Below are 53,230 nucleotides of genomic sequence, written 5' to 3' on the forward strand. Positions count from 1 at the left end.
CCGGGATGGGAAACCGATGCACCGCGCGATCGTAGAGCGCCGGATCGATGAAGTTGGGGATGACCTCCACGTTGCATCCAACGCACCCGAAGGCCCGGTAGGTTTCGTCGCGCAGATACTCCGACACGGCGGTGACCGCGTGCGACTTCTCAATCGAGAACTTGGTGATGGAGAAGAACGACCGCTCCTGTCCCACGATGGTAATGTCGGTGCCGTGCAGCGTGGTCACGACCTTCACGTCGCGTCCCTCCTCCCGCAGCATGGACCGGGCGATCCACGCGCTGGTGGCGTGCGGAATAGCGTAATGGCAGTGCAGCACGTCGAGCTGGTGATCGCGCACCACCTCGTGCATGCGCACCGCGAGGGCCAGATCGTAGGGCGGATACTCAAAGAGCGGATAGCGCCCCACGTCGACCTCGTGGAAGTACACCCGAGGCAGGAAGCTCGGCAGTCGGAAGGGCTGCGCGTACGTGATGAAGTGCACCTCGTGGCCGCGCGCCGCGAGGGCGATGCCCAACTCCGTGGCCACCGCCCCCGATCCACCGTAGGTGGGATAACAGGTGATGCCGATCTTCATGCGTGCACTCCATCCTGCTGGTGAGCTGCGTCCCACCACGCCAGCGCCTCCGCCACCGCTGTTGGTGCCAGCGGATTGACGTGCGTGACCTGCTGCGAGGGCAGCTGATGCCTGAACCACGTGCGCTGGCGCTTGGCGTACTGCCGTGTTTCGATGATCACGCGCTCGATGGCGGCGCCCAAGGTCAGTCGCCCCTCGACCGCCTCGCGCACCACGCCGTACCCACTGGCATTCCACGCGGGGGCATCGGAGGGGACATGCGTGCGCAACTGCTCAATCTCCTCCACAAACCCGGCGGCCACCATGGCCTGCACGCGCGCCTCGATGCGTACCGCCAGCCCGGGACCGGGATCCACCACAAGATAGCGCACCGGACCAGTCGCCGAGGCCAATCCCTGCCCGGGCCCATCGAGCGCGTCACTGATGCGCGTGCCAGCCAACAGCGCCGTCTCCACGGCGCGCAGCAATTGCGTCCGGCCGAGGTGCGCGCGGGCCGGATCGAGACGGGCGCACCAGCGCAGCAATTCCGCGCGATCAAGGGTATCGAGCCACGGGGCCAGGGCGCGACGGCGGTCCGCGTCGAGGGTAGGAACGGGGGCCAGCGGCGTTACCAGCGCACGGAGGTAGAGCCCGGTGCCCCCGACGATCAGCGGCGGCGCTCCCTGGTCAGTCGCCGCCCGGCACCAGATCGACGCTGATTCCGCCCACCGGTGCGCCGAATAGCGCTCCACCGGGTCCACGCAGTCGATGCCGTAGTGCGGTACCAGCGCCTGTTCCTCGCGGGTGGGCTTGGCGGTACCCACGTTGAAGTGGCGATACAGTTGGCGTGAATCGGCACTCACGATGGACAGACCACGGGCGTGCGCCAGCTGGAGGGCGAGCGCCGACTTGCCGGCCGCGGTGGGCCCCACGATGCAGCAGAGCGGGCGCATCATCTCATGCGGTCCGTGGCGCTACTTCCGACCAAATCGACGATCGAGCTCATCCCATGAGAGCCGCACGATGGTGGAGCGACCATGCACGTCATGCGCCGGAAGACGGGTTTCCGCGAGCGCAATGAAGAGGGCTCGCATCTCGCCCGGGGACATGCTGTCGCCGGCTTTGATGGCAGCCTTGCAGGCAAAGGTTGCCGCGAGCCGTTCATGGCGGGCGTGTGCGCTAGCGGTGCGATCGCCGGTCATGGCCGCGAGGGTATCGCGGAGGCAACGCTCTGCATCGAAGCGCGGATGCGGCATGGGCACGGCGTGCACGAGCAACGTACTGCCACCGAACGGTTCGATTTCAAAGCCCAGTTTGGTGAACAGATCCCGGCTCGCCTCAAAGGCATCGGCTTCGTCGGGCCCCAGATGCAACGTCATGGGGAACAGCAGGCGCTGCGACGGTGCCTCGCCGCGCTCGAGTACCCCGAGAAACTGCTCGTACAGCACTCGCTCGTGCGCCGAGTGCTGATCGATCAGCACCACGCCCTCGTCGTGTTCGAACATCAGATACGTGCGGCGCAGCTGCAGCAACGGCGGCACGACAATCGGTGCCGACGATGCGTCAACGGGCGTGGCGTTGGGCGTCGCGCCGGGTGTTGGCGGCGGTGCGGGCGCGGGGTACCCGGCTGGCGACGACGGAGCGGCAGGATCCTCCCACGGCGGCGAGTCGAACGCGGGCGCGGCCGCGGCGGACGCCGCCGCGAGCTCGTCACGGGTGGCGAACAGCCCGTCCAGCGACTTGGTGCTACGCAACGCCGACGGCTCGAGCCCGTGCTGATCCTGCCTCCACGCCGGAGCACCGGCGGGTGTGTAGCTGCGCCACCCGCCGATCCCGGCCGAAGCATCAAAGAGCCCCAGGGCACGACGCACGGCGGCCTCAATCGCGCGCTCGACCGGCCAGCGATCACGGAAGCGGACCTCAGCTTTCGCAGGGTGCACGTTCACGTCCACATCACCACCGGGGAGGTGGACCTGCAGCACGAGCGACGGCCGCGCGCCGGAGGGCAGCGTGGACTTGTACGCCGCTTCGGCCGCACGCACCAACCCATGATCACGAATGAGCCGCCCGTTCACGATGAGCAGTACGCGCCGTGTGGCCGTTCCGACATCAGCGGGGCGCTCGACCAAACCCGTGACGTGCACCGGCCCCTGTACGTCGTCGACGTCGACGAAGCGTTCCAGTTCGCGCGGGCTCCACAGCGCCGCGAGGCGCGCACGGAGCGTGGTCACGACAGGGAGGTCGAGGGCCACCTTGCCGTCGTGCCGCAGGACGAAGTGGACGTCTCGCCGCAAGGTGGCAATGGCGTGCATCGTCTCGAGGATGCTGCGCCACTCCGAGCGTGCGCTGCGGAGAAACTTCTGCCGGGCGGGCGTATTGTAAAACAGGCGATGCACAGATACGGTGGTGCCGCGTCGGCGTGCCGCCTCGCGGGTGTCCACGAGCAGCCCCCCTTGTACTCGCACGAGTGTGCCCGCGCCGTCCTCGGGCGCTGTTTCGATCTGCAGTTCGGACACCGATGCAATCGCCGGGAGGGCCTCGCCCCGGAAGCCGAAGCTGCTTACGCCAACGAGCTGCTCGGCCGCGGCGATCTTGGACGTTGCGTGTCGGGAGAGAGCGAGCACGGCATCGTCACGATCCATGCCGCAGCCATCGTCAGCGATGCGGATAAGCGCCCGCCCGCCCTCCTCGATCGTGATCTCGACGGTGCGAGCGCCGGCATCGATGGCATTCTCCACGAGCTCCTTCACCGCGGATGACGGACGCTCAACCACTTCGCCGGCGGCGATCTGGTCGGCGACGGCGCTGGGGAGAATGGCGATGCGGGGCATTCCGAAGCTTACCGGATTGGCGCGGCGGTTTCGAGTGGGGCGAGTCGCGACACGGGAATCCACCCGGTGCGACCGTCGGTGTGCTCGACGCGCTGCCATCCCTCCTGGCTGACCGATGCGCGAACCACGTCACCGGTGGATACCCCGCCGGCGGTGTTGGCATCGAAGCCCGGAGCCGCCCGCAGCGTTTCCGGGCGACGCACGACGGCGAGGTCGCCCGCGTCAAGTGCGCGGTGCCCCCACCACGCCGTGCCGCCGGCGGCCAGAGCCGCCGTCGCCAGTACCACACCGACCATCGCGAGTGGCGAGCCGGCCCGTTCGCGGCGCCAGGCCACGAACAGGAGCAGCCAGGCTACACACCAGAGGGCCGCGCCCGCTACAGCCAACGGCACTACCGGCACCATGGGTACTGCGGCCATGCCGCCGCGCGCACCGGAGTGCAGCAACGCGAGTCGTTCCTGCACATCGGCGGCAACCGGATCGAGGCGTGCCGCCCGATGCCACGCCAGCACGGCCGCCACGGTATCGTGGGCCGCCCACGCGGCGTTGCCCCAGTTCACCTGTGCCGTGGCGTTCCGGGGGCACGAGGCGGCGACCGCAGCGAATCGCTGCGCCGCCGCGCCGTAACGGCGCGCACGATACGCCGCGGTGCCTTCGCCCATGAGGAGATCGAGCGGCGTGGCGCCGACACCATTCGTGGCCGACCGCCCCGGGGCGGCGGACGATGTGCATGCCACACCGGCTGGCGCCGAGAACGCATCACCACCCTGCCCCAGCAGCGGACGGGCGCTCATCAGCGACAGGCCAAGCAGCATTACGCCTACGATACCGGTGGCTCGCTGCAGCCGATGCGCCCAGAGACGAGTGCGACCATGCGGCACCGCCTCGGCGTCCACGCGATCGTAAATCGTCCGCGCGCGCACCTCGGTGACATGGTCGGCCGATACTGCATCGGCCCCGCCAAATCCCTGTGCCGCCAGTGCATCGAGCACCAGCAGGACCTCGCGCGTGGTCGCGCGCGTGACACCACGACGGCGCAACACTCGCTCGACGGTGTCCGATGCGAGAAGATCGGTCGCCGACACATGCAGCCGTTGGGCGAGCTGCTCGAGCAGCCCGCGGCGGACCCACCGTGCCCTGGCCGCCGGCGAGTCGTCATCGGGGGCGGATCGGTGCGGCGGCACGGCCGCCGTCGTACCGACACCCGTGTGACGTCGATGACGGCGCAGGCGCACCACGATTGCCGGCCACGGTGCCAACAGCAGCAGGAGCAGCGCGCCCATACGGATCGTCATCGGTAGATCGCCGAGCATGCGCACCGTCTCAAACTGCCAGGGGCGCAGCGGCAGCACCGCGTAGTCTTCGAGTTCCGTCGTGGCGAGGAGATGGCCATCGGCCACCCGCACGTCGGCCGGCGTGGTCTCCGCGACCTCATACTCGGCACGATACGGATTGAAGTAACTGTATCGCACGACCGGCAGCGTGACGGCCCCCGGCTGCGACGGCGTCAGCAGGAAATCGAATTCCCGAGCGCCGCGCACGAGGCGGCCACTGGTGTCGACCTGTACCCGCTCGCTTCCGGGGACGACCGTCGCCCACGACAGCTCCACGGTGGGGCGTGGCAGCAGCTTCACGTTGCCGGTGCCTTCGATGCGCACCGTGAGCACGAGGGGATCACCCACGCGCGCCGTGGAGGCATCGAATCGTGCACTCGCTCGCAGCACTCCCACCGCGCCCGTGAAGTCAACCGGCCGGCCGGCAAGAGGCAGCGGTTTGACCACCAATAGCGCGCTCTCGGCCCGTACGACAGAGCGCTCTTCGCGGCTGAAGTAGCTGGCTGACTGCGGGAGTGTGTAGCTGAGCTGTGGCGACGGCACCGTACGGGCTCCCGGAGCCACGGCGAAGAGCGCCCGCTGAAACACGTGTGCTTCGTAGGAACTCCCTGCCCCGTACACGCGCGGCGGGACGCGACTCGGCGCGCCAAGCTCGTAGGCAAGCAGTCCACGCAGCTCCGGTGGCAGGAACTCTGGGTTGCGTCGCAGTCGACTGCGGGCCTGATCGCTGAGCATCACCGCCACTTGGTAGGTGGCCTGCTGCCCCACATAGACCGATTCGGGAAACACGGCGGCATGAAAGTCGATCGGCGTGCCGGCGACGCGCCGTATCCGCTCGAGGATCGCCGTGGGGGACGGCTGTGTAAGAGCCGGCCGCGGCGCCAGCATCGGGAGCAGGAGCACCAGGGCGCACAGGAAAGGGCGAGTGAGCACCGTCACCAGTCCTTCCCTCCGGGCGGTGTTCTCCCCACCCGCTGCTTCCGCCCCTGCACGTCCTTCTCCTCGCGCGCCGCGCTGTTGAGCAGCGCCTCGGCCTGACGCTGATCGAGGCCCCCCGGCGATTGCGGCTGGCTTTGCTGATCGCTGTTCCGGCTGTTGCCGCCACCCCCGCCGCCGCCACTCTGCGGCGGCGGCTGGCGAAGCGCGAGTTCGTAGTTCCACTTGGCGTCGGCATGGCCAGGCCGCTCGCGCAGGAACGCACGATACGCGTCCCGCGCCGCCGCGAGTTGGACGTCGGCGTCTGGGTTCTGCGGGGTGCGTCCCATGCGCAGCGCGGCGAGACCGGCGTTGAAGCGAGCCCGCGCACGCACCTCTCCGTCGCTGTTGCGCCGCACCGCCTCCAACAGCGTCGTGGCCTCTTTCAGCGAGTCGGCACCCAGCACGGCAGAGCCGAGGTTGTACAGCGTGCGCGCAGATGTGTCGCCGCCGGCGACACGTGCGCGGTAGGCGGCCACCGCATCTGCCACCTTCCCCTGTTTGAATAGTGCGGCCGGATCGGGCCCCTGCGCGCAGCCCCCGAACACTGACGGTACAATGGCGAGCAGCAGCACCGCGACCGCCGACGAATCCTGCGGCGTCCGCAAGGTGCCGTGGATCGCGCGCGGACGCACCAGACGCCACGAGTCGTACGCGAGCAGCAGCAGCGCGGGCACCAGCAGCCACAAGAAACGCGGGACGTGATCCTCGCGGGTATCCACCTGACGTCGTGCCGTACGTAGCGAACGTAGCGCCCCGCGGACGCGCGATGCCTTATCGGAGGCCTCGGCGGGTATGAACGTGCCATTCGCCGCCCTTGCCGCCTTGTCGAGCAGCGTTGGCGAATACTTCGTGATCACCACGTTGCCTTCGTCGTCGGTCTTGGGCGAGGTCACCGATCCGTCTCGCAGGGGGATCGTGCTTCCCCGGGTGGTACCGAACCCCACCGTAACCACGCTCACGCCCTTGGCGCCGGCTTCACGGGCTGCTGCGTCCACATCCGCGACGGCATCGAAGGACTCACCGTCACTCATGAGCACCAGCGCGCGATCAGCGCTCCCGTCGCTGGCCAGCAGTAGTTCGGTGCCCTGTCGCACGGCCGTGGAGATCGCACTGCCCGCCTGTCCCACCACACTTGGATCGAGGTTGTCGAGAAAGAGCTCGAGCGCGCCATCGTCGGCGGTGAGGGGCGTGAGGATGTAGCTACGGCCAGCGAACGCGATCAGCGCCACTCGGTCCGCCTGTGACATGGCCCGCAGCCGACGCACCTCCTGCTTCATGCGTTCGAGCCGGTTGGGCTTCTCATCCGGGGCCATCATCGACAGGGACGCGTCGAGTGCGATGGCCATGTCGATGCCGCGTGACGCCATGGGGCCACGCGCGAGCCCCCACCGCGGCCCGGCCATCGCAAGCCCTACCAGCGCAGCGACCGCCACCAACCGCCAGGTTCGGCGGCGATCGGCCTCACTGGACCCGCTCACCAGCCGCGGCAGGGTAGACGCATCGGCGTACGCGCCAAGACGGCGCCCCCGCTGCACCGCGTGCTGCCGGCGAAGCCACCAGACGCCGAACGGCAGCAGCACGGCCGCCACCAACCAGAGCGGCGCGTCGAACAGCACCGGGGGCAGATTGCTCCCCAGCGGGATGGCGAGCGGTGCCAGCGGATTCACGAGCGCCTCACGGCAGCAGGCCGCGACGTGCGCGGAGCCAGAGTTCCCCCAGCAGTGCAAGCATTCCGACGACTAACGGCCAGCGGAATCGCTCGGTGTACCGGATGAACGCCTTGGCCTCCACGGCGGAACGCTCGAGGCGATCAATCTGCTCGTAGATCGATTGCAACGCCGCCGCGTCCTTGGCGCGGAAGTAGCGCCCGCCCGTGGTGCTGGCAATCTCGGTGAGTAGCGGCTCGTCGATCTTGACTGGTCGATTCTCGTAGCGCAGCCCGAACAGACCGCGTCCGACCGGGACCGGCGCCATCCCCTCCGTCCCCACGCCGATCGTGTAGATGCGGATGCCGAAGGCCCCGGCCGCCTGTGCCGCCGTGCGAGGATCGATCGCACCGCGGTTGTTCTCACCGTCGGTGAGCAGCACCATCACGCGCGAGCGCCCTGGCGAGTTGCGCAGACGATTCGCGGCGGTGGCGATCGCCGTCCCAATGGCCGTGCCGTCCTCCAGCTGACCGACCTGCAGGTTGTCGATGGCCGCGATCACGACGGGATAGTCCGTGGTGAGCGGCACCTGTGTGAGCGCTTCGCCAGAGAACGCCACGAGCCCCACGCGATCGGTGGTACGCCCCAGGACGAACCGTTTGAGCTTTTCACGCGCCACTTCCATGCGGTTCTGCGGCTGGAAGTCCTCGGCCAGCATGGAACTTGAAATGTCGATCGTGAGCGCGATGTCGATGCCCTCGCTGTTCACCCGTTCGGCGCGCGCGCCGGAGCGCGGCTGTGCGATGGCGACCACCAGTCCGGCGAACGCCGTGGCCCGCAACCACGGGACCCATCGCACCCAGGCCAGTGCCGGACGAGGCCCACGAATCAGGACATCAGTCCGCGAGAAGGGAAGAGATTCGCGCTGGGCCGCCCGACGTTGATTCCACCAGAGCCAGAGCGGAACGAGCGGCAGCACGAGCAATGCCTCGGGGTGCGCAACGTTGAAGCCGAAGAGCGTGCCCGTTCCGGCGCGCTCCGCCCACCAAGTGAGCAGTCCCAGCGAGTCGGCGTTCACGAGGCGCCCGCGCCCGAACGCGGTCCACGTGGCGCGCGGGACGCCCTCCGCGCGCGTTCTTCGGCATCCTGCTGCTCTCTGGCCGCGGCGGCTGCCGCCGCCTGGCGCGCCGCCTCCTCTGCGGCGAGCCGCGCCCGCTCACGCTGCTCGATCTCCTCGACGATGCCGCGCGCCGCCGCCGCGAGTTCACGCGCACGCGATGGCGAGACCGGGCGTGCGGCGAACTTGATGCCGTCCACATCGGCGAGCAGCGACGCCACTCGGCCATGCGGGATCCGCGCATCGTTCGCGAGCACCTCGATGATTTCATCACTCGTGAGCGACCGTAGCGCACCGGATACTCGCTGTACCAGATACAGCCGCATCACGTCGAGCGCGAGCGCGACGTACCGCCCGGCCTCGCCGGCATCTGCGAGACCGACCCGATCGAGACGATCGAACTCATGCACGGCGCGTTCATACGCATCGAGGCCGGGAGCGTGCGCCGCCAACGTGCGGGCCCGCACCCGCTGCCGCCACAGCCGCCAGAGCATCCCGATGGCCACCAGCACCAGCAGCGCGGGCCACCACCGCTGCCACCACGGGACCATGCGCTCGAAGAGATCGCGTGCGGGCTTGGGCACATGCTGGGTACTGTCGCCAGGAAGTACACTGCGCACGAACACCTTCGCGTCGCCGAGCGGTACGCGCAGGGTGATCTGTCCGTACCGAACCACGGCATCGGGCATCCCGAGCGGCAGGCTACCCACGTCCCACGCGGTGAGCGTGTATTCGACGCGCTCGCGCCGAGCCCCCAGCTTGGTGCCCTCATCGATCACCGTGACCGGTTCGCGCATGACCACGACCGCGGCGGTGTCCTGTATAGCCGGCCACTCCACCCGTGCATTGGCTGGCACCACCACGGTGACCACATAGGTGAACGAGTCACCCACCTCCACCGTATCGGGACGCACGAGCGCCCCGGCCTTCACCTTTGCCCCGTTGGCGGTGAGCATGCCGCTGGCCCCGCCGGTGCGCGACGACGCGGGAGGCTGCCTCATCGCCCAGGGACGTTGCGCTGCTGCACCGTGAGTGCGGCATCCCCCAGTGATCCGCGCGGACCCGTCCGTACGGCACCGTGCGGGCGGCGCGAGCGCGTGCGGAAGAACGCCAACAGGGCATCCACATAGCCGTGCTCCGTGTGCACGATGATCTCGTCGAGCCCAAGCCGCCCGAACAGCTTTCGCCGCGCATCATCGTCCGCCGCGACCTGCTGCGCGAAGGCCGCGCGCACCTCCGGGTGCGACGTGTCCACTTCGACCACGTGCCCAGTCTCGGGATCTTCGAGCCGTGCCGGCCCCACGTTGGGGAGCAGGCGCTCTGCCGGATCCTCCAACGTCACGGCGATCACGTCGTGGCGTTGCGCGAGCCGCGCGAGCGGCTTCTCCACGTCGGTGGCCACAAAGTCGCTGGCGAGGAACACGACCGAACGATGTGGCAGCAGGCGCATCAGGCGATCAACCGCCACACCAAACGCTGTGCCATGCCCCTTGGGCTGCACGGTCAGCAGGTCACGAATGAGCCGCAGCGCATGCTTCCGCCCCTTGCGAGCCGGCAGCGCATGTTCGACCTGATCGCTGAAGAGCATGAGCCCCACCCGATCGTTGTTGCGCGCCGCCGCGAGCGACAGCACACCGGCGAGTTCGATCGCCACATCGTGTTTGAACCGCGCGCGCGTCCCGAAGCGCGACGACCCCGAGAGGTCGAGGGCCAGCATGATCGTGAGCTCGCGTTCCTCCACATAGCGCTTCACGAACGGCTTCCCCATGCGCGCCGACACGTTCCAGTCGATCGAACGCACCTCGTCGCCGGGTTGATACTCACGCACCTCAGCGAACTCCATCCCCTGTCCCTTGAAAAGGGAGCGGTACTCGCCGGCAAAGCGGGAGTCTACGAGGCGGCGCGTGCGTAGCTCGATGCGACGCACCTGCCGCAGCACCTCCGCCGGTGCGATCGCCATCACGCTCATACCCGCGGGGACGCCGTGTGCATTAGGGCGCGTCGACCACCGCGAGCAGTCGGGCAACGATCGTATCGCTCGTCACGCCTTCGGCATCGGCCTCGAACGACGTGAGCACGCGATGCCGAAGCACGTCGGGGGCGATGCTCTTCACGTCATCGGGCGTCACGAACGCGCGGCCGCGGAGGAAGGCATGCGCACGCGCAGCCTGGCCGAGCGCGATGGTGGCTCGCGGCGAGGCGCCGAATTCGATGAGCGGACGCAGGTCTGCGGCCCCCACCTCCTCGGGATGACGGGTCGCGTGCACGAGGTCGACGATGTAATCGACGATGCGCTCGTCCATGTAGAGCGCGGCGATCCGCCGTCTGGCGTCGAGCAGGTCCTCGGGAGTCGCGACAGGCACGATGGTGGTCTGGTCGCCGCCCGCCATGCGGCGGAGGATTTCCTTTTCCTCGGCGCGCGTAGGGTACCCCACGCGCAGCTTCATCATGAACCGGTCCACCTGCGCTTCGGGGAGCGGATAGGTGCCTTCCTGTTCGATCGGATTTTGCGTGGCGAGTACCAGGAATGGTTCAGCGAGGCGGTAGGTGGTCCCACCGATCGTGACCTGCTTTTCCTGCATCGCCTCGAGCAGTGCCGCCTGCACCTTGGCCGGGGCACGATTGATTTCGTCGGCGAGGATGATGTTGGCGAAGATCGGCCCGTGCTTCACGCGAAACTCGCCGGTGGGCTGGTCGAAGATCTGCGTCCCCACCACGTCGGCGGGGAGCAGATCGGGCGTGAACTGGATGCGCTGAAAGGAGGTGCGCACGGTTTCCGCGAGTGTGCGGACGGTAAGCGTCTTCGCGAGTCCCGGCACGCCTTCGAGCAACACGTGCCCGCCGGTGAGGAGGCTGATCAGCAGTCGCTCGACCATGTACTCCTGTCCAACGATGCGTCGCGCGACCTCGCGCAGAACGCCCTGCACCAGAGCCGCATCCTGCGACGTGGCGACACTCGTGGTCACGTAAGCGTGCTCCTGTCCGTAAAGAATGCGTGCGGCACCGGAAATCCGGCCGCAGGAATCTCGCACCATTGCCGCTGATGCGTACCCACGACGGTGCCGTTGGCTCCATGGGGGCCGGCCGCCCCGCCGCGCGCCGCCGGGCTCACCGGGGGGTTACTCGAGGCCGATGAGGGCGTCGAGCACGGTGCGTTCCGCCGGCGTGAGCGCGCGCGCTTCCCCCGATTCGAGCTGGCCCAGCCGCACCGGTCCGAAGCTGGTACGCACGAGTCGCTCGACCTCGAGCCCGAGGGCGTCGCAGATGCGCCGGACTTCGTGGGTCTTGCCTTCGGTGATGGTGATCTCGAAGGCCCAGCGACGATTGCCGAGCGGATGCGCCTGCACATCGCGCGGCACTACGATCCCGTCCTCGAGCTCCACGCCATTCCGCGCCTCGCGCACGGCGGCCGCGGCATCGCCCCGCACGGTGGCGGCATACGTGCGCTCGATCTCACGGCTTGGGTGTGTGAGCGCGTGGGCGGCGGCGCCGTCAGTGGTGAGCAGCAGGACCCCTTCGGTCATGAAGTCGAGGCGCCCCACGTAGACGAGCCCCGGCACATCGTCGACGAGGTCGAAGACGGTGGTGCGCAGCTGCGGATCCCGACGCGTAGTCATGACCGCGGCCGGCTTGTGCAGCACGATCCAGCGGTGGGCGGTGATGTGGGTGCTGATCGTGTGGCCGTCGAGGGTGATCACATCGCGGGCCGGGTCGACCGTCTGGCCAACGAGGGCGACCGTGCCGTTGACGAGCACGCGCCCGTCGGCGACCGCCTGGTCGGCCCCCCGACGCGATACGACCCCGGCGCGTGCGAGCGCCCGCTGCACGCGCATGGGCCCCTCCTCGCGGGCTTTGATTGAGCCACCGGCCCGTCCGCTCGCCACATTGCCGCCGCGGCCGGGCTTCGGGCGGGCCGCGCTCTTCGCGGTGCCCTTGGCCGCCCCCTTGGCCGGCGCCTTGGCAGGTGCCGGCGCAGCGGCCGCCGGCTTCGCGGGGCGCGCACGCTCGTCAGCCTTGTTGGCGAGTCGCGCCGCGCGAAAATCCCGGGCGGTCGGCGGCTTCTCCTTGGGTGCGCCCCGCCCCTTCGACACCGGGCGCGTGCCGGGACGCCCATCGCCGGGCCGGGTGGCGCCGGACGGCTTCCGGGGTGCTCCTCCCCCGCCGGAACGACGCGGAGGCGTCACTCCGGCACGACCGCAGCGTTCCCGGCGCCTCGCAGGGCGATGGCGAGTTCGTCGGCGCGCGGCAGCTCCTCGAGATGACGCAGCGCAAACTGCTCGAGGAACTGCGGGGTGGTACCGTACAGCAACGGACGCCCGATTCCTTCGCTCCGTCCGACGATGTCGATCAGGTTGCGCTCGTGCAGGGACTTGAGCACCGATCCCACGGCCACGCCGCGGATCTCCTCGATCTCGGCGCGGCCGATCGGCTGGCGATAGGCCACAATGGCGAGCGTTTCGAGGGCGGCAGAGGACAGCTTTTGCGGGCGCACGGCGACCTGTGCGCGCTCGATCGCCTCGGCGAATTCGGCGCGGGTGAGGATCTGCCATCCCCCGCCCTGCTCCACGAGCTCCACGCCGTGGCCGTCCACGTCGTAGTGCTCACGCAGTTCATCGAGGGCCGCCGCCACCGCGGCGGGGCTGGATTCGGGATCGAGCGCTTCGAGCGCCGCGAGCGGGATCGGTCGCGGCGCCGCGAACAGCGCGGCCTCAAGCAGCTTCGCTAATGGCGTCACGGCTGATCTCCACGGTGGCAAAGGGACGGTGCTGCGCAATGCGCAGCTCACCGAGCTTCGCCATTTCGAGCAGGGCAAGCAGGACCGACAGGATCTGCCACGGCTCGGCGTCGCGACCCACGAGATCGGCCCAGTGGGCGTGCCGGCGCATCGCGATCACGCTCCGGATCGTGACCATAGCGCCGGCCACGTCGAGCGCGCGCGGCACGACTTCATGGATCTTCGGTTCCTTGGTGGTACGCAACACGCGATCCACGGCCGCGAGCAATTCGCCCAACGACAGCGACAGCGGCGCATTGAGCGGCGTGATGTCGGCGGCCACGGGAATGAAGCGGCGCGGGAACTGATGGCGACGTTCCTCGCCGCGGCGCTCGAGGAGATCGACGACCTCGCGCATCTGCTGATACTCGAGGAGACGGCGCACCAGTTCGGCGCGCGGGTCCTCCCAGGCATCCTCCCCGTCAGCACGAGGCAGCAGCATCTGCGCCTTGATCCGCAACAGCCGGGCGGCCATCTCCAGATAATCGGCCGCCTCGTCGAGCCCCAGCGTGCTGATGCGCGCGAGGAACTGCTCGGCGATGCGGGCGATCGGAATGTCGTAAATGTCGACCTGCTCATCGCGGATGAGCGACAGCAGGAGATCGAGGGGGCCGGTGAACTGGCCCAGCTCGACGACGAACGACTTCGACTCGGACTCGCCGGGGCGGAAATTGGGTGCAGTCACGCAGCCATCACGCGTCGAAAGGGTTGGGCAACATGTACATCGTGGACACTTGCAGAGCGTACTTGGCTAGGCCTAACGCGGGACTCATCCAGAGGTTGATGAGCGGCCGTCCGAACGACAGCAGGGCGAACAACACCAGGAAACCCACGGCCCCGAGGCGCTGGTACTGTAGCGACCACTGAGGGGGCAGCAGATACTTGAACACATGCGACCCGTCGAGCGGCGGAATGGGGATGAGGTTGAACGCCGCCAGCACGAGGTTGATGATGATGCCCTGCACCAGCATCTGCTGCAGCACCGCGAGCGGGCGAACCAGCTCAGGGAATTGCAGCCCGAACAGCCCGACGCCGATGATCAGCGGCACGCAGAGGAGCGCAATCGCGACGTTGGTCGCCACACCGGCCAGGGAGACGATGATGTCGCCCCGCTTGTAGTGCCGATAGTTGCGGGGATTGACGGGGACCGGCTTCGCCCCACCGAAGATCGGCCCGCCGAGGAAAGCGAGCATCACCGGCAGGATGATGGTCATGAAGGGGTCGATGTGCTTGACCGGGTTGAAGGTCAGCCGGCCGAGCTGGTAGGCGGTCATGTCCCCCTGCTTGAACGCCGCATACCCGTGTGCATACTCGTGGGCGACCATCGAGAAGAGCAGCACGGGCGCGACGAGGGCGAGTTGCTGGGCGAAATCCACCGCGGCAGCTGGGGAGAGGAGCAGAACGCAAACCACGCCCGGCGGCTAGCCGGCAACGCGAATGCAAGCAAATCTGAATTGGAAAGTAGCCAATGGGCGCACCGGAGTCAAAAGTAATCCACACCCGCGGGTTATCCACATAGCACTTTTGTGATACCCGCCACCATGGCGTGGCAGGGGCCCCGGAATACCGTCCCCGCTTGACCCAGTCGGTCGGGTCGCCTAATTTTGCCAGTCTGTTCCGCCGTGGCCGGATTCCATCCGTCTGCCGGGTGGTTTCCACGTCACTGTCAAACAAGTTCTCAGGAGTTTTTCGTGCCGAATATCAAGTCCGCGAAGAAGGATCTGCGGAAGTCGCGTGCGGCTGCGGTGCGCAACCGCGCCCAGCGCTCGGCGCTGCGGACTGCCGTAAAGAAGGCGAAGGCGGCGGCGGCGGCGGCGGATGACCGTCTCACTGCCGTGTCGCTTCTCGATCGTGCGGCGCGCAAGGGACTCATTCACAAAAACGCGGCGGCCCGTCAGAAGAGCAAGCTGGCGAAGGCGGCCAACAAGGCTGCGGCCTGACAGGCTCGCGCCGATTCAAGCGAAAGGCCCGGTCTCCTCGAGAGACCGGGCCTTTCACTTATCTGTCCCTGGCTTAGAGCGCGGCGAGCTCACCACCGCAGCGCTCGCAGTACCACTCCGTGGGCGAATTCATCGTGCCGCACTCGGTGCATCGCAGCGTGTTCTGCGGTGAGTGCTCGGCGGCACCGCCACCCTGCCCCATCGCGGGCGCTGTACCCCCATCGGGCGAAACCGCGGGGGGCGCCGTCAGCCCCGTGTCCGCCACGGCTTCCGGTTCGGGCGCCGACCGGAGGAATGCGAGATCATCGAACGGATCCTCGTCGACCTCGGACTGGGGGGCGGAATCACCCGCACTCTCGCCAAACAGCGCCAACACATCCTCGGCATCCGGCGTGGTCGACGGGATGGCGGGGCCGCTCGTCGGCACTGGCGTATCAAGTTCGAGCGGTTCGTCGTCCGGCGCAGCGACCGGCTCCTCGACTGTTTCCACCAAAATCTCTGCCGCCGTGTCGCTGGCAACGACGAATATGGAGTCGTCACCAGCAGCCGTTTCCTCGAGCGCCGTCGATGCGACCATGCCCTCGGACGCGACCGCCTCCGCTTCGGGCGTTGGCCACTCGGCCGGCGGCAGCGCGTCCGAAGGCATGCTCACAGGTTCCCCCGCCGGCTCGGGGATGACCCGCGCGCTCGCGAACAAGCTGCGGACCTCGTCGAACTCGGCCAAGAGCGCCCCACGGTGCTCGTTCAGCGCGGCCATCTTCCCTTCGATATCCCGTCGTTCGGCGTCCCAGCGATCGCCATCGTACTCGCCGACAAGGTTGCGAAGCATCCCCTCGGCCATTTCGTCCTCGTGACCGCGCAGCTGCGCGTCGAGATCGGCGAGTCGCTGATCGAGCTCATCGCCAAGCGCGGTCAGGCGACCCACGTGCGCCTGCAGGCGCGCGAGCACATCACCGCGGCGACCGATGTAGTCGCCGTACACACGTTCGAACACGCGCGGCGGGGTGTCCGCGCGCTTCGCCTCGAGCGCGGCCAGCCAGTCGTCATAGCGCTGGCGTTCGGCCACCAGCGCGCGCACTTCTTCAAGAGACACGACGTGCAACTCCGTCATGAGGTCCGGGGGGTTTGCGTTCCGACAAGGTCACCGGCGTCGCGCAGCGAAGCAAGCGCGGCGGCTTCTCCCGGGGGGAGGAGCCGTTCTCCCCCCAGCAGCCTGGCCACCGCCACAATGCGCGCCGCCTGCTCCACGCTTTCCATCCGCAGCAGCGCATCTGAGAGCGAGCGGCCCACGGCCGTCACGCCATGATTGGCAAGCAGGAACGCTTCGTGCGAGGCGAGGTACGGACTCATGGCCTGTGCCAGTGCCGGTGTACCCGGACGCCCGTATGGTACGAGCGCCACCGGGCCTACGACCACCGGCAGTTCGGGCAGCACGTTGGCGGGAAGGTCGAGCCCCGCCGCGGCAAATCCCGTGGCCACGGGTGGATGGGCATGCACCACGGCGTGCACGTCGGCACGCGCCGCGTAGATGGCGAGGTGCATCCCCAGCTCCGACGATGCGCGCAGTGGCATGCCGCCACGTGTCATGCCGAGTGCGTCACCTGCGGCCGCCTGCGGTGGTTCGTGATAGGGCGAACCATCCGCGTGCACCCGCAGCACCTGGGTGGCGTCGACCCGCGCCTTGTCCACACCACTCGCGGTGACCAGCAGTGTGCCATCGAGCAGCCGCACCGACAGGTTACCCTCGGCACCCGCGAGCAACCCGCGCGCATGCAAGCGACGACAGGCCGCGGCGAGAGCCTCGGCCTGTGCGGCGATCATATCCGTGGGACCGGTGTGGGCGCTCACCAACGCGACCGCTGCCGCATCATGCAGTGAAGACCACTCGGCCACCGACGATGGTATAGCGTGCCTGGCCGGTGAAGGTGTGTCCGCCGTACGGCGTGTTGCGCCCCTTCGACTTGAACTGCTTCGGATCGCAGGTCCACTGCCGCATCGGATCGAAGATCGTCACGTCGGCAATGCCGCCGCGCGCCAGGGTGCCGCCCGGAAGGCGGAAGATCTTCGCCTGTTTGCAGCTCATCGCATCCACCAGCTGCGGCAACGTGATGATGTTGCGATGCAGGAGGTAGGTGCAGTTCACGCCGAGAGCCGTCTCGAGTCCTACGATGCCGTTGGGGGCATCGGCAAACTCGCGCTCCTTTTCGTCATAGTGGTGCGGCGCGTGGTCGGTGACGAGCAGGTCGATCGTGCCGTCGGCCACGCCCTGCTGCAGCGCCTCCACATCCTCCGCGGTCCGCAGCGGCGGGTTCATCTTGGCGTTCGTGTTGTAGCCGTCAACGGCGTCTTCGGTGAGCGAGATATGGTGCGAGCATACCTCGGCCGTCACGTTGATTCCACGCTCCTTGCCCCACCGCACCAATTCAACCGACCCCTTGGTGGAGAGGTGGCAGAGGTGGATGTGGCCACCCGTGCGCTTGGCGAGGAGGATGTCCCGAATGACGTAGATCTCCTCGGCTTCGGCGGGGATGCCCTTCAGGCCGAGCTTCGCGCTCATCACGCCCTCATTCATGCTGCCGCCGTGTGCGAGGGTCATGTCTTCGCAGTGTTCGGCGATGGGCACGTTGAAGGCACGCGCGTACTCGAGGGCGGTGCGCATGAGCTGCGCACTTTCCACCGGCCGGCCGTCGTCGCTGAAGGCCACCGCGCCCGCACCGACCATCTCCGCGATCTCGGCGAGCGTTTCGCCCTTCTGCCCCACGGAGATGGCGCCGTACGGATACACGCGCGCCAAGCCCGCGTTCTCGCCCTGGCGCTTTACGAAGCCCACGACGGCCTGATTGTCGGTCACGGGCTTCGTGTTGGGCATACCACAGACCGCGGTGATGCCACCGGCCACGGCGCTATGCGCCCCGGAGGCCACCGTCTCCACGTCCTCGCGACCAGGCTCACGCAGGTGTACGTGCACGTCGATAAATCCCGGGGCGACCACGAGGCCGGTGGCATCGATGACTTCGGCACCATCAGGCGTGCCAAGAGAACCGCCGCAGGCTTCGACCACGCCGTTGCGCAGCAGGACGTCGCCGACGGCGTTGAGGCCTTGCGAGGGGTCGACGATGTGCCCGCCCTTGATGAGCAGGTCGCGGGTACCGATCGGGTGCGCCATTATGCGTTTCCTTTCTTGGCCGCTTCGGCCAGTTCAGGCTTGCCACCGGCAAGCAGGTAGAGCACCGCCATGCGAATGGCCACACCATTGGTCACCTGATCGAGGATGACGGAGTGCGGTCCATCGGCCACGTCGCTGTCGATTTCCACGCCGCGATTCATGGGGCCGGGGTGCAGGATGAGAAGATCGCCCGACGCCTTCTCGAGGCGCGCGCTGGTCACGCCGAACACGCGGTTGTACTCGCGCAGCGACGGGATGTAGCCGGCCTGCATGCGTTCGAGCTGCAGGCGAAGCACGTTGAGGGCATCGGCCCATTCGATGGCCTCCTCGATGCGATTGAAGACGGTCACGCCCATGGCTTCGATCGCATTGGGGAGCAGGGAGCGCGGGCCGCACACGGCGACCTGCGCCCCGAGCTTGGTGAGCCCCCAGATGTTGGAGCGTGCCACCCGCGAGTGCAGCACATCGCCAACGATGCACACCTTGCGCCCGGCAAAGTCGCCGAAGTGGTCGCGCATGGTGAGCAAGTCCAACAGCCCCTGCGTGGGATGCTCGTTGGTGCCGTCGCCCGCATTGATGACATTGGACTCGATGCGTTCGGCGAGGAACTTCGCCGCGCCCGAGGCGCTGTGGCGGATGACGACCATGTCGATCTTCATCGCCTCGAGATTACGCGCCGTGTCCACGAGCGTCTCGCCCTTGGATACGCTCGATCCCGCCGTCGCCACATTGACGGTATCGGCGCTCAGCCGCTTCTCGGCGAACTCGAACGAGATCCGGGTGCGGGTGGAGGCCTCGAAGAAGAGATTCACGATCGTGGCGCCCCGCAGCGTGGGGACCTTCTTGATCGCACGCTCGGAGATTTCGCGGAACGGGACCGCCGTGTCGAGCACGAGCCGAATCTGGTCGGCCGAGAGCGGCGCGAGCCCCAGCAGGTCCTTCCCAAGAGGGCCGGCCATGTGATCAGCCCTCCTCGTCGCGGGTGGCGATCACCACTTCGTCGCGTCCGTCGAGCTCCTCGATCAGCACGTCGACACGCTGGCCCGGGGCCACATCGATGCGACGGCCCACGATGTCAGCATGAATGGGCAGTTCACGTCCGCCGCGATCCACGAGCACGGCGAGCGCGATACGCGCGGGGCGCCCGAAATCGGCGAGTTCGTCGAGCGCGGCGCGCACGGTCCGACCGGTATACAGGACGTCATCGACGATGACCACGCGCTGATCGTCGAGCGCCCACGGCAGCGACGTCGCACCAACCACCGGTCTGGGGCCAACCGTCTGCAGGTCATCGCGATAGAGCGTGATATCGAGCGCCCCCGAGGCGACCTGCACCTTCTCCTGCGCCTCGATGATGCGAACGATGCGCTCGGCGAGTTGCACTCCGCGGCGCTGTATCCCCACAATGACGAGGTTATCGGTGCCGGCGTTGAGCTCGACGATCTGATCGGCCATGCGGCGCAGCGTACGGTCCAGCGCGCGCGCATCCAGCACAGTGGTAGGCTTTTTCGGCATGCGGGCAACTTAACGTGGGACAGGGGCCCTCTGCGAACCGGTGCGGCACGGGCCCCCAAAGCCGAACTGGCGGCCACGCCCGGACAACCGGCCATTGTGCGACGACGACAGACGCCGGGCCCCTCTCCGGGCCCCGATCCGGGCCATGAGAAGCGGTCCTTCAGCGTACCGATCGGCAGCAGGTGCTACCCGCGTTCGCGGGGGGTGGGAAACGACGGCGCGGTGCCGTCCCGAAGGACGACACCGCGATATTGGCACGATCAGCGCTGGCCCGTCGCACGAGGGGCCGGGCGGTCGGTGCTTACTGGCACACCCAGGGCGAGCCGCCAATGCGCGACGTGGCCTTCGTTCCCGTGGCCGAGTCGGCGGCGGTGAACGTAACGAACTCGCGCGAGCCGTCATCCATGGACGGCGTGGTGCACTGCACGACCTTGCGCAGGGTGAATTCGCCCTTGTCGTCCGTATCCACCATGCCGAAATCCTGCGGCTGGTTGGACGCCGGCGCACGCGTAGCCGAGACCTTGATCCGGGCCTTGGCCGGCCAGTTCTTCCCCTTCACGAGGAGCCGCGCGCCCTGGGGGCTGCGCTCGCCCTCCGCCTTGATTTCGGGCTTCGGCTGGCCTTCGTTGGCCCCCGCCACGGAGGCACCGGTGATCAGCGTCGTGGCAAGCAGAGGGAACAGAAGGCGGCGAACGAGGTGCTTCATCGCAAGGACTCCCTGGAAAGTGTTGTGAGCGGAACGACGTAAAAGAACAGGGGAACCATACGACTGTAAATCCCTGCTGCGGAATACCCCCGGCCGGACGGGTCCGGTCACCGTTCGAGCTTGAAGCCGGGGTCGATCGCCGGGCGCTTGGGCGCATTGGCCACGAACCATCCGGTGAGATACATCCACCGCGTCATGCGCGTGAGCTTGGGGTAATCGATGCGTTCCGGCTTGTCGCGAGGCGTGTGGTAATCGTCATGCAGGTTGGTGGTGTACATCACGGCCGGCACGTTGAGCCGCGCATACGGCACGTGATCGCTGCGGAAGTACCAGCCTTCGGGATGCGTGGGACGATCCCAGAGTGAATCAAGCTGGAACCTGCCGGTCAGGGCGTTGGCGCGCAGCGCCATGGTCACGAGATCGGTCGAGTTGCGGTGCGGCGGCTGCACACCGAGCAGGCTGGCCGAGTCGGGGTGATTGCGTCCCATCATCTCACCATTGAGTACGGCGACGATGTTCCGGAGTGGCACCACCGGGTGCGCGGCGTGGTAGCGCGACCCGAGCAGCCCGCGCTCCTCGGCGCCGTGGTATACGAAGAGGATGGAGCGCTTTGGGCGCTGCTTTGCGAAGGCTCGTGCACTCGCGAGCAACGCCACGCTCCCGGTCCCATTGTCGTCAGCGCCGGCCCAGACCGAATCGCCGTCGATCAGGTACCGTACCCCGTCGTGATCCTGGTGCGAGCTGTACAGCACGTACTCGTCACGCAGCACGGGATCGCTCCCACGGATGACGCCCACGATGTTGGTCGAGGGCGTTTCGAAGCGCTCGAGGCGCACGTGGAACTCGGCGACCGGCGTCTGTTGGAGGCGAGGCGCCATGCTACCGCGCACGAGGAACGCGGGGGTGCCAGCCTGCCGGGCCGGTACCGGTAGTTCCGCCCGCGTGGGCTGCGCCGCAAAGCGCTGGGCGGCGCGATCGACATCGTAGGTGCCACGCACACGCAGTGTGACCAGCGGGTCGAATGCCCGATCGGCAGTGGGATCGGCCACGAGGATGAGGCCCGCGGCCCCGCGGCGTGCAAACCGCTGCTGCATCGCCCCGACCGCCGCCTGCGTGTAGCGGACGTCGGGGCTGTTGGTGGTCGTGCGGATGCTCGCGGGGTTCGGGGCCAGCAGCGGCGTCGCAACGACTTTCCCGCGCACGTCAACGGTGGTATCGGCGGCGTTGGCCAGCCACACCACAGGACCGTTTACGTCGGCGCCAGAGTTCCCGAGGGGCACGAAGTCCTTCCAGACCTCGAGCGGCTGACCCCCGAGCGCGCCGGTCGTGGACACCGTGGACACGCGTGTGCGGATCATGTTGAACCACTGGAAATACGAGCCGTCGTCACCGACGGGCTTCACCCCGATATCCCGCAACTGCTCGGCGACCCAGATCGATGCGCGCATTTCATCGGGGGTACCCGCTTCGCGGCCGCGCATGGCGTCACCCGCCATGGCGTAGAGGTCGCGCTTGATGTCGGCTTCGCGGATGAGCGCGAGCGCGGCGGGCACCTCACCCGCGCGGGGAGGCACCGGTCGGGCCGCCGCCTGCGCGCCGGCCGCTGTAGTGAGGGCGCTGAAGAACAGCGCGGGGAACGTCGAGGCGGCGAGATGCGCGGCCCGGACTTGGACGGGGGTAGGGAGCAGACGGGGCATACTCCATGGTACGCCCAGAACCGCTGGCGCGCTGGCCGGGCGCTGGCCCGGCGGCGACAAGGGAGCAGTCAGCACCCTGGGACAACCAGCGAAATAGCGATTCGGGTCGTACTCTGATGGGACAGCCCATCCACCACCCTTTCTCCGCCCCGATGTCGACCACCCCGTTCGCCCTGCGGAGCACCAGCCTCGCGTTGCTGCTCACCGTTGCCGGCACCACGTTGTCGGCCCAGAAGAAGCCGGCGGCCGCGCCGGCCGTAGATCCCGCCGTGCAGGCTCGCCTGGCCGCCGAGCGCCAGGAGGACCCCACCCCAGCTCCGGCCCGCAAGGAGGGCGAGGGGCCCTTCCAGCGCCTGATCATTCGGGGCGTCAACCTCATCGACGGCTACGGCAGTGCGCCGCGCGGTCCGGTGGATGTGGTGGTCGAAGGCAACCGCATCGCCTCGATCGTGAGTGTGGGCTATCCCAAGGTGAAGATCGATCCGAGCAAGCGGCCGCAAGGCGCCACGAAGGAGATCGACGCCACCGGCATGTATCTCATGCCGGGGCTCATCGATCTGCACGTGCATCAGGGGACCCAGCAGAAGGCGCCGGACAGCGAGTACTACAACAAGCTGTGGCTCGCGCACGGCATCACGACCGTGCGCGGCGTGCCGTTCGCGAGCTTCGACTATTCGGTGAAAGAGCGCGCGCGTAGCGCGAAGAACGACATCGCGGCGCCGCGGTACGTGGTGTACCAGCGTCCCGGCACGGGCTGGGGGCGCGGCGTGCCGCGCACGCCAGAGGTGGCGCGCGAGTGGGTGCGCTGGGCCAAGGCCAATGGCGCGGACGGTCTCAAGCTGGGCGCCGAACGTCCCGACCTGATGCAGGCCTACCTCGACGAAGCGAAGAAGCTGGGACTCGGTAGCACGGCGCACTTGCAGCAGGGCGGCGTGGCGCAGGTGAACGGCGACGTGGCCACGGCGATGGGCCTCGAGGCCATCACGCACTTCTACGGCCTCTTCGAGTCGATGTATGACAACCACCAGGTCCAGCCGTGGCCACTCGAGGCGAACCTGCAGGACGAGCAGACGCGGTTCGGCGAAGTGGCCCGCCAGTGGAGCCTCGTGACGCCGCGTGGGGAGAAGTGGAATCGCTTCCTGAAGAACCTCAAGGATCGCGACGTCACGCTCGACCCCACGATGACCACGTATCTCACCGGCCGCGACGTGAATCATCGGATGTACGCGCCGTGGCATGAGAAGTACACGATTCCGACGCAGCGCGACTTCTACATCTCAAACCGCGAGAATCACGGCGCGTACTTCTACAACTGGACGACCGCCGACGAGGTGGCGTGGAAGAACTTCTATCGCGTGTGGATGATGTTCCTGAACGACTACAAGAACATGGGTGGTCGCGTGACGGCGAGCTCCGATGCCGGCTTCATCTGGAACACACCTGGCTTCTCGACGATCGAGGAGCTTGAGCTGCTGCAGGAAGCCGGCTTCTATCCCGGCGAGGCGATTCGCGCAGGCACGTATCACGCGTCGATCGCGCTCAACAAGTCGACGGGGCTGCCCATCGACAAGGGTGTGGTGGAGCCGGGCATGCTGGCCGACCTCGTGATTGTCGACGCGAACCCATTTGCCAACCTCAAGGTCCTCTATGGCACGGGCTGGGAACGGCTGAACGACGAGACCGGCAAGGTGGAGACGTACGGTGGGGTGAAGTACACGATCAAGGACGGCATCGTGTACGACGCGAAGAAGCTGCTGGCCGACATCGAGGCGATGGGGAACGCGCAGCGTCGGGCGCGCGGCGGCCGCTAGTCTTCACGGAGCGGGCGCGGGCCGCCCTGCGCTCACCGGCCCACCGGTAAGGCGGCGCACAAACAGAAGTCCCCGCGCCGGCCACATGGCCGACGCGGGGACTTCTGCGTGAAACGGATGAGGGGGGATTCGAACCCCCGAGACCCTTACGAGCCAACACGCTTTCCAGGCGTGCGCCTTAAACCACTCGGCCACCCATCCAGGGACACTGCGAGCACAACGTACAACCGCCACCCAAGCAACGCGCCGCCGCGGCAGGCCACGGCGGCGCGAGAGATCCAGCGATGTTGAAGCGGACAGGGTGAGATTCGAACTCACGATACCGTTGCCGGTATGCCGGTTTTCGAGACCGGTGCCTTCAACCACTCGGCCACCTGTCCTCGGAGCTGCCAACACGGCACGCGCCGTGACAGCCTCCGGGAGCCGCGATAGTTAACTGTAGGACGAGTCTGGATCAAGTCCCTGCCCCGCATCGCGACACGGGAGCGCGCGCCGCAGTGCCTTGGGCGGATGCCCTGATGGTCACACCAGCGGTCAGGCGCAAAGCAGCATGCAGCACCTACGCGCCCACGTACGGGGGTTACTTTCTCGGGGCGCACGAGCGGCCGACGCGGCGGACGCGACCGCCCCCCCTGCCGGCCGCAAAGGCACGGCTACGCGCGCGTGAGGACGCAGCGCATCGCCCCCATTTGGGCACCCCGTCAGCTGTTGCTGCCGGGTGACACTTCACGAGTCATTCAGTGACCGTCAAAGACAGCGTGGTTCGCGTTGGCGTGCTGGGCGCCGGGGCCTGGGCGGAGTTCGCCCACTTGCCGGGGTATGCACGCGATCCGCGGTGCAAGGTGATGGCGATCGCGGATCCGGTGATCGAGCGGGCCCGGGCCCTCGCCGAGCGGTTTGCCATTCCGCACGTGTATGACAGTCACGAGGCGCTGCTGGCCCGTCCCGATCTGGACGCCGTCGACGTCTGCACGCCAAGCGCCACACACTTCTCGCTGTCCTGGGCAGCGCTGGAGGCGGGGCGCCATGTGCTCTGTGAGAAACCGGTGGCGTACGACTATCAGGATACGTTGCGCGCCGCGGCGCTCGCGCGCAGCAAGGGGCTCAAAACCAAGCTGGGGTTCACGTTCCGATATGCGCCCGCGATGCGGTACATGAAGGCGCTGATCGATGAGGGATTCATCGGCGAGCCGTACATCTTCAACGGCTACGAGCAGAACTCCCAATGGCTCGACCCGCAGACCCCGCTGCGCCAGGTGGACCACGAGGCGGACCAGTCCATCCTGCACGTGTCGTCGCTCGAGGGCTACGGTGCGCCCATCATGGACATCGGCCATCTCTGCATGGGGAGCCGGTTTGCGCAGGTGGTGGGCACGATGAAGAATTTCGTGCCGGAGCGCATGGTGCGGGCCACGGGCACCATGATGCGCATGAACATCGATGATGGCGACATCTTCATCGGTGAATTCGCCAACGGTGGCATCGGCAGCATCCAAACGAGCTTCGTGACGGTGGGCAATTATCCGGGGATCGAGGCCCGTGTGTACGGCAGCAAGGGCGCGCTGATCTGCCGGTTGGTGGAGGAGCGCGGCATCTGCGAGTCACTCAAGGCGGCCACCAAGGACGCCGTGGAGTTCGAGCCGCTGGAGGTGCCGCAGCGCTTCTATCCCACCGGCGGCAGTGCGCGCGAGTCGTGGCGGTCCCTGTTCTATGCCAATCTCACCCACTCGTTCATCTCGGAGATCCGGGGCGATGTGGAAGGCAACGAGGGCAACTTCGAGGACGGCGCTCACGTGCAGGAGCTGATCAACGCCGTCGAACGCTCGTTCCGCCAGCGCCGATGGGTCAATATTCCTCTCGCGGGAGACCGCACCGCGTGAATTCGCCGATCGAGCAGTTCCTCGAGCAGTACTACTTCCGCCATCCGGTGAACGCCACGTTCACGGGCATGCGGCTGCACGACCACGAGTATCCGGACTGGACGCGCGAGGCGCGCGACGACGAGCAGGACGAGTTCGAAGCGCTCACGGTGGCGCTGGACGATGCCTACCCGCCCTCTGAGGACTGGGCAGAGCTGGCGCGCAATGCCCCCGCGCTCGACGCGGAACTGTGCCGGGCTAGCCTCGATGTGCGCCAGCTGGAATTCGAAAGCCGCTACTTCCACGACAAGAACCCGGCGCTCTGGACTGGCGAGGCGCTGTTCGGCGTGATCGGTCTGATGTTGCGTCCGCCGATGCCGGTGGAAGAGGCGTTTGCCTCGATTGCGATGCGACTGCACGACATGCCGCGCTTCCTTGGCGACATGCGCGAGACCATCACCGAGGCGATGCCGCCGCAGTGGGTGGAACGCGCGGCCCGCGAGTCGCGCGTGGGAGCCGACCTGCTTCGCACCCGCCTTTCGATGTGGCTCGATGCGCACGGGGCCGACGAGGCATCGCGCGCGTGGGTACTGGAGGCCGGCGAGGTGGCCGCGGCGTCGTTGAGCGACACCGCGATCTGGCTGGAGGCCCTGCCACGGGACGAGCAGGCGAGCATGGCGATCGGTGCGGAGGCGTATGGCATCCTGCTCAAGCGGGGGCACTGCTGTGACACCGATGCCGACACCCTGTTGCAGCGCGTGCAGGACGCCATGCCCGCGGCGCAGGAGCGGTTCGAAGCGCTGGCGATCGAGGTGGCGGGGAGCCCAGAGGGGCTATCGGAGGCCCTGGCCGACGATGCCCCGTCGGCGAACGACTTCCTCGCCGCGTTCAGCGACAAGTGGGAGGCCTGCCGCGAGTTTGCCGCCGATCACGACCTGGTGGAGTGGAGCGACTGGCCGCTGCGCTACGCACCCATTCCGGCCTGGGCTGCCGACGCCGCCCCGCAGCTGTACTTCCTCTTCTACCGGTCACCCGCCCCCCTCGAGCCCCGCGACGAGCATCTCTATCTGGTGACTCCGGTGGACGGAGCCGTGCCGGACCACGAGCGCACACGCCGGCTCCGGGCGTGGAACCACAGTGTGATCACGCTGAACCATGTGGTGCACCACGGGGCGTTGGGGCATCATGTGCAGAACTGGCATGCCACCCATCGCTCCACGTCGCGGATCGGCACCATCGCGGCCGTGGACTGCGCAAGCCGCATCGGCCTCTTTCAGGGTGGCTCGATGGCGGAAGGGTGGGCGTGCTACGCCACTGAATTGGCGGACGAACTGGGCTTCCTCACGCCGCTCGAGCAGGCTTCGGAGCAGCAGAGTCGGGTGCGCATGCTGGCGCGGGCCATCGTGGACATCTCGCTGCATACGGGGAAGATGAGCTTCGAGGACGCCGTGGATTACTACGTTGGGGAAGTGGGGATGCCCACCGCCACCGCCCACGGAGAAGCGATCAAGAACAGCATGTTTCCAGGCACGGCAGTGATGTACTGGCTGGGAACGCAGGGCATTCTCGACCTGCGCGACGCCCTGCGCTCGCGCGACGGGGCGGGGTTCTCGATGCGCGCGTTCCATGATGCGCTACTGAGCCGTGGTTCTGTTCCCGTGTTGCTGGCAGCCAAGCTGCTGCTGGCGGAGGATGCACCATGACGTCGTGGCGGGCGCGGGCCCATGCGATCACCGGCATACGTCTCGTGGTGTGTACCGCCATGTTTGTTGCCGCCTGCGGCGGTGGGGAGCGCGCGGCTGGTGGCGGCTCGGCGGGCGGTCCCAGTAACGAGCTGCTGATCATCGGATACGATCGTGAGCCGGATACGATGAACCGGTATGCTACGCACATCCTCGAAGACATCGAGTCATGCGTGGTGGAGGGGCTCGTCACGAACGATGAGCAGATGCGTATCGTGCCGGTGCTCGCCGCCGAGATCCCCACCCTCGCCAACAAGGGGGTGGTGCTGCGGCCGGACGGCGGGATGGACGTCATCTGGAAACTGCGCCCTGGCGTGAAGTGGCACGACGGCACGCCGCACAGCTCGGCCGACGTGAAGTTCACCGTGGACGCCATCAACAAGGGTGACTGGAAACCCGAGAGCGTAGACGGGTTCGACCGCATCAGCAGCGTGGACACGCCAGACTCGCTCACGGCGGTCGTGCACTACAAGGAAGTCTATGCTCCGTACCAGCTGCAGTTCGTGCGCGGCACCCTACCCCGCCATGTGCTGGCGGGTCGCGACATCAACAGCGCCAATGATTACAATCGCGCGCCGTTGGGTACCGGCCCATACCGAGTGAAGGAGTGGAAGACCGGCGAGTACATCCTGCTGGAACGCGCGCCAGATTACTGGCGCGGTGGCGGCCAGCCGAAGATCCGGCAACTGCTGTTCCGCTTCCTCGCCAACACCACCACCCGCATCAATCTGCTCAAGAGCGGCGAGGTGCATCTGGTGGCACTGCTCCCCTGGGATAAGGTGCGCGAGGTGCAACCGCTGGCCCGTCTCCGTCTCAACAAGGTCGTAGGGAACGGCTACGAGCACGTGACGCTCAACCAGCGTCACTTCCCGGCGTTCGCCGACGTCCGCGTGCGCCGGGCCCTCACGCATGCCGTGGACCGCGCCAGTATGGTACGCACGCTCCTCGACGAGCAGGTGTCGGTGGTGAATGGCCCGATTCAGCCGCTCTCGCCGGCCTACGAACCCACCGTGACCAGCTACCCCTACGACACCGTGGCGGCGAACCGCCTGCTCGACGAGGCCGGCTGGCGCATGGGGAGCGACGGCGTGCGGAACCGGAATGGCAAGCGGCTCGCGTTCACGCTCATCACCCAGTCCGGCTTCGCCATTCGTGAGAACGTGTCGCAGGCGCTGCAGCAGGCGTACCGCACCGTCGGCGTGGACATGCAGGTCCAACTGCTTGACGGGACCAGCATCAGCAGCGTGTGGTTCAAGGGTGAGTTCGACGCGATGCTGCACTGGTGGCAGATGGGCGCCGATCCGGAGCTGACGTTGTTCTTTGCGCGTGATCGCACGCCGCCAGCGGGGCGCAACATCAACTACGTGGACGATGCCGAGCTGACGGCGTTGCTCTACGAGAGCGACCGGACCGTCGACGCGGGAGCACGCAACGCCCTGCTGCGCACGGCGCAGGGTCGCATCGCGGAACTGGCCCCGGAGATCCCGCTGTACAACACCGCGAAGGTGGATGCCATTCCGGCGACGCTCAAGGGATTCACGGGCAATCCGACCAATGCCGGCCCATTCTGGAACGTGCATGCATGGGAGATGACCCCGCGGTGAACGGTCGCGGGGCACATCGGTCCACGGTACACACATGGGCCCAGGGAGCACGATGGGGCCGCTGATCCTCAGGCGGCTGGTGCAGGCCGTACCGCTGCTGCTGCTCGTTTCGATCGTGGTGTTCGCCCTGCTCCAGGCCGTCCCCGGGGGGCCGCTCGCGGCGTATCTCGAGAATCCCAACGTGCGACCGGAGGACATCGCCCGGCTTGCAAAGGCGATGGGGCTCGACCAGCCGGTGACGGTGCAGTATGGCCGTTGGCTCGGGGCCTTCCTGCAGGGGGACTGGGGATACAGTTACGCTGACGGACGCCCGGTACTCCTTCGCGTAGCGGAGCGTATTCCCGCCACGCTCGAACTGGTTGGTGGGGCCAGCCTGCTCGCCCTGCTGCTTGCCCTGCCGCTTGGCATCATGGCCGCGATGTACCGCGGGGTGGAACGCGGCACCCGTGCGGCCGTGACCGCGGGGATCTCGCTACCCGTCTTCTGGTTCGGGCTCCTGCTACAGCTGGTGTTCGCCGTGCAGCTCGGCTGGCTCCCCTCCTCTGGACGACAGTCGTTCGGTTCCACGGCGCTGACCGACCGTCTCGCGCACCTGATACTTCCGGCAGTGGTTCTGGCCATCGTGCAAGGCGCAGCCTGGTCACGTTATCTGCGCCGCGCGATGGGCGAGACCCTGTCGCTGCCGTTCATCTCGGCGGCGCGCGTGCGCGGGCTACCGGAGTATCGGCTCGTGCTCCGACATGCGTTACCGAATGCGCTCGGCCCCTTCGTAACCGTCGTGCTTCTCGACGCCGCCATGCTGGCATCGGGCGCGGTGGTGACCGAGAGTGTGTTCGCCTGGCCGGGGGTCGGGAGCCTTTTCACCGAGTCGCTGGCCAAACGCGACTATCCGGTGCTGATGGCGTTCCTCATGTGCGGCGCGGTGGCAGTCATCGCGCTCAACCTGCTGAGTGACGTCGCCGTGCGGGCGCTCGATCCGCGCACGCGGGGGCCCCGCTGATGCGCATCCCGCCTCGGCGCTCCGCACGCGGCGCGGGACTCTTTCTGCTGGTGCTGATCGTCGGTGCCTTCGCCGCACCGCTGCTGGCGCCGTTCGCGGCCGATGCCGTGGACCTCGCAAACCGCCGCGCCGCGCCCTCAGCGATCCACTGGTTCGGCACCGATGACCTTGGGCGCGACGTGCTGACCCGCGTGCTGTTCGGCGCACGGGTGTCGCTCGCCATCGGGTTGCTGTCGGCGTGCACGAGCGGCGTCGTGGGCGTGGTGATTGGCGGTGTGGCAGGCTACGCCGGTCGATGGATGGATGATCTGCTCATGCGCCTCACCGATGCCATGCTGTCGATTCCCCGCCTGCCGTTGCTGATGCTAGCCGCCGCCGTGGTACAACCGGGCATCCCCACCCTGATCCTCCTCGTAGCGCTGACTGGATGGATGGAAACGGCGCGGGTGGTGCGGGCCGACATGCTATCACTGGTCACGCGGGATTTCGTTCACGCGGCCACCGCCGTTGGGTGCTCACCATGGCGGGTGTTCACACGGCATCTACTGCCGGCCGTGGTGCCCACCCTCACCGTCGCCACGACGCTGTCCATCGGACGCGGGATTCTGCTCGAAAGCACCATGAGCTTCTTCGGCGTGGGGGTGCAACCGCCCACCGCGAGCTGGGGCAACATGCTGTATCAGGCCCAGAGTACCATGAGCACCGAACCGTGGCTTGCGGTGTTCCCAGGGCTGTTCATCTTCGCCACGGTACTCGCCTGCAACGCCGTTGGCGACACCATTTCCTGAACGCATTCTTCGTCCATGTCACTTCGACTCTCGCTTCCGTTCTCACCGCAGCGTGTGGTGATCGGCGCCAACGCGCACGCCGAGATCGCTGCCGTCCTCCGCGATCGTCGACCAGCACTCGAAATCCGCGGCGCGCCCTTCATGGAGATCACCGTGGACGATCTGGCGTGGGGCGACAGCTACATCGGTTTCAAGCGCCCCCCGTCTGCCACGCACATGGGCGCAGTGCAGTGGGTGCACAGCACCGGCGCCGGCGTGGATGCCTGGCTTGGCTCGGGGCTGACGGACGAGATCTTGCTCACACGATCGCCGGAGTCGTTCGGGCCGATGATCGCCGAGTGGGCGGTGGCACGCATCTTTGCCATCCAGCAGCAGTTGGTGTCCCTGGTGGATGCCCAGCGAGAGCACCGTTGGGCCCCACGCGATATCGCTCGCGTTGCCGGTACGCGTGCGCTGCTGGTTGGTACTGGCGACATCGGGTCGGCGATCGCCACCTCGCTCACGGCCCTCGGCGTACACGTGACCGGGGTATCCCGTACGGGAGCGTCGACCCATGCCGCCTTCCGCGCGGTGCATCCGGTCGAGCGGCTTCCCGACCTCGTCGGTGAGGCCGACTGGATTGTGCTGTCGATCCCGGACACGCCGGCCACGCGGGGGCTCGTCTCTCGCGAGGTGCTGTCGCGGTGCCGTGGGGCGGCACTCCTCAACGCCGGGCGTGGTGCCGTGGTGGAGGAGCATGCCCTCCCCGAGGCACTCGATCAGGGGTGGCTGCGCGCGGCAGCGCTCGACGTTTTCGAGACGGAGCCGCTGCCGGAACGTTCGCCGCTCTGGGGTGATCCGCGCGTGATCGTCTCACCGCACATCTCGGGACTGACCACGGTGGCCGGCGCCGCCGAGGGGTTCCTCGAATGCGCCACGGCATTGGAGCGCGGGGTGCTGCCCGCGTGGACGGTAGATCGCGCCCGCGGGTACTGAGGCGGTCAGCGCGGCGGTGCCAGCTGCGGCAAGCGCGATAGCTCCACCTCGGCGGCGATCGTGCCGAAGGCGCCCCACTGACCGCCTGCGAGAATGCGCCGGAGCAGCGCCTCGGCCTCTGGACGTCGACCGTTGTACCAATGCCAGTTGGCCACGCCGTACGCCGCCGTCGCGTCCTCCACCGAAAGCTCACCGTTGGGACCCGCGGTCAGCACGGAGTCTGGAGGCAGCCCCCCCTTGTACATCAACAGCAACTTGTGATAGGGCTGGTTCTCGATCACCCGCATGGTGCGGCGAATGGGCACCAGCACCTTGGCCGCGTCGGCCGGCCGTCCGGCGCGGCGCAGGGCCATGTATTGCCAGTGCGCCATCGACACGCGGCGATCGTCGTTGGTGGCCGCCGCGACCTCGCGCTCAGCCACCTGGGCGGCCTCGCCCCAACTGCCCTGGAGATAGTACGCGAGCGCGAGATGGTACAGGATGTTGGACTTGAGCGTGCCGATTGGCGTGTTGCGCGCATTCGGCTGTCCGTCGGGCTCCACCTGATCAGGCTTGTCGCGCGTGAGCTCATCGGCACGGCGCAGGTCGCTGATGGCGGCATCGAAGTCGCGCACAGACACATGGCGATGGCCGCGATGGCGGTAGAGCCATGGATTATCGGGGTAAAGCGCGATTCCGCGGCTGTAGATCTCGATCGCCTCGCGCAGCTTCCCCAGATACCCCAAGCGCCGCGCGTACCAGATGATGGAGTCGACGTTGGTGGGGGTGTGCTGGTACGCCCGACGCGCCACGGCGAGCTGCGCTTCATAGCGCGTGCGTGTGGCGGCGCTGAGCGGGAACGCGCGCAGGGTGTCGCCAAGAAGCGACAGCGTCTGAAAGCGCGGCGTCTGTGGTGCGCGCGGCGTAGCCGGCTTTGAGGCCGCCGTCGACGGCGACGACTGGGCATGGAGCCGGCCATTCGGCACTGGCGCAAGCACGAAGGCGCAGGCGATCGCCGGAACGGCGAACAGCAGGGAGCGGAGACGCACACGAGAGCGCATGGACACAAGCGTTGAGGGTGAAGAGCAGCGCTTCAGCGGCGGAGTGCGAAAAAGTCGCGAAGCAGCGCCGCGCATTCCTCGGCGAGCACCCCCCCCCGGACCTGCGGACGATGATTCAAGCGCGGGTGCCGCACGATATCCCCCACGCTGCCGCACATTCCGGCCTTGTCGTCCCATGCCCCGAAGACGAGGGAGTCGATGCGCGAGAGCACGATCGCGCCGGCGCACATGGCACAGGGTTCAAGTGTGACCACCAGCGAGCAGTCGGTGAGGTCGCGATCACCGCGCTGTTTCGCGGCCATTCGCAGCGCCAGCAATTCGGCGTGCGAGGTACCGTCGCCGTCGCGGCGCATGCGGTTCTGGGCCATCGCGAGAATCGCGCCCGTGGTGTTGTCCACAATCACCGCGCCCACCGGGACTTCCCCGGCCTCGGCAGCAGCGCGTGCCTCCACCAGCGCCACCTGCATGGCGCTCACGAGCACGGCGGGAACGGGCGCCGTCGTCATGGGGTCACCGGGGGATCACCTGACGGATCATGATCACGCGGCGGGTCGCCAGCCGTAGTGGGTGTCGAGGTACACGAGGAGCGCATTGACGACCGCGTTGGCGAAGGCTGCGCGACTCGACTCGGAGTCACGTACCCCGGCAAAGTTGCACTCGATCTGAATGGCGTCGAGCGGACCGCCGAAGACCGAGCCGTGGCGCTGCGTGTTGTACCCGCCGTCGAAATACTCCTGCCCCACCAGCGGCGCCGGATCAGCGGGGGACGGCACGGCAGGATAGCCGCCGTTCGCGAGCAACGCGCCGAGACTGCGCGGACCGCGCAGCACTCCAAGACCACGGTCCGGCGTACTGCGGGAATCACCGGCGAGGCGGGCGATACTGCTGCGCGCCATTGCGCCGTTGCCGGCAAGCGTGGCATCGCTGGCGCGGAGGTCTGCGTCACCGAGCAGGTACCCAAGCTCGAGTCGCGGCACCGCGTGACCATGGCCGTGGAGATCGATCACCAGCCCGCGTTGGCCGCGGCGCACGATGGCGGCGCGCGCAGAGTCGGCCGCCTCATGGAACCACACCCAGGTGGCGTTGAGGGCCGCACCGCCGCCAGTGGCCTCGGTACGGTCACGATTGGCGTCGAACTTTCGCCGATGCAGGCGGTTCACCAAGAGGTGCGGGCGTGCGCCTGTCCGCGCGCGGAACGCCTCCACGATGGTGCGCGCGAGTTCCTGGGTGTTGGCATCGTTGACCGTGACGCACCCCGAGCAGGTCCGATCGGCGAGCCCCGAGGGCGAGAGCGCTCCACCGTGGGGCGCGATAATCAACACGGGTGCATCACCCGGCGTGTACTCCACGTAGCCCGGCCCATCGGTATAGGCCTGTCCCGCCGCCAGAGGCCCGACGGGTCCTGTGGGCACCGGCGTAGGCGGGGGAGGCGGCACCGTGATGGTGGCGCCGCCGGATCCGCCGCTGTCACCACTGCAGCCCTGCGCCGCCAGCAGGGCCGCGGCCAGCAGGGCCGCGGCCAGGAGCGCACGGGCAGTATGCCGCCGCTGCGGCGCGGAGCCCCCAGCGGCGACGGACGAGGGCAACAAGATTCGCATGCAGCCGAAGCTACACTGTGGCCGCCTCGAACGCCTGCTGGGCGGCCGCGTCGGCGGCATCGCCATGGGAGAAGACCAGCGCTTCCTTTCCTTCCAGGACATCGGCCACGATGACGTCCCCCTCGCGGAAGCGCCCTTCGAGCACCGCGAGGGCCAGGGGATTCTGCAGCATCCGCTGGACCGCCCGCTTGAGGGGACGCGCGCCGAAGGCCGGATCGTACCCCTCGTCGGCGAGCTGTTGGCGCGCCGCGTCGGTGAGGTGGAGGACGAGTTTGCGATCGGCGAGCAACCGGCGGAGGTGCCCAAGCTGCAGGTCCACAATGTGATCGAGCTCGTCGCGACCGAGCGGATGAAAGACCACGACATCATCGATGCGATTGAGGAACTCGGGCCTGAACACGCCCTGCAGTGCCGTGAGCACCTCCTGCTCGGTGCGTTTCCAGTCGGCGGCGGCGTCTTGGCTGCGTTCGAGAATGAGGTGACTGCCCACGTTCGAGGTCATGATGACCACCGCGTTGCGGAAGTCCACCGTGCGCCCCTGCGAATCGGTGAGGCGCCCGTCGTCGAGGAGCTGCAGCAGGATGTTGAACACATCCGGATGCGCCTTCTCGATTTCATCGAACAGGATCACGCTGTAGGGCCGGCGACGCACCGCCTCGGTGAGCTGCCCACCTTCCTCGAAGCCCACGTACCCAGGCGGCGCGCCGATGAGCCGCGCCACCGCGTGCTTCTCCATGTACTCCGACATGTCGATGCGCACCATCGCGTGTTCATCGTCGAAGAGGAACTCGGCGAGCGCCTTGGCCGTCTCCGTCTTCCCCACGCCCGTGGGGCCGAGGAAGATGAACGAACCGATCGGGCGATTGGGATCCTGCAGGCCGGCGCGTGAGCGACGCACGGCGTTGGCAACGGCCTTCACTGCCTCGCGCTGCCCGATCACGCGGGTGCCCAGCACGTCTTCGAGCTTGGTGAGGCGTTCACGTTCCGATTCGAGCATGCGGGTAACCGGGATGCCCGTCCACCGCGCCACGACCTCGGCCACGTCGTCTGCCGCAACCTCCTCCTTGAGGAACTGCGGCCGGCCGTCGTGGCTGGCCAACTTTGCCTCGGCGTCCGTCATGGCGCGCTCGAGCTGGGGGATGCGACCGTAGGTAATCTCGGCGGCCTTGGAGAGGTCGCCGGCACGGGTGGCCTGCTCGGCCTCGAAGCGCGCCTGCTCGATCTCCTGCTTCACCCGCCCCACGGCGCCAAGCGTTTCCTTCTCCTGTTGCCACTGGGCACGCATCCCCGACGCCTGCTCCTTCTTGTCGGCCAGTTCCCGTTCGAGCGCCTGCCGACGATCGAGCGAGGCGGGATCGGTCTCTTTTTGCAGTGCGGCCTTCTCGATCTCGAGCTGCACAATGCGCCGCTCGACTTCGTCGATTTCCTGGGGCACCGAATCGATCTCGATGCGGAGGCGGCTTGCCGCCTCATCGATCAAGTCGATGGCCTTGTCGGGGAGGAACCGATCGCCGATGTAGCGATTGGAGAGCGTGGCGGCGGCTACCACGGCACCATCGGTGATGCGCACGCCGTGGTGCGCCTCGTAGCGCTCCTTGAGGCCGCGCAGGATGGCGATGGTGCTCTCCACACTGGGCTCGCCCACGTACACCGGCTGGAAGCGGCGCTCGAGCGCCGCGTCCTTCTCGACGTGCTGGCGATACTCGTCGAGCGTGGTGGCCCCCACCACTCGCAGTTCACCGCGCGCGAGCATGGGCTTGAGCATGTTGCCGGCATCCATGCTGCCTTCGGCCTTGCCGGCACCCACGAGCGTATGCAGCTCGTCGATGAAGACGATGTAGAGCCCGTCGGCGCTCGTGATTTCCTTGAGGACCGACTTGAGCCGCTCCTCGAATTCGCCGCGGAACTTGGCGCCGGCGATGAGGGCACCGAGGTCGAGCGAGACGAGCTTCTTGTTCTTCAGCCCTTCGGGGACATCACCGCTCACGATGCGCTGCGCGAGCCCTTCAGCGATGGCGGTCTTGCCCACCCCGGGTTCGCCAATGAGCACCGGGTTGTTCTTGGTGCGCCGCGACAGCACCTGAATGACCCGACGGATTTCCTCGTCACGGCCGATGACCGGATCGAGCTTGCCCTTGCGGGCGCTTTCGGTGAGATCGCGCGTGAACTTCTGGAGCGCCTGATACTGCTGTTCGGGTGACTGGTCCGTGACTTTGTGGGCGCCACGCACGAGCTTGAGGGCGTCGAGCAGCGCCTGGCGATGGGCGCTGGCGCTCGTGAGCACGCGCGCACTATCGGTGCCCTTGGCATCAGACAGGGCCAGCAGCAGATGCTCGGTACTGATGTACTCGTCGCCGAGGGCCTTGGCTTCGCGCTCGGCGGCATCGACGACCTGGGTGAGCTCGCGACTGAACGTGGGCTGCGCGTCGCTTTGCTTGGCGTAGCGCGCCGCCTCCTGCTCGGCGGCTGTGCGGACGGCCGTGCTGTTGGCTCCCACCCGCTGCAGCACCGGAACGACGATGCCTTCGTCCTGCGCCAACAGGGCAAGGAGCAGATGCAGATCGTAGACGAGGGGATTGCCGTTCTTGCGGGCAATGGCCACGGCGTCGTTGAGCGCCTCAGCGCTCTTCACGGTCAAGCGGTCGGGATTGATCATGCTCTCCTTACCGGCAATGGCGGTGCCAGTTGCGATCTGCCGTATCTGCAGCATGCCGGGGGCCCCTCGCAGGAGGGGGAGGCCAGCGGCTGACAATAGTGCAGCCTGATGGCAAAGTGGCCGAATACCACACGCCGCGGCAAATCGCGAGAAACGAAAAGGCGCCCTGGGTCCGCTCACCCGGGGCGCCTTCTCTATTGGTGTTACGGGTCTCGTGGTGCTCGCACAGCAACAGCTTATTTCACCACGATCATCTTCTTCACCAGCGGCACGCCATCCACCTCGAGGCGATACAGATACACGCCTGAGGCGGCCTCCCGCCCGGTTGCTTGGACCTTGCCATCCCAATAGGCCACGTACTCTCCGCAGGGGATAGCGACTTTTTCCAGCGGTTGACCACCGGCCACTCCGCCTGTTCCGCCCTGCAACACCGGGGTTGCCACCACATCCGACAGGATGTTGTAAATCTTGAGGCTTACCCGATACTGCTTGCCAGGCTGCGAACACGTGGGTGTATCACCCACGCTAAACGGAATGCGAGTCTCTGGGTTGAACGGGTTCGGAAAATTCTGTCCGAGCGTCGCTCCATTGCGGCGTTCCCGACCGTCTTGCGATTGGGCCTCCGCGACTCGTGGCATGAACACGCTGAGAGCGAGCACCAGACCCAGTGCTCCCCACAAACGTTTCATGGTGCTTCTCCGACTGACGAATCAGGTTCTGAGTCGACGTCTCCTTAAAGGGTGAGAAGTGCGGACCCACGGTGTTGGGTCCGTTTGGAAGGTAAGGAAAAGGAGCCCCATGCGTCAAGCAACAATCCAGAGGGGCCAATGTGCTCGAGCATCAGAAACGGCGCTTACGCACACGGATATGCTTGTACAATATAGACTTACACAGACGCACTTCAGGTCCCTTATCCAACAGGCCGCTTCGTCGGCCTTACCAGGCGCCCTGCTCCCAGACCAGCCAGGCCTTGAGCGGGCGAGGATCCGGAAGGTGCTGCGCGAGGAACTCCCGCAGCAGCCGCTGATGGGCGCGGGTCTCGCCGTCATCGAGCCCCACCTCCAAATCGGCGTCGCCGAGCCAGGCACGGAGCGCCTCCATGGCGGAGGGAGGAAGCCGGCGCCCGCCCGGTAGCAGCCGGCTGCACCGCTCGCACAGTGCTCCGCCAACGCGATGGTGAAACCGCACCTCAGCGTCAGCCCGGATCTCAGCGTGGCACTCGGCGCAGTGCTCGAGTGCGGGGCGAAAGCCGACCTCGCCGACCAGCTGCCACAGCGCGCCCAGTGTAACCGCCGCCGTTCGATCGGGGGCGGCGGCGGCGAGCTGATCAAGGCCGCGGACGAGGGCCCCGTAGACCGCCGGCGCCGCCTCTTCGTGGACCAGACGCAGGGCGCATTCAGCCATGGCACTGGCCGCTGTGAAGCGCCCGAGGTCGAGCGCCAGCGCCGGACGCGACACCGTGACGTCGAAGCCGTGCAGCGAATGGAGGTCGCGGCCGGGCTTCAGCTGGATCTGCGCCTGCCCCTCGGCAAACAGGTCGACCGCGCTGCCGAACCGCTTCTTGCTGGAGCGCGCCCCTCGGGCCACCACGGACTGCACGCCCGCGTCGCGAGTAGCCAGCCTCAGGATACGGCTGGACTCGAGATAGGGGGCGGCATGCAACACGATGGCGTCGGTAACGAGCAGGGGCACCCCCAAACCTAGCCGAAAACGCCGCCGACGCCGCGGCCGCTCGGAATCAGCACGGCCTCAGCGCAGCCCGAGGTCCACACCGCCCTGCCCCGCCGTGACGCGGCGGGTTTCCACGTACGTGGGGCTGAAGACGATGACTGATGTGACCGACCCGGTGCCGTTGGCAATGCAGTGGAGGCGCCCCAGTTGATCAGCGATGCCGCTACCGCAGCGAACCTCTGCCCCCGCCGCATTCTTGAGATCCAGCCACGGCGTGGCGCCGTTGGCAACCGTAGCCAGATCATCACCGCGCAGCTTGATGATGCGGCTGTTGAAGCTGGAAAGGTTCTCATAGAGCGACACATACAGGAATCCATCGAGGCCCGCCTTTACTCCCGCCCCATACGTTCCCGCCGGCATGGCTCGCGTGAGCTGCACGCGCCGGTTGCGCAGGTCCACTTTGGCGATGGCGCCGGAGGTGACGAGCGTATACGGGAAGCTGGCAAAGCTCGCATCGCCGCCGGCGCTGATATACGCAACGTCACCCTTCACGATAGCCGCAGCACTCGAGCCCCGTACACCCGTCAGCGGCACGGTGTCACGCGCGGTGCCACCGCTGGGGATACGAATAAGGCGCACATCGCCCTGCACCGCGTAGTTCACGCGACAGTTGCTGTTGGCGTCGACAACCCAGGTGGCATTGTCGTACTGGAACATGTCGGTTGGACACACGCCTGCATTCGCGATGCGGGTGATCGTGGGGGCACCCGCCCCTGCCGTGCTCACGAGCGCAATGGCCGACGAATCGCGCAAGGCGGCCGCGATGAGCGACTGGCCGTTACTGCCGCGGAAGAGGCGCGCACGTCCCGGGTTGCTGCGCGCAGGGAGCTGCAGCCTGCGATTGGCACTCGTGGCGACATTCGTCACGTACAGCAGGTCGCCAGCACCCCGACTCGAGACCGCCAGCGCCGTGTCACGTTCGAGCGTGAAGCCCCCAGCATCGAATTCCGTGGCGGGACCGAGTGGGAGCCTGGTGGTCGTCGTGCCGGTGTCACCGAGGAATGTGTATCCCGGCTGGATGAAGCCGTCGAGCACCACGATCCCACGCGGCGGCTGCGGCGTGCTCTGCGTGAGGCTGTCGCCACCACACGCTGACGTCAGCAGGCCGCCGGCGGTGAGCGCGAACGACACGACGACCCGTCGCGCCAGAGTGTTGCGGATATGCACGTTCATTGGAAGTAAGTAAGTGATGAGCCCACTGATCCTGAACAGGCCTGCCGGCGTGCGTAACCACGCCTCCAGTCGGTTGCCACGCGTTACGGTCGTGGCTGGACCGTGAGCGCGACGGACCATGCGCGCCCAGCCATGGGGAAGCCGCGCACGGATTGCCACCGGGCGTCCGTGACATTGTCGATGCCCGTGGAGACGAGGGCATCGACCTGCGCGACCGTGATGCGCCGCGAAAGCGCCACATCGAGCACCCGTACCGACGGCAGCTCGAAGAGTGAATTTCGCGGTCCTGCCGTAAAGGGACGGCGTCCCTGCACCCGAAGATTTCCACTGACGGCGGTGCGGGCGTCGGTGCCGAGCCGCCACTGCAGCTGCGCGCCACCGCTCGCCCGCGGCACGTACGGCGTGGGGATGCTGAGTCCGCCACTCAGCAGCGACGACTCGTACCATGTGCCCCACACCCCCGCGGATAGGACGCTCGAGGCGAGATCGACACGGCTCTCGATCCCACGAAGGCGCTCTCGGCCCACATTGGCTGGGCTCCACCCGAAGTTGCCAGGAAACCAGACGATGGCATCGCGCGTGGCTCGCGACACGACCACGACCTCGCCAGAGATCAGACTGCTCGTGCGCTGCCACGCACCCCGAACGGCAAGTGAAGCATCGAGCGTGACGCGCTCAGGGGCGAGCGCCCGTACCGACAGCCGCTGCGGAGACGAGAAGTAGAGGTCATACAGTGTGGGGACGCGCACGGCCTGCGCGGCGCGCGAGGCCAAGAGGAGATGACTGCCAGTCCGCGCGCCGGCGATGCGCCACGACACCCCGGCACCGGCGGTCGGCTGCACGCCGGACCGTTCGACGACGTCGGCACGCATGCCGAGATCGGCAGCGAGGCGAGTATCCGGGTGATCGCCGCGCTCCCACGCCCACGCCGCAAATCCACGTGCGCGACGCTGGTGCACGTTGCCCGTCCCGGTGAGCCCATCAGCGCCAGCACCACTACGCCAGGCGCCCACGGGCGCACGCCCCCGCCATTCCACATCGGCCGCCCATGCCCGAGCACGCGAATCGAGCGCTGGCCGCGTGCGATCGCGGTAGGCAAGCTCGAACCAGCGTACGCCGGCGACGGTCACGGTGCCACCCACGGACGCCTGTGTTCGTACGTTCACGCGCGTCATGCGGGACCGATCCGCATCGTAGGCGCGCACGTTGGCGGCGCCCACCATGCCGCGTTCTCCCGTGGAGGCCAAGACGGAGACCTGCATCCGCTCACCGATGGCGCCGAGCGTGAGTGCGGTTCGCCGTTCGTCGTTGTTGATCCGCGTTTCGCGGATGGGCGCCACACCGGCGTCATTTTCGAAAGGAAAGTTGTTCTGCGCCAATCGATGCGCGCCCGCTACATGCCAGCGTGTACCGAGCCCCTGCCCCGACCATCCTCCTTCGAGACCACGCGCCCCGAACGCGCCACTGCGAAGGGAGAGCAATCGCTGCGACGCGGTCGTGAGCGCCAGGAGGCCACCCGTCGCCCCGAGCCCTGCTCCCACCGGATCACTCCCGGGGGCCACCGTGACGGACTGCAGGGCCACGAGTGGCACGTCGGAGACGTCCGCGAAACCCGTGGACGGATCGTTGAGTGGCAACCCGTCGAGCGTGACCACCACCTGTTCGCGCCGCGCGCCGCGCAGGGACAGGCCGGTTTCGCCCCGCGCGGAACGCAACGCGGTATACGGCAGCTGTGTGAGCAGACCATTCATGCCGGACACCCCGCGTACGCGCGCCTCATCAGCCGTCAGCGCGACCTCACCTCGCCGGGCCGCCGCGGTCGCCTCCCGCTCGGCGCTCACGCGTTGCACTGGTAGCTGGGTGGGGGACGCCACGCGTGGACGCAGATCTACCGTGACGCGATCCCGGCGGTCCCTCAGTGACACGGTAGCTGACACGTACGACAGCCGCGTCACACGGACCGTGGTATCTGCGGATCGTACCAGCGTTTCACAGGCGCCGCGCGCACGATACACGGCGCCACTGGGTAACAGCTGCAGGGTAGCCCCGACGATCGGTGCACCGGTGGCGCCGTCGCGCACGCACAGCTGCACCGTGCCCTCCTGTTGCCCGCGTGAGGTCATCCCTGGGTGTGATGCCCCGCCCCTCTGCTGGGCGACGAGTACCGGCACTGTGCCGAACACCGCGCTGAACGCCGCCGTATACCCTGCGATGCCAACACGCATGGCGCGCAGCCCGCGGCCGCTGAGGCGCGATGCGCGGTTCACCCGGACCGTCCTCGCGCGGCACGGCTACGGAGCGGCAGCAACGAGGGCGCGCCCACCGCCGGATCACGTGTGACCACGAGCGGCCAGTCATAGACGGTCTCCAGCACGTCACCGCGCATTACGTCATCGGTGGTACCGGCCGCCGCGACCCGTCCCTCGTGCAACAGCACGATGTGATCAGCGAAGCGGGCCACGAGATTCAGCTGATGGCTGACCAGCAGCACCGTGCGACCTTCGCGCGCGAGTGCGTCGACCAGCTCGAACACCGCCATTTCGTGCGCGATATCGAGAAATGTGGTCGGCTCATCGAGCACCAGCACCGGCGTCTCCTGAGCGAGCGCGCGCGCGATACGCACACGTTGCCATTCGCCGCCCGAGAGCGAGTCGGTCATGCGCCCCATAGCATCGGCAATGCCAGCGCGTGCCAGCGCCCGCTCCACCTGCTGCTGGTCGTTCGCCGACGGCGCGCCAAACGCGCCACGCCGGGGATGTCGGCCCAGCATCACGAACTCGTGGACCGAGAGCGGCATGACGGGCTCCTCGCGCTGCGGCACGATCGCGATACACTGCGCCAGCGCGCGGGAGTCGAGTGGGGCGATGTCGGATCCACCAAGGCAGATGCGTCCGGCCTCGAGCGGGACACGGCGCAGCAGGGTGCGCACCAGACTGCTCTTGCCACTGCCATTGGGCCCCACCACAGCAGTGATGCGTCCGGGATGCGCGATGAGCGACACGTCGCTCAGGGCAGCGCTCGCGCGCGACGGATAGCGCACGGTGATCCCGTCGAAGGCGAGCGCCAGGCCCGCAGGTGTGATCACGGAGCCACCCGGCGAAGACGCGAGAGGAAGAACGGCACGCCGACCAAGGCGGTCACGGCGCCGAGCGGCAACTCGGCCGGCGCCCGCAACGTGCGCGCGAGCAGGTCAGCCGCCACGAGCAGCACGGCACCGTACAGCGCCGACAGGAGCAGCATGGGTCGATGCTGCCGCGCCCCCAGCGCACGCGCGAGATTGGGTACGACCAGGCCCACGAACCCCACCAACCCGGCTGCCGCCACGGTGGCGGCGGCCAGCCAACTGGCGACGAGAAAGGTGCGCTGCGTGGCGCGATCGACATCGACCCCCAGTGCGGCGGCCGGTTCGGCGCCGAGGGCGAGCACATCGAGGTCGCGCGCTTTCCACACCAATACCCCGCCAAGCAGCGCAAGCGCGGTGGCCGCACGCCCCACGCTGCCCCAGCTCGCGTCGGCCGCGCTGCCCATCATCCACCACAGCGCACCACGCAGACGTTCCGGCGGGGCGTCGGCGAGGGCTACGAGAATTGCGGCATTGGCAAACGCCCCTACCACGACGCCTGCCATGAGCAGCAGCCGCGTGTCGCCGCTGCCACCGGCGATGCGCGCGATCGCACTCACAAGCAGGGTGGCCGCAGCGGCGCCGGCGAACGCACACGCGGTGACCCCGAGCGGCGCCGCCACCCCGAACGCCATCGCCGTTACGGCCCCCACGGCCGCGCCCCCCGATACGCCGAGCAGATACGGCTCGGCGAGCGGATTGCGCATGGTGCCCTGCAGCGCGCCCCCACTTACGGCGAGCCCCGCGCCCACGCACGCCGCGAGCAGCACGCGTGGCACGCGCAAATCACGCACGATCGTCACGATACCGTCGTCGCCCACGCCGCGCAGTGCCTCGAGCACAGTACCGAACGGCAGCGAGACCGCGCCGAGGCTGGTGCCCAGCACGAATACGATCAGGAGCAGCAGCCCCCCGCCCCACCATGCGAGCGACAACGAGCCGCGGGCGGGGCGGTCAGCACCGGTGCGCGATGCCATGAGGGTCATGGTCGCGGCAGGGAATCGGCGAGCGACGGGTGGAGCGCCCGCGCCAGCTGAACGGCTGCCATCCCGAGCACCACGGAGGGACGGCCGGTCACGGCAGGATCCTCGATGACAAAGCGGCGGGCGCGAATGGCCGGCACGGCGCTCCAGAGTTCGTCGCCGTTGAATTCCGCCGCGCGCTTCGCACTCGTGATCACGAATGCCGGCGCGCGGGCGATGATCTCTTCGATGCCTACCGCCGGCGACGGCCGTGGATTGTCACCGAACACATTCTCCGCGCCGGCAATCCCCAGTAATTCGTGCAGGTAGCTGCCCGCCCCGATGACAAGCGGCGGCGTACCCTGCACAGGCCAGACCACGCGCGGCCGCCGCTTCACCCGTGCGGTCACGCGATGCACGGCGTCGAGCGTGGCCTGCACGGTGTCACTCACCACCCGAGCCTGCGCCTCGGCCCCCATGGCGACACCGAGCGCGCGCAGTTGGGCATGGAAGTGGGCAATGCGATCCACGCGGAGTGCCAACACCCGGACGCCGGCGCGCGTGAGCGCCTCAGCGGCCGGGCGATTCTCGGCGGTGGCGTATAGAATGACGAGCGTGGGGCGTGCGGCGAGGATCGGCTCGACGGCCGGGCGGATGCCGTCGCCGAGCGCCGGGATGGTGGAGACCTGGGCAGGATGCGTATCCCATCGGGAGCGCCCCACGAGGCGCTGCTGCGCACCAATCGCGAAGATCGCTTCGGTGGCCGAGGGATTGAGCGACACCACGCGCGCAGCGAAGCGGGCGTCGGTGGGCAACGGCACGCCGAAGTCGTCGGTGTCGGCCGGAGCCGCCACACGCGCAGATGACACGGCGCCCGGTGGCGGCGCCTGTTCACGATTGCGGTTGGTATCGGTGCACGCCACGAGCGCACTGCCGAACCACGGCAGCAGGCACCAGCGAACACGGCGTACCAATCGTGGGTGAGGAAACACGAACGGGCATCCTCTCCCACGAGAAGACGCCCGAGCACGCGTGACACGACCGACCAGCACGATCCGGTGTCACGTTTGCACGAGCCCCCCCTCGAGGGTCTTCGTCAAAGAAAGAGCGCGGGTCGTCTCCTGGCTCCGGGCCACGCCTCTCACCTTCCCGATCCAGCGGATCAGTGGTGCCTCGAGAGGCGCTGCTGACAGTTCGTGTCAGTGCCCGTTACAGTGGCGGGGCCGCGCCGGCATTGCACCGGCTTCCGTGTCCCGCGCTCGAAAATCAGTTGTCATCGCACAGCGGTGTGCGACAGTCCGAACCTACCGTCCAACCGGGACTTCGGCAAGCGCCTCGGCGAGCGCGGCCTTAAGCTCTACCCGCCGCGCCTCGTAGGCGGTCTGCACGGCCGGCGACGGATTCTCCTGCCGTGCGTAGGTGGCATCGAGGGCAGCGATTTCCTGCGCCAGGCGATCAGCCAGCGGCGCCTCGGACTCGCGTGGCCGCAGCGTAGGGACCGTGGTCCCGCGCTTGCTCGCTGCGCGCTGCATGGAGCGTGTGAGCGCGAGCATCATGAGGAACCCCACCGCCACGAGGAGTCCGGCGATATAGAGATTGCGACCGCCGCCGCCGCCGGCTGGCACGTCCACCACCAGCTCGGCGTCGGGCTTCACGTCCTGTGACAAAAAGCGCCGGAAGTTGCGCCCCTCGAGCGTGACCGGATCGACCGCGGTGAAGCCCTGCCCCTGCACCTTACCCTGCGGCTCCTCAACGAGCACCTCGAATACGACGGCGCCGGCCTCGGCGCGGACGCGCAGCGGAAAGCTGCTGTCGGGCACTTTGTATGAGAACGCGACCTGCTTCACGCCGGGAGCGATCGGCGCGAACACCGACACCCGCCCGTTCTGGGCAGCAAACGCGTCCGGCGAGATCTCGCCTTCGTTGGCACGAACGTCCTGGGCGGCCGCTGGGATAGCGATACTCCACGTAGGCGCCGCATTGGGCGACTCGCTGGCCACGAGGGTGACGAGACTGTCGTTGGACAGCTCGAACACCTCGACGACGGTGCGCAGGTTGCTGCTGTCGGCCTTACTGATGATCAGGTGCCGTCCCTTGACCGACATCGGAAACGTTGTCGACGTCGTGTCGAAGACGGTGATTTCTGTTTCGTCGGCGGCGGCGTTGACCGACTTGAGCGGTGCCGTGAAATAGGCGATCCCACCGTAGGTGGTGGACGCGAAGTACACCGCATCGCCCGCGCCGAACGGGGTATAGCGGAACCGGTAGCGCCCGTTGGCATCGCTCTGGACAGAGTCGATGGGACCGGCGGTGTCCTTCCCTACCCGGTGCAGCGTGACCCAGACCCTCGAGGCCGCGCCCATGCCAGTACTGTCACCACCAGCGGCGACGGGGCGGCGCACGCGGCCCGCCACCGTGCGATTGCCGGCCTGTGCCTCGGCCAACACCGGCAAGGCCGCGACGGCAGCCAGCGCGAGGGCGGCACCAGCCAACAGGGACAACCGCGTTGACATCGTGGACGGGCGGCGGCAGGACGAGCGATGCATCGGTTGGGGCAAGCGGTGGCAAACAGGAGGGCGGCGACTAGGGTGTGAATTTACCGAAGTCTTCCGGACGAAGATTCTCAAGATACGCTTTGAGCTGCTCGGCGCTCAGCTCCGGCTCCCCCCGGTCGGCGCCCTTACCGGTCTCCGCCTCGTCATCGGCTTCCGTTTCCATGGCGGTGAGCAGCGTTTCCGGTGCGAAGATCGGGGCGTCGAGGCGCAGAGCGATGGCGATGCTGTCGGACGGCCGCGCGTCGACCTCGACGAGCCCCGTGGGGCCCTCGAGATGCATTGCGGCGAAGTAGGTGTTCTTCTTCACCCGCGTGATGTTGACACGCCGGAGGGTGCCCCCGAGTGAGCGGATAAGCGTCTTGCAGAGATCGTGGGTGAGCGGGCGCTCGCGCTTCACCTGGTTCATCTGTAAGGCGATGGACTCCGCCTCAGGCTGCCCGATCCAGATGGGCAGCACCCGACGCCCCGCCTTTTCGCGCAGGATGACTACATAGGAATTCGTCGCACTGTCGAGGCCGAGCCTGGCCACTGTGACTTCCACCATTGCACACTCTCCGGGTGGGGCGACGATCGACCTGCCTGTCGGGGCAGCCGCGACGCTGCCCAGGACAGGGACTGATACACCGAACCGACCGCCCGGTGCGCCACGCTGCACGGAAACATGCAGGGGCACACCGGCGGTCGGCCCGGGAACCACTCGAGTTACTTGACGGCCTGCTTGAGGGCACCCACCCGGTCGGTGCGTTCCCACGTGAAGGTGGTGCGCGCCGACTTGCCACGGCCGATCGTTTCGGCCTTGCGGCCGAAGTGCCCGTAGGCAGCCGTGGCCTGATAAATCGGCTTGCGCAGATCGAGCGCCTTCGAGATACCGCGCGGCGTGAGGTCGAACACATCGTTGACGGCCGCTTCGATCACGCGATCCGGAACGGTACCGGTCCCGAACGTCTGCACGTAGACCGACACGGGCTGCGCCACACCGATGGCGTAGGCCACCTGCACCTCACAACGGCGGGCGAGCTTTGCGGCCACGATGTTCTTGGCCACCCAGCGGGCGGCGTAACACGCCGAGCGATCGACCTTGGACGGGTCCTTGCCGCTGAAGGCACCGCCGCCATGGCGGCCCATGCCGCCGTACGTATCGACGATGATCTTGCGGCCGGTCAGGCCGGCGTCCCCCTGCGGTCCGCCAATCACGAAGCGACCGGTGGGATTGATGTGCGTCTTCATGCGGCGGCCGATGAACTCGGCCGGGATAATGGCATGAATGACGTCATCGAGGATGGCGCGCCGCAGCTTGGTATTGGAGACCTTCTCATCGTGCTGCGTGGAGATGACGACCGTGTCGACGGCGACGGGACGGTTGTCTTCGTACACCACGCTCACCTGGGCCTTGCCGTCGGGGCGGAGCCAGGGAAGCGTGCCGTCCTTACGGAGCACCGACAGCTGGTGCGTGAGCGCATGCGCCAGCTGGATCGGGAGGGGCATGAGCTCGGGGGTTTCGTCGGTCGCGTAGCCGAACATCATCCCCTGATCACCGGCGCCACCGGTGTCCACGCCTTGCGCGATGTCGGGCGACTGCCGGTCGATCGTGCTCACCACGGCGCACGTCTTCGAATCGAAGCCAAAGTTCGCATCGTTGTAGCCGATTCCCTCGATCGTCTTGCGGACAATATCGGGGAGGTGCACGTAGGCCGACGTGGTGATTTCCCCAGCGATGACCGCGAGGCCCGTGGTGACGAGCGTTTCGCAGGCCACGCGAGCCGCGGGGTCTTCGGTCAGGATGGCATCGAGGACGGCATCGGAGATCTGGTCCGCGATCTTGTCCGGATGTCCCTCGGTGACGGACTCCGACGTGAATAGGTGACGATCGGCCACGCAACGCTCTTGGTAAAGGGTCCAGTTGACTGGCGTAGACTAGTTCGTACGGACGGGCTTCACAACTAGTTCAGCCCGCTATCCGAGTTCTGCCCGGAGTCGCCGCCGGAGGAGGATTTCCGCCTCACGTGCGGTACTGGCGGCCATGGCGGCCCTCGCGGCATCGGCGGCGGCCTCGACGCGCACGCCACGGATGATGCGCTTCACGTCAGCGACGGCGCGCGGGGCCACGCTGAGCTGCCGCAAGCCGAGGCCGAGCAAGGCAAACACGGACAAGGGCTGCGACGCCATCTCGCCGCACACGCACACGTCGATGCCATGCGCGGCGCCGGTGGCCTGCACCTGTGCCATGAGCCGCAGCACGGCCGGATGGAAAGGCGTGTAGCGCGGCGCGAGATTGGCGTTGCCACGGTCCACGGCCAGCATGTACTGCACCAGATCGTTCGACCCGATGCTGAAGAAGTCCACATCGCGCACCAGCGTATCGCAGGCCACGGCGGCGGCGGGGGTTTCCACCATCACGCCGAGCGGTACGTCGTCACGGAACGGCACACGCCGCGCCGAGAGCTCGGCGACGCACTCGCTGATCAGTTGCCGAGTCTCCCGCACTTCGTCGACCGTGACGACGAGCGGCAGCATGATGCGGAGGTCGCCGTGCACCGCCGCCCGCAGGAGCGCGCGCAGCTGCACCTTGAAAAGCTCACTCTCGTCGAGGCACATGCGGATGGCGCGCCACCCGAGGAAGGGATTGGCCTCGTGCGGAAAGCCGCCGACGGGCAGCTTGTCGCCACCCACGTCGTAGGTGCGGATGATGACGGTGCGCCCGCCGAAGGCCTGCACCACGCGCTTGTAGGCGCGGTACTGCTCCTCCTCGTCGGGCATGCTGGCGCGCCCCACCACGAGGAACTCGGTGCGCATGAGGCCCACACCTTCGGCGCCGCTCGACGCGCCCGGTTCGGCCTCGTCGGGGATGTCCACATTCGCGCGCACCACCACGCGCACACCATCGCGCGTGACCGGTTCGCTGTGGGCGAGTTCGCGCAGGACATCGGCGCGTCCTTCCTCTTCGGCCACCCGCTGGCGGGCATCCTCGACTTCATGCTCGGAGGGGGCGATCATCATCGTGCCATCGGCCCCATCGAGGATGGCGATCTCGCCACCCTGCAGCACCGTGAGCGCCTGGCGCAAGCCCACGACCGCCGGCAGCCCAAGGGAGCGCGCGAGGATCGCCACGTGCGCCGTGGCCGTGCCGGCTTCGGTGGCAATGGCGGCGATGCACTCGCGATCGAGCTGCATCGTGAGCGACGGCGTGAGGTCGTGCGTCACGAGGATCGTGTTGCTACCGCGCGGCACGTCGACCGGATCGTGGTCCGGCAGATCCAGCAGAATGGAGAGCACGCGGATGTGCACGTCGGTGAGGTCACCGACCTTTTCGCGCAGCATGGGGGCACTGGACCGCGCAAAGTGTGCGCGCCACTCCAGCAGGACGATGTCGAACGCCTTTTCCGCGCCGAGGTTCTGGCGGATGAGGGCGGTGGTGGCGTTCGTCAGTTCGTCATCGTCGAGGATCGACAGCTGCACATCGAAGATGGCGGCCTCCTCGGGGCCTGCCTGCACCTCGGCACGGGCGCGCAGATGCCGCAGACGCGCGCGTGCGCGCTCGAGCGCCGCCGAGAGACGGCCGATTTCGCCCGGGATGGCCCCGTCGTCGATGACGCGATGACGCACATCGGGCACCTCCCACCGCAGGAGGTGCACCGGTCCCACGACGATCCCCGGCGATGCGGGAATGCCGCGGAGTACCGACTGCACTCAGCTCTCTCCGAAGCGCGCGGCGACGAGCGCCACGAGGGCGTCGAGCGCATCCTCGGCGTCGGGGCCCACCGCCCGCAGGGTGATGGAGGCGCCGAATTCGGCGGCCAGCATCATGACCCCCATGATGCTCTTGCCGTTCACCTCGAGATCATCGCGCGAGATGGTGATGTCGCTCTTGAACCGCGACGCAGCCTTGACCATCTCGGCCGCCGGACGCGCATGCAGTCCATGCTTGTTCACGATTTGAACGGATCGTTCAGCCATCAACGCACCACCGAGTAGAGGACGAGGGCCGCGAGCACGAGCAGAACGACGCGCCATCCCTCGGCGCGGCCCTGCAGTCGCACGAGGAGTACCGCAAGCAGGGGCGTAGCGACGGCCACCCCCATGGGAATGGGAGACAGTGGCGGCTGCCCGCCGATGGCCCGGTGAACCGCCAACGGCAGCGCGAGGCCGCCCAGCACCGCCGATACCCGACCAATGTAGCGTGGTCCGTGCTGAAGCACCGGATGCCCCAGCGCGGTCGCCACGCGCAGGCCGTGCTTCCAGCCGTTGCGCAGTCCCCAGTCGCGGAGTCCCAGATGCCCGACGTTGTACAGAAAGAGGAACCCCAGAACGACGCCGAGCGGGGACCACCCGAAACCGAAGAGGAGAATGGCCACGAGGGAGCAGGCGGGCAGCCAGGCGGCCCAGACCAGCCGGTCGCCGACGCTGCCGAGCGGCCCGCAGAGGGCGGTGCGGAACCGCTCGATGCGCACGGGGGCGACCTGTTCCACCTCCGCGCGGGCGAGGGCCCCAACGGCGAGCGCGGCGAGATACGGGTGGGCGTTGAAGTACACGGACTGCCGCGCGAGCGCCGCCTTGTAGGGCTGGCCATCGAGCCCACCGGGAAGTTGGCGCAGGGCGGGCTCCACGCAGAAGCCCACGCCGTTGCCGACGAGGATCTCGTAATTCCAGGAGCCCTGGATGGCCAGGCATCTGAGCAGCATGGACGCGCGCAGCGCTCCGGGGAGCGGCGGGCCGTCCGGGGGGCTCGCGAACGGGGGGCTCGCGGTGTCGGCGCGAAGCGCTGGGGCGTTGCGCTCGGTCTCAGGCACCCGCCACCACCAGCAACGTGCCAACCGCGAGGGAGACCACGAACAGGCGCCGCGTTCCGCTGATCGCGTGAAAGTCCTTCCACACCGCGGCGGCCGCGACGGCAGCCACGGAGGCGACAATGACGGCGCGGGACAGGTCTTCGTCCACCGTCCAGAAGGCGTTGACGAGGGTGGCGACTGGACGCGCGACGCAGTACATGAGCCCTCCCAGCAGGACACCGCGCACGAGGTCGAGCGTCATCCCGAACACCTGCAGCCCCACGACGGTGTTGCGCGATCCCGCCGCCAGCTGGTCGAGCCGCGGTCGGGCGAAGCGGGCGATGAGCTGGCGATGCTGGACCATGGTCCAGCCACCGATCCACGCCGTAACGATCCCCACGAGCACGGCGACCGCGAAGGCCCCCACATCGGGGAAGGAGGAATTGGTGGCTCCCACCGCGGCCACCGCGCCGGCCACGACCGAAGCGCTCCCCCACTCCGGATAGCGGGACGCCCCGACGGGCAGCGACTCGAGCGCGAGGCACTCGAGCGCGGTGCCGCACACCAGTCCCGCTTCCGGGGCACCCAAGAACGCCCCCCCGAGGGTGGCGCCCACGATCGGGCGTGAGATCATGGCTTGGGGGAAACTCACCACATCGAGCCCCACCACGCCAGCGAGCAGCGCCACGGGCACGAGCGGGACGAGGGCGGCGAACAGCTCTGTCACGACTGGCAGTCAGGTACTCGTGGTGGCCGACAGTATGTCGGCGAGCGGCACGGGCTTCGCCGTCGGCACATCCTGCGCGGTCACGTCCACACCGGCCGCCGAGATCTCCCGCAGCCCCTCCTCTTCGGCGGGCGTGAGGAACAGATAGCGCAAGCGACCAATTCGACCGGGCGCGTGGTGCACGCCTCCCACGTTGACGGCGCGCACCTGCCCCATCGCCCCCGCGACCAGACGCTGCATGGTAGCGATGTTCCCGGTGAGAACGATTCCCGGTTCGGGCATGCGCTCGTACTCGGCGAGGCGGGGCACGGCGTCATCGACACCATGGAAATACACCGACATCTCGGGCGGCACGCCCATGCGGTACAGCTCCTGCTCCCATTCGCTCCCCGCCACCTCGTCGTCGACGAGCACGATGAAGCGCAGCTCGAGTGGCTGTCCCCACCCCACGACCACCTGGCCGTGAATGAGACGATCGTCAATGCGATAGAGCGCGATGGGCATGCGGGAGATGAAGCGGCGTCGTGGCGCGGTCAGGCGCCGTGTACAGTCATGGAAGCGCGGCCCCGCTCGAGTGCGGCCTGCGCGGCCTGCAAAGAATCGTCGCCATCGTGCATGGCAAAGTCGAGGAGCAACGACAAGTTGATGCCGGTCACGAGCAGCACGCCGGGCCGCTCGCGCAACAGGCGCCGCACCGCCATGGTGCAGCTGCCAGCCGGCAGATCGGTGAAGATCACCCGCGCACCGGAGTCGTCAAGCGCCCGCGAGAGTGTCTGCTGGATATCGTCGAGACTGAGCCCCGTGTTGGAAACGGTCGCGAACAGATCGCCCCGACCGGCAATCTGCTCCACCGCCGATACGA

Annotated in this window: 48 protein-coding genes, 2 tRNA genes and 1 riboswitch; of the genes, 8 read left to right on the plus strand and 42 right to left on the minus strand. The window is 67.7% G+C overall.

All coding sequences use genetic code 11. The features are described from left to right. The 13 genes from bshA to ACIQ51_RS07135 all read right to left on the minus strand — a co-directional run. The coding region (bshA, locus tag ACIQ51_RS07075; RefSeq protein WP_396204324.1) for an N-acetyl-alpha-D-glucosaminyl L-malate synthase BshA at nt 1–577 on the minus strand (577 nt) is incomplete at its 3' end. Next, nucleotides 574–1,512 carry a tRNA (adenosine(37)-N6)-dimethylallyltransferase MiaA gene (gene miaA / locus ACIQ51_RS07080; protein ID WP_396204325.1) on the minus strand — a complete coding sequence of 313 codons (939 nt, stop codon included), beginning with the start codon at nt 1,510–1,512 and terminating at the stop codon, nt 574–576. The genes miaA and bshA, both read right to left, overlap by 4 nt. Before the next feature lie 18 nt (nt 1,513–1,530). Further along, nucleotides 1,531–3,387: a DNA mismatch repair endonuclease MutL gene (gene mutL / locus ACIQ51_RS07085; RefSeq protein ID WP_396204326.1), complete on the minus strand. Its 1,857-nt coding sequence runs from the start codon at nt 3,385–3,387 to the stop codon at nt 1,531–1,533. A gap of 8 nt (nt 3,388–3,395) precedes the next feature. Further along, the gene (locus ACIQ51_RS07090; RefSeq protein WP_396204327.1) at nt 3,396–5,654 is read right to left on the minus strand and encodes a BatD family protein; all 2,259 of its coding nucleotides are present in this window, start codon (nt 5,652–5,654) and stop codon (nt 3,396–3,398) included. A 2-nt stretch (nt 5,655–5,656) separates the two neighbouring features. Continuing rightward, entirely contained in the window at nt 5,657–7,366 is a 1,710-nt protein-coding gene (locus ACIQ51_RS07095) for a VWA domain-containing protein (protein WP_396204328.1), read from the minus strand. Between the two features lie 7 nt (nt 7,367–7,373). After that, on the minus strand, nt 7,374–8,423 hold the full coding sequence (locus ACIQ51_RS07100) for a VWA domain-containing protein (RefSeq protein ID WP_396204329.1): 1,050 nt from the start codon (nt 8,421–8,423) through the stop codon (nt 7,374–7,376). Beyond that, nucleotides 8,420–9,463, minus strand: coding sequence for a hypothetical protein (locus tag ACIQ51_RS07105; RefSeq protein ID WP_396204330.1), 1,044 nt, complete (start codon nt 9,461–9,463; stop codon nt 8,420–8,422). Before ACIQ51_RS07105 ends, ACIQ51_RS07100 begins: the two co-directional genes overlap by 4 nt. Next, a complete protein-coding gene (locus ACIQ51_RS07110; protein ID WP_396204331.1) occupies nt 9,460–10,431 on the minus strand; it encodes a DUF58 domain-containing protein in 972 nt (323 codons plus the stop codon). The genes ACIQ51_RS07105 and ACIQ51_RS07110 overlap by 4 nt, the downstream gene beginning before the upstream one ends. 22 nt (nt 10,432–10,453) lie before the next feature. Then, nucleotides 10,454–11,428: an AAA family ATPase gene (locus tag ACIQ51_RS07115; RefSeq protein ID WP_396204333.1), complete on the minus strand. Its 975-nt coding sequence runs from the start codon at nt 11,426–11,428 to the stop codon at nt 10,454–10,456. A 153-nt stretch (nt 11,429–11,581) separates the two neighbouring features. Further along, nucleotides 11,582–12,553 carry a pseudouridine synthase gene (locus ACIQ51_RS07120; protein ID WP_396204334.1) on the minus strand — a complete coding sequence of 324 codons (972 nt, stop codon included), beginning with the start codon at nt 12,551–12,553 and terminating at the stop codon, nt 11,582–11,584. An 89-nt stretch (nt 12,554–12,642) separates the two neighbouring features. Further along, nucleotides 12,643–13,197, minus strand: a complete 555-nt coding sequence (gene scpB, locus ACIQ51_RS07125; RefSeq protein WP_396204335.1) for an SMC-Scp complex subunit ScpB — start codon at nt 13,195–13,197, stop codon at nt 12,643–12,645. Next, nucleotides 13,172–13,921, minus strand: coding sequence for a segregation and condensation protein A (locus ACIQ51_RS07130; protein ID WP_396204336.1), 750 nt, complete (start codon nt 13,919–13,921; stop codon nt 13,172–13,174). Before ACIQ51_RS07130 ends, scpB begins: the two co-directional genes overlap by 26 nt. 7 nt (nt 13,922–13,928) lie before the next feature. Further along, nucleotides 13,929–14,648, minus strand: coding sequence for a site-2 protease family protein (locus tag ACIQ51_RS07135; RefSeq protein ID WP_396204337.1), 720 nt, complete (start codon nt 14,646–14,648; stop codon nt 13,929–13,931). A gap of 279 nt (nt 14,649–14,927) precedes the next feature. On the opposite strand from ACIQ51_RS07135, the gene rpsT reads away from it, so the two are divergent. Continuing rightward, complete coding sequence (gene rpsT, locus ACIQ51_RS07140) at nt 14,928–15,176, plus strand: 30S ribosomal protein S20 (protein ID WP_396204338.1); 249 nt, start codon at nt 14,928–14,930, stop codon at nt 15,174–15,176. 73 nt (nt 15,177–15,249) lie between these two features. Here rpsT and ACIQ51_RS07145 read toward each other — a convergent pair whose 3' ends face one another. The 7 genes from ACIQ51_RS07145 to ACIQ51_RS07175 all read right to left on the minus strand — a co-directional run bounded on the left by ACIQ51_RS07145 (nt 15,250) and on the right by ACIQ51_RS07175 (nt 22,260). Continuing rightward, the gene (locus ACIQ51_RS07145) at nt 15,250–16,269 is read right to left on the minus strand and encodes a hypothetical protein (RefSeq protein ID WP_396204339.1); all 1,020 of its coding nucleotides are present in this window, start codon (nt 16,267–16,269) and stop codon (nt 15,250–15,252) included. 14 nt (nt 16,270–16,283) lie between these two features. Continuing rightward, nucleotides 16,284–17,069: a class II aldolase/adducin family protein gene (locus ACIQ51_RS07150; protein WP_396204340.1), complete on the minus strand. Its 786-nt coding sequence runs from the start codon at nt 17,067–17,069 to the stop codon at nt 16,284–16,286. Beyond that, nucleotides 17,044–18,342 (minus strand): dihydroorotase, encoded by a 1,299-nt coding sequence (locus ACIQ51_RS07155; RefSeq protein ID WP_396204341.1) that lies wholly within the window; start codon nt 18,340–18,342, stop codon nt 17,044–17,046. Before ACIQ51_RS07155 ends, ACIQ51_RS07150 begins: the two co-directional genes overlap by 26 nt. Then, nucleotides 18,342–19,301: an aspartate carbamoyltransferase catalytic subunit gene (locus ACIQ51_RS07160; RefSeq protein WP_396204342.1), complete on the minus strand. Its 960-nt coding sequence runs from the start codon at nt 19,299–19,301 to the stop codon at nt 18,342–18,344. Before ACIQ51_RS07160 ends, ACIQ51_RS07155 begins: the two co-directional genes overlap by 1 nt. Nucleotides 19,302–19,305: 4 nt before the next feature. Beyond that, nucleotides 19,306–19,857: a bifunctional pyr operon transcriptional regulator/uracil phosphoribosyltransferase PyrR gene (pyrR, locus tag ACIQ51_RS07165; RefSeq protein WP_396204343.1), complete on the minus strand. Its 552-nt coding sequence runs from the start codon at nt 19,855–19,857 to the stop codon at nt 19,306–19,308. A gap of 301 nt (nt 19,858–20,158) precedes the next feature. Then, nucleotides 20,159–20,563 carry a hypothetical protein gene (locus tag ACIQ51_RS07170; protein WP_396204344.1) on the minus strand — a complete coding sequence of 135 codons (405 nt, stop codon included), beginning with the start codon at nt 20,561–20,563 and terminating at the stop codon, nt 20,159–20,161. A 107-nt stretch (nt 20,564–20,670) separates the two neighbouring features. After that, nucleotides 20,671–22,260: a M28 family peptidase gene (locus ACIQ51_RS07175; RefSeq protein ID WP_396204345.1), complete on the minus strand. Its 1,590-nt coding sequence runs from the start codon at nt 22,258–22,260 to the stop codon at nt 20,671–20,673. Nucleotides 22,261–22,412: 152 nt separating this feature from the next. On the opposite strand from ACIQ51_RS07175, the gene ACIQ51_RS07180 reads away from it, so the two are divergent. Continuing rightward, entirely contained in the window at nt 22,413–24,071 is a 1,659-nt protein-coding gene (locus ACIQ51_RS07180; protein ID WP_396204346.1) for an amidohydrolase family protein, read from the plus strand. A gap of 114 nt (nt 24,072–24,185) precedes the next feature. Here ACIQ51_RS07180 and ACIQ51_RS07185 read toward each other — a convergent pair. Together ACIQ51_RS07185 and ACIQ51_RS07190 are read right to left on the minus strand one after the other, a co-directional pair. After that, nucleotides 24,186–24,272 (minus strand) — tRNA-Ser (locus ACIQ51_RS07185). 92 nt (nt 24,273–24,364) lie between these two features. Next, nucleotides 24,365–24,451: transfer RNA gene (locus tag ACIQ51_RS07190), tRNA-Ser, on the minus strand. Nucleotides 24,452–24,811: 360 nt separating this feature from the next. Between ACIQ51_RS07190 and ACIQ51_RS07195 the strand changes: the two genes are divergently transcribed. From ACIQ51_RS07195 to ACIQ51_RS07220, 6 genes are read left to right on the plus strand one after another with little or no spacing between them, the layout of a single operon-like run. Next, nucleotides 24,812–25,951: a Gfo/Idh/MocA family protein gene (locus ACIQ51_RS07195; RefSeq protein ID WP_396204347.1), complete on the plus strand. Its 1,140-nt coding sequence runs from the start codon at nt 24,812–24,814 to the stop codon at nt 25,949–25,951. Next, nucleotides 25,948–27,633: a DUF885 family protein gene (locus ACIQ51_RS07200; protein ID WP_396204348.1), complete on the plus strand. Its 1,686-nt coding sequence runs from the start codon at nt 25,948–25,950 to the stop codon at nt 27,631–27,633. The genes ACIQ51_RS07195 and ACIQ51_RS07200 overlap by 4 nt, the downstream gene beginning before the upstream one ends. Continuing rightward, entirely contained in the window at nt 27,630–29,276 is a 1,647-nt protein-coding gene (locus ACIQ51_RS07205; RefSeq protein ID WP_396204349.1) for a peptide ABC transporter substrate-binding protein, read from the plus strand. Before ACIQ51_RS07200 ends, ACIQ51_RS07205 begins: the two co-directional genes overlap by 4 nt. 52 nt (nt 29,277–29,328) lie before the next feature. After that, entirely contained in the window at nt 29,329–30,276 is a 948-nt protein-coding gene (locus tag ACIQ51_RS07210; RefSeq protein ID WP_396204350.1) for an ABC transporter permease, read from the plus strand. After that, a complete protein-coding gene (locus tag ACIQ51_RS07215) occupies nt 30,276–31,064 on the plus strand; it encodes an ABC transporter permease (protein ID WP_396204351.1) in 789 nt (262 codons plus the stop codon). Before ACIQ51_RS07210 ends, ACIQ51_RS07215 begins: the two co-directional genes overlap by 1 nt. Before the next feature lie 15 nt (nt 31,065–31,079). Then, nucleotides 31,080–32,039, plus strand: a complete 960-nt coding sequence (locus tag ACIQ51_RS07220; RefSeq protein ID WP_396204352.1) for a D-2-hydroxyacid dehydrogenase — start codon at nt 31,080–31,082, stop codon at nt 32,037–32,039. Nucleotides 32,040–32,044: 5 nt separating this feature from the next. Here ACIQ51_RS07220 and ACIQ51_RS07225 read toward each other — a convergent pair whose 3' ends face one another. From ACIQ51_RS07225 to ACIQ51_RS07320, 20 genes are all read right to left on the minus strand, one after another. Next, nucleotides 32,045–33,079 carry a tetratricopeptide repeat protein gene (locus ACIQ51_RS07225; RefSeq protein WP_396204353.1) on the minus strand — a complete coding sequence of 345 codons (1,035 nt, stop codon included), beginning with the start codon at nt 33,077–33,079 and terminating at the stop codon, nt 32,045–32,047. Nucleotides 33,080–33,111: 32 nt separating this feature from the next. After that, nucleotides 33,112–33,585 (minus strand): tRNA adenosine(34) deaminase TadA, encoded by a 474-nt coding sequence (gene tadA, locus ACIQ51_RS07230; protein ID WP_396204354.1) that lies wholly within the window; start codon nt 33,583–33,585, stop codon nt 33,112–33,114. A gap of 33 nt (nt 33,586–33,618) precedes the next feature. Further along, complete coding sequence (locus tag ACIQ51_RS07235; RefSeq protein WP_396204355.1) at nt 33,619–34,677, minus strand: hypothetical protein; 1,059 nt, start codon at nt 34,675–34,677, stop codon at nt 33,619–33,621. A gap of 10 nt (nt 34,678–34,687) precedes the next feature. Further along, entirely contained in the window at nt 34,688–37,333 is a 2,646-nt protein-coding gene (clpB, locus tag ACIQ51_RS07240; protein WP_396204372.1) for an ATP-dependent chaperone ClpB, read from the minus strand. Nucleotides 37,334–37,569: 236 nt separating this feature from the next. Next, complete coding sequence (locus ACIQ51_RS07245; RefSeq protein WP_396204356.1) at nt 37,570–38,022, minus strand: hypothetical protein; 453 nt, start codon at nt 38,020–38,022, stop codon at nt 37,570–37,572. Nucleotides 38,023–38,269: 247 nt separating this feature from the next. After that, entirely contained in the window at nt 38,270–39,025 is a 756-nt protein-coding gene (gene recO / locus ACIQ51_RS07250; protein ID WP_396204357.1) for a DNA repair protein RecO, read from the minus strand. A 57-nt stretch (nt 39,026–39,082) separates the two neighbouring features. Further along, nucleotides 39,083–40,237: a hypothetical protein gene (locus ACIQ51_RS07255; RefSeq protein ID WP_396204358.1), complete on the minus strand. Its 1,155-nt coding sequence runs from the start codon at nt 40,235–40,237 to the stop codon at nt 39,083–39,085. Nucleotides 40,238–40,320: 83 nt separating this feature from the next. After that, nucleotides 40,321–42,360: a TonB-dependent receptor plug domain-containing protein gene (locus tag ACIQ51_RS07260; RefSeq protein WP_396204359.1), complete on the minus strand. Its 2,040-nt coding sequence runs from the start codon at nt 42,358–42,360 to the stop codon at nt 40,321–40,323. A gap of 140 nt (nt 42,361–42,500) precedes the next feature. Then, nucleotides 42,501–43,322: an ABC transporter ATP-binding protein gene (locus ACIQ51_RS07265; RefSeq protein ID WP_396204360.1), complete on the minus strand. Its 822-nt coding sequence runs from the start codon at nt 43,320–43,322 to the stop codon at nt 42,501–42,503. Then, the gene (locus tag ACIQ51_RS07270) at nt 43,319–44,344 is read right to left on the minus strand and encodes a FecCD family ABC transporter permease (protein ID WP_396204361.1); all 1,026 of its coding nucleotides are present in this window, start codon (nt 44,342–44,344) and stop codon (nt 43,319–43,321) included. The genes ACIQ51_RS07265 and ACIQ51_RS07270 overlap by 4 nt, the downstream gene beginning before the upstream one ends. Next, entirely contained in the window at nt 44,341–45,312 is a 972-nt protein-coding gene (locus tag ACIQ51_RS07275) for an ABC transporter substrate-binding protein (protein WP_396204362.1), read from the minus strand. Before ACIQ51_RS07275 ends, ACIQ51_RS07270 begins: the two co-directional genes overlap by 4 nt. A gap of 101 nt (nt 45,313–45,413) precedes the next feature. Then, nucleotides 45,414–45,593, minus strand: a riboswitch (cobalamin riboswitch). Between the two features lie 31 nt (nt 45,594–45,624). After that, on the minus strand, nt 45,625–46,833 hold the full coding sequence (locus ACIQ51_RS07280) for a hypothetical protein (protein WP_396204363.1): 1,209 nt from the start codon (nt 46,831–46,833) through the stop codon (nt 45,625–45,627). 70 nt (nt 46,834–46,903) lie between these two features. Then, nucleotides 46,904–47,419, minus strand: a complete 516-nt coding sequence (locus ACIQ51_RS07285) for a bifunctional nuclease family protein (RefSeq protein ID WP_396204364.1) — start codon at nt 47,417–47,419, stop codon at nt 46,904–46,906. Between the two features lie 158 nt (nt 47,420–47,577). Then, nucleotides 47,578–48,750: a methionine adenosyltransferase gene (gene metK / locus ACIQ51_RS07290; protein ID WP_396204365.1), complete on the minus strand. Its 1,173-nt coding sequence runs from the start codon at nt 48,748–48,750 to the stop codon at nt 47,578–47,580. Nucleotides 48,751–48,828: 78 nt separating this feature from the next. Continuing rightward, nucleotides 48,829–50,562, minus strand: coding sequence for a phosphoenolpyruvate--protein phosphotransferase (gene ptsP / locus ACIQ51_RS07295; RefSeq protein WP_396204366.1), 1,734 nt, complete (start codon nt 50,560–50,562; stop codon nt 48,829–48,831). Then, nucleotides 50,563–50,829 carry an HPr family phosphocarrier protein gene (locus tag ACIQ51_RS07300; RefSeq protein WP_396204367.1) on the minus strand — a complete coding sequence of 89 codons (267 nt, stop codon included), beginning with the start codon at nt 50,827–50,829 and terminating at the stop codon, nt 50,563–50,565. It lies immediately after the preceding gene. Beyond that, nucleotides 50,829–51,554: a PTS system mannose/fructose/sorbose family transporter subunit IID gene (locus tag ACIQ51_RS07305; protein WP_396204368.1), complete on the minus strand. Its 726-nt coding sequence runs from the start codon at nt 51,552–51,554 to the stop codon at nt 50,829–50,831. The genes ACIQ51_RS07300 and ACIQ51_RS07305 overlap by 1 nt, the downstream gene beginning before the upstream one ends. 100 nt (nt 51,555–51,654) lie before the next feature. After that, nucleotides 51,655–52,368 carry a PTS sugar transporter subunit IIC gene (locus tag ACIQ51_RS07310; protein ID WP_396204369.1) on the minus strand — a complete coding sequence of 238 codons (714 nt, stop codon included), beginning with the start codon at nt 52,366–52,368 and terminating at the stop codon, nt 51,655–51,657. Between the two features lie 9 nt (nt 52,369–52,377). Then, the gene (locus ACIQ51_RS07315; protein ID WP_396204370.1) at nt 52,378–52,872 is read right to left on the minus strand and encodes a PTS system mannose/fructose/N-acetylgalactosamine-transporter subunit IIB; all 495 of its coding nucleotides are present in this window, start codon (nt 52,870–52,872) and stop codon (nt 52,378–52,380) included. Nucleotides 52,873–52,901: 29 nt separating this feature from the next. After that, nucleotides 52,902–53,230: PTS sugar transporter subunit IIA (locus ACIQ51_RS07320; protein WP_396204371.1), on the minus strand; the 329-nt coding region annotated here is incomplete at its 5' end.

It is taken from the genome of Gemmatimonas sp. (assembly GCF_044344655.1).
Taxonomy (GTDB): Bacteria; Gemmatimonadota; Gemmatimonadetes; order Gemmatimonadales; family Gemmatimonadaceae; genus Gemmatimonas.

Coding starts and splice junctions, on each gene's coding strand:
- miaA (WP_396204325.1), bottom strand. CDS start 1,512: ATGATGCGCCCGCTCTGCTGCATCGTGGGGCCCACCGCGGCCGGCAAG.
- mutL (WP_396204326.1), bottom strand. CDS start 3,387: ATGCCCCGCATCGCCATTCTCCCCAGCGCCGTCGCCGACCAGATCGCC.
- ACIQ51_RS07105 (WP_396204330.1), bottom strand. CDS start 9,463: ATGAGGCAGCCTCCCGCGTCGTCGCGCACCGGCGGGGCCAGCGGCATG.
- ACIQ51_RS07110 (WP_396204331.1), bottom strand. CDS start 10,431: ATGAGCGTGATGGCGATCGCACCGGCGGAGGTGCTGCGGCAGGTGCGT.
- ACIQ51_RS07155 (WP_396204341.1), bottom strand. CDS start 18,342: ATGGCGCACCCGATCGGTACCCGCGACCTGCTCATCAAGGGCGGGCAC.
- ACIQ51_RS07160 (WP_396204342.1), bottom strand. CDS start 19,301: ATGGCCGGCCCTCTTGGGAAGGACCTGCTGGGGCTCGCGCCGCTCTCG.
- pyrR (WP_396204343.1), bottom strand. CDS start 19,857: ATGCCGAAAAAGCCTACCACTGTGCTGGATGCGCGCGCGCTGGACCGT.
- ACIQ51_RS07170 (WP_396204344.1), bottom strand. CDS start 20,563: ATGAAGCACCTCGTTCGCCGCCTTCTGTTCCCTCTGCTTGCCACGACG.
- ACIQ51_RS07175 (WP_396204345.1), bottom strand. CDS start 22,260: ATGCCCCGTCTGCTCCCTACCCCCGTCCAAGTCCGGGCCGCGCATCTC.
- ACIQ51_RS07180 (WP_396204346.1), top strand. CDS start 22,413: ATGTCGACCACCCCGTTCGCCCTGCGGAGCACCAGCCTCGCGTTGCTG.
- ACIQ51_RS07205 (WP_396204349.1), top strand. CDS start 27,630: ATGACGTCGTGGCGGGCGCGGGCCCATGCGATCACCGGCATACGTCTC.
- ACIQ51_RS07210 (WP_396204350.1), top strand. CDS start 29,329: ATGGGGCCGCTGATCCTCAGGCGGCTGGTGCAGGCCGTACCGCTGCTG.
- ACIQ51_RS07215 (WP_396204351.1), top strand. CDS start 30,276: ATGCGCATCCCGCCTCGGCGCTCCGCACGCGGCGCGGGACTCTTTCTG.
- ACIQ51_RS07220 (WP_396204352.1), top strand. CDS start 31,080: ATGTCACTTCGACTCTCGCTTCCGTTCTCACCGCAGCGTGTGGTGATC.
- ACIQ51_RS07225 (WP_396204353.1), bottom strand. CDS start 33,079: ATGCGCTCTCGTGTGCGTCTCCGCTCCCTGCTGTTCGCCGTTCCGGCG.
- tadA (WP_396204354.1), bottom strand. CDS start 33,585: ATGACGACGGCGCCCGTTCCCGCCGTGCTCGTGAGCGCCATGCAGGTG.
- ACIQ51_RS07235 (WP_396204355.1), bottom strand. CDS start 34,677: ATGCGAATCTTGTTGCCCTCGTCCGTCGCCGCTGGGGGCTCCGCGCCG.
- clpB (WP_396204372.1), bottom strand. CDS start 37,333: ATGATCAATCCCGACCGCTTGACCGTGAAGAGCGCTGAGGCGCTCAAC.
- ACIQ51_RS07245 (WP_396204356.1), bottom strand. CDS start 38,022: ATGAAACGTTTGTGGGGAGCACTGGGTCTGGTGCTCGCTCTCAGCGTG.
- ACIQ51_RS07255 (WP_396204358.1), bottom strand. CDS start 40,237: ATGAACGTGCATATCCGCAACACTCTGGCGCGACGGGTCGTCGTGTCG.
- ACIQ51_RS07260 (WP_396204359.1), bottom strand. CDS start 42,360: ATGACCTCACGCGGGCAACAGGAGGGCACGGTGCAGCTGTGCGTGCGC.
- ACIQ51_RS07270 (WP_396204361.1), bottom strand. CDS start 44,344: ATGACCCTCATGGCATCGCGCACCGGTGCTGACCGCCCCGCCCGCGGC.
- ACIQ51_RS07280 (WP_396204363.1), bottom strand. CDS start 46,833: ATGTCAACGCGGTTGTCCCTGTTGGCTGGTGCCGCCCTCGCGCTGGCT.
- ACIQ51_RS07285 (WP_396204364.1), bottom strand. CDS start 47,419: ATGGTGGAAGTCACAGTGGCCAGGCTCGGCCTCGACAGTGCGACGAAT.
- ACIQ51_RS07300 (WP_396204367.1), bottom strand. CDS start 50,829: ATGGCTGAACGATCCGTTCAAATCGTGAACAAGCATGGACTGCATGCG.
- ACIQ51_RS07305 (WP_396204368.1), bottom strand. CDS start 51,554: ATGCTGCTCAGATGCCTGGCCATCCAGGGCTCCTGGAATTACGAGATC.
- ACIQ51_RS07315 (WP_396204370.1), bottom strand. CDS start 52,872: ATGCCCATCGCGCTCTATCGCATTGACGATCGTCTCATTCACGGCCAG.